A 53,338-nucleotide genomic window follows, 5' to 3' on the forward strand; every position below is an offset into this window, starting at 1 on the left:
GCGGCCGCGGAAGCGAGCGAGCGCATCCTCGTCGAGCGACGCGAGATCCTGGCCGGCGACCACCACCTTGCCGCTGTCCGGCCGCTCCAGGCCGGCGAGCATCATGAGCAGCGTTGACTTGCCCGAGCCTGATGGCCCCACGAGACCGACTGCCTCGCCGGGAGGCACCGCCAGCGAGATCCCCTTGAGGATGTGGACGCGTGCCGCATCGCGCCCCAGACTCAAGTGGACGTCGGCAAGGTCGATAGCCATTTCCGAGACTGCGCGGCTGGCGTCGCGCAGTCGTGAAGAATCCGGGGGGTTTGTTGGCGAGGGATTGGAAAGGTGAGTGTGAGACGTATCCCGGCTTGCGGCCTCTGCCGTCCTATCCATACGATCTGCTCCGCCGCTATCGGCCCAACAAGTCTCGACTGCACCATTCGACAGGAGCACGCTCCACATCAATCGTCCGGAGCACGCTTCCGCCGCAAAGGCTCATCACTTTTTCCGGAACGCACCCGGACTCGGCACTCGCACATGCGCTCTGCCGCCGTCATATGGGAAAGATCCTCTCGTGATCCAATGCCGTCACTTCGTCACCCTCTTCCGTGAAGGCGCCCGTACCGTGTTCGTCATGCCGATCCTCGCCGCGGCCTTGCTGCCTTTCGTCCTTTCCGTCTCGCTCGCCGCGAGTTTTGCGGCGAAAGCGGCCGAACCGGTCAAGATCGTCGTCTTCGGCGACAGCCTCGTCGCGGGCTATGGGCTCGCGGCATCGGAGGCTTTCCCCGCCGTGCTCCAGAAGATGCTGACGGAGAAGGGCCATGCGGTCACGATCACGAATGCGGGCGTCTCGGGCGATACCGCCTCGGGCGGCCTTGCGCGGCTCGACTGGTCGGTGCCGGACGGAACCCAGGGCGTAATCCTCGAGCTCGGCGCCAACGACATGCTGCGCGGCACAGACCCTGCCGTCACGAAGGACGCGCTGGAGAAGATCATCAATCGTCTGAAGGAACGCGGCATTGCGGTGCTGCTGGCCGGAATGCTGGCCGCGCCCAATCTCGGACCCGACTATACGGCCCGGTTCAACGCGATCTATCCCGACCTCGCCCGCGAGCACGGCCTGATGCTCTATCCCTTCTTCCTCGATGGCGTTGCCGGCAATACGACGCTCAATCTCTCCGACGGCCTGCATCCGACGGCCGAAGGCGTGCGGCGCATCGCCACGGCCATCCTGCCGACCGTGGAAAAATTCGTCGCCTCCCTCGCACCTGCCCGCTAGTTTGGCGCGGGGCTTGGCCCCTCCCGCCTCATCCAACCGCCTCCCATCAGGACGATCAAGAATGCGCTATGCCAAGCTGGGCCGCACCGGCCTCGATGTCAGCCGTGTGTGTCTGGGGACCATGACTTTCGGTGATCAAAACACCAAGGCCGAGGGCTTCGCGCAAATGGATCATGCCTTCGAGCAAGGCATCAATTTCTTCGATACGGCCGAGCTTTATCCGGTGCCGCCGAAGGCGGAAACGCAGGGCGGGACCGAGCGCATCATCGGTGACTGGATGATGGAGCGGGGCTGTCGCGACAAGATCATTCTCGCCACAAAGGTGGTCGGACGTTCGCAGATGAACTGGTTCCGCGACGGTGGCCAGCCGTGCGAGCTCACTCGCGGGCAGATCCGCGAGGCGGTCGACAAAAGCCTGCAGCGGCTGAAGACCGATTACATCGATCTCTATCAGATCCATTGGCCGGACCGGCCGGTTGCGCAGTTCGGCTCGCATTCGACGATCTTCCGTGCCGTCGAAGGCCCGGAGAATCCGATCCCGGAGATCCTCGAAGCGCTCGACGAGATCGTGAAGGAAGGCAAGGTGCGCTTCATCGGCCTCTCGAACGAGAGCCCCTGGGGCGCCATGACCTTCCTGCATGCGGCGCAGGCCCGGGATCTTCCGCGCATCCACTCGATCCAGAACGCCTATTCGCTCGTCAACCGCACCTTCGAGCTTGGCCTGGCCGAGATCGCGCTGCGTGAGGACACTGGCCTTCTCGCCTATTCGCCGCTCGCCCAGGGCTATCTCACCGGCAAATATCAGAACGGAGCCCTGCCGAAGGGCAGCCGCAAGCAGCTCTACAACCGGCTGCAACGCTACGAGAAGTCCGGCGCCGCAGAGGCCACGGACGCCTATGTGGCGCTCGCCCGCAGCGCCGGGCTGGATCCGGCCCAGATGGCACTCTCCTTCGTGCTGTCGCGGCCGTTCGTGACCTCGGTCATAATCGGCGCGAGCACAATGGAGCAGTTGAAGACCAACATCGACGCGATCGATGTGCCGATGACGGACGAACTCGCCCAGCGCATCGACAATATCCATCTCATTCACAGCAACCCCTGCCCCTGACCCAAGCGAGGCCGGTCCCCAAGGATGGCACCGGCGGACCGAGCACATCGACGGCAATTCGGCTCGAGGAGGAACCCATGCCTCGCCTGTTTTCCGCTCTCGCAATCCCGGAAGACATCGCTCAGGCGTTGTCTCTCCACCGGGGCGGATTGCCCGGCGCCCGCTGGATCGACCCCAGCGATTACCACGTCACCCTGCGCTTCATGGGCGACATCGACGAGGCCACGGCGCGCGATATCGACGACAGCCTGGCCGAGATTCGCCGGCAGCCTTTCGCCGTCAAGGTGGAGGGCCTCGGCAGCTTCGGCGGCGGCCGACCACGCGCGGTGATCGCCCGAATCGCGCCGACGGCGCCTTTGCTCGAGCTGCAGGCGGACCAGGAGCGGCGGGTGCGCCGCGCCGGTCTCGAACCGGAGAGGCGCAAATACACGCCGCATGTGACGCTCGCCCGGCTGCGCGACGCCTCCCCCATCGACGTCGCCGATTATCTAGCCTCGCGCAGCATCCCCCAATCGCTCACCTTCGAGGTGGACCGTTTCGTGCTGTTCTCGGCGCGCGCCTCCGTAGGCGGCGGCCCCTATATCGCCGAGGCGGTCTATCCGCTCGGCTGACCGAGGCGACGCGCCTCCGCAAGCCCCGAACTTGCGCAAGGCCGTGATCCACCCCATTTTTTAGCGTACGCGCGGAACGGATGGCGCATCCTGAGGGGAGCGACACGATGAAGAACAGCGGCTTTGCCGATGCAGGCTTCAGCCACCGCCTGACGCCCGAGGAAATCGCGGCGATCCGCCAGCGCGCGGAAGCCGAGGACGGCAGTGCCGAGACCCGGGTGAAGCGCAGCTTCTGGCAGGCGTTGAAGCGGGTTGCGCGCAATGTGCCTTTCGCTGAAGACCTTGTCGCCGCCTATTACTGCGCGCTCGATCCCGGCACGCCGCGACGGGTGAAGCTCATCCTATTTGGTGCGCTCGCCTATTTTATCCTGCCGATGGACAGCATTCCGGACATCATTCCGCTTTTCGGCTTCGGCGACGATATGGCGCTGCTTGCCGCGGCGATCACGGGCGTTGCCTCCTCGATCACCGACGAGCACCGGCGGCGAGCACGGGAAACGCTGACGGGCGTTTCGTCTTCGTAACTCGGCGCAGGCTGCCGGTCGTCACAATTGGACCCCGATTTCAAAATTGTGCTAGAGGAACCCCGTCTGGGAACGCGCCCGCTTTTCCTACGGGCAGCGGGGAGTAACATGCATTTATGATTCGGCATCTCTCCTTCCGGCCTTTACAGGGCTCACTCATCACCGCCGCGTTGTTCTGCGGTTGCGTTGCGACAGCGGCAGGAGCTGCGGCGCAAGGCACCGGCGTAGGGCAAGCGGCTCTTCTCGCGACATCGGGCGACTGGGGCGCTTATGCCTCCGGCCAAGGCCGCAACAAGGTCTGCTACGCGTTATCGCAACCAAAGGAACGCCTGCCGCAAGGCCTCAACCGCGATCCCGCCTATCTCTTCATTTCGACGCGGCCGGCGGAGAACGTCCGCAACGAGATCAGCCTCGTGATGGGCTTCCCGACCAAGGAAGGGGTGGACGCGCAGGCGATCGTCGGCGACGCAACCTTCGCTCTTGTTACAAAGGGCGAAAACGTTTGGGTGAAGAATCCGGCGGAGGAGCCGCGCGTGCTGGCGGCTTTCAAGGCTGGCGCCAAGCTCGTGGTCAAATCGGAGTCGAGCCGCGGCAGCAAGCTTTCGGACGAATATTCGCTCATCGGCTTCACCCAGGCGCTCGATCGTGCCGCGAGCGAATGCGCTAAATAAGGAATGCGCTGAATAGCGCCACGGCCGCGCTAGATAACCTTACAAGGATCGGCAAGAACGCTACCGTTGCTCTTCCTTCCGGCGGAAAAATGCTGGATTTAAATGGAGTGCAATTGTGGTGAAGAAAAAGCCGTTAACGCGTATCAAAGCTCTCGTGGGGGCTCTTGCACTGTCGGGAGCTGCCTTCAGCTATGCTCATGCCGACTGGGTCGGGCCCGACTGGATGCCGGCCGAAAAGGTCATGGAGAAGCTCAGGGCGAGCGGCTACACCGCCATCCATGAGCTCAAGGCCGACGATGGCCGCTGGGAGGGCGAGGGCATGAAGAACGCGCAGCGCATGGAGTTCTCCGCCGATCCGCGCACCGGCAACATCATCTGGGAAGGCCCGGATCACTGACGGGGACTGGAGGAGGCGCTGGCGAAGCCTTGTGCCTGCCACAGTCCAGCACCAAGTGAGCGGCATGGTCCTGATGGCGCGGCCGTGCTATAGGGGCGCCTCCTGAACCCGAACTATGAGAAGAGCCACAGATGGCGGCGGTTTCGCTCGACATCGCCCGAATTGAGGACGCGGCCGCTCCGGTGGTCGCCGATCTCGCGCGGACCGCCGTTGCGAAGCCTTCGCTCGTCGGCGCGACGCGCGAGGAGATGAGGGCCGCTCTTCTCTCGATCGGTGTGCCGGAACGCGACCTCAAGATGCGTGTCAGCCAGCTGTGGAGCTGGGTCTATCAGCGCGGCGCGAGCGACTTCGCCGCAATGACGACGATCGGCAAGGATTTGCGGTCGACGCTCGCCGGCGCCTTCACGCTCACCCGTCCTGAGGTGGTGAACGAACAGGTCTCCCGCGACGGCACGCGCAAATGGCTCCTGCGCATGGCGCCTGTCACTCCGCACGAGCGGATGAAGGGCGCCGGCGCGGAAATCGAATGCGTCTATATCCCGGAGACCGACCGGGCCACCCTGTGCATTTCGAGCCAGGTAGGCTGCACGCTGAACTGCTCGTTCTGCCACACCGGCACCCAGAAGCTCGTACGCAATTTGAGCGCGGCGGAGATCGTGGCGCAGCTCGTCGTCGCGCGCGACCGGCTCGGCGACTGGCCGGGACAGTCCCCGCCGCCCGGCGCCCGCGAGCAGGGCCTGCTGCCGAGCGACGGCAGCCGCTTCGTCACCAATGTCGTGCTCATGGGCATGGGCGAGCCGCTCTATAATTTCGAGAACGTGCGTGACGCCATGGCTGTCGTCGCCGATGGCGATGGGCTCTCGCTTGGCAAGCGGCGCATCACGCTCTCGACCTCCGGCGTCGTGCCGATGATCGAGCGCGCCGGCGCCGAGATCGGCTCAATGCTCGCCATCTCGCTGCATGCCGTGCGCGACGACCTGCGCGACACCCTCGTGCCGCTCAACAAGAAATACCCGATCGCCGTTCTGCTCGAGGCCTGCCGGACCTATCCCGGCGTTTCGAACGCCCGGCGGATCACCTTCGAATATGTGATGCTGAAGGGCGTCAACGACAGCCCGGCCGATGCGCGCGAGCTTGTGCGGCTCCTGAAGGGCATTCCGGCCAAGATCAATCTGATCCCGTTCAATCCCTGGCCCGGAACGTCCTATGAATGCTCCGACTGGGACACCATCGAACGGTTCTCCGAGATCGTCTTCCGCGCCGGCTATGCGAGCCCGGTGCGCACTCCGCGTGGCCGGGACATCCTGGCCGCCTGCGGCCAGTTGAAGAGCGAGACTGAAAAGCTCCGCGCCCGCGCCCGCCTCATGATCGAGAGTGGCATCGGGGCGGAGGGCCTGTTCGCCGCCGGCGATTGACCCCATGCGCCTTCTTGCGCGTCTCCTCATGGTGCCCTTCGGGATCGGCGCGGCCATCACGACCGGCATCGTCTTCCTCATGATAGCCGTTTTCACCAACAGCGCCGTCGGCGAGCTCTTTGCAGGGCTGAGCCTGGCGAGCCTTTTCGCCTTCTTCGACAGCTTCACGGCCATCGGCGAGCCGGACATCGCCGGCCATGAGCTGCTGCTTGCGCTCTGGATGCTCGCCGTGGCGGTCGTCGCAATCCCTCCAACGGCCGTCGCGCTGATCGGAGAACTCGCCGGCTGGCGGTCGATCGTATGGTATTCTGGCGCGACGGGCGCCGTCAGCGCAGTGATTCCCTGGGTGGCGCGCGGCTCGGCAGAGCGCGCGACAAGTGGCGAGTTCAACGTGACGCTCGCGCTCTTTCTCGCCGGAGCCCTGGCGGGACTCGTCTATTGGATGATCGCGGGGCGAACTGCCGGCTCCGCAAGGGAGGAAGCGTGAGAATGGCGGCCCGGTCTCCCGTCCGCATTGCAACCACCTTGCTCGTGGTGCTGGTCATCGCCGGCTTGGTGGGCCTCGTCAACCGCGGCGCCCGGCAGGTTTCCTCGGCCGCCAACCGGGCGGTTGCGGCGTGGAGCACCGTGGAGCAGGAGTTCATGGCGCGAGCCGGCGTCGCGCCGGCGATGGCCGACCTGGCGCGGCGCCTCGATGCCACCGGCGAGGAGCTTGCCGCCCGGATCATCGCAGCCGCTGAGGCGATCGAAAGGCTTGCGCCGGATCCAGGCACGCCCTACGCGCCCGATCGCTTTCGTGCCTTCATGAGCGTGCAGGACGCGCTATCGGTGCCGCTCGGTCAGGTGCTCGACCTCGTCAATGCGCATCCGGCTGAAGCGGCCGACCCGACCGTCAAGGAGCTGCTCGCGCGTCTCGCGGCGCATGAGCAGCGCATCGTAGTTGCCCGCAGCGATTACGTCGCCAATGCCCGCACTTATAATGCGGAGATCGAGGCGATCCCCAACCGCTGGACGGTGTCCTTCTTCCACCCGGACGCCTCGCCCATGGTGGCGAGCTTCGATTTCCGCTGAGGGGCTCAGGCCTCAGGCCGTGAGCCGCTCAAGCTCGCGCAGCACGGCGTCGCCCATCTCGGTCGTGCCGACGGCATTCGTGCCCGGCCCGGCGATATCGCGGGTTTTCAGCCCACTCGCCAGCACATTGGCGATAGCTTTCTCGAGAAGATCCGCCTCTTTCACCAAGCCGCAGGAATAGCGTAGCGCCATCCCGAAGGAGCCGATCATGGCGATCGGATTGGCGAGGCCCTGGCCGGCGATATCGGGCGCCGAGCCATGCACCGGCTCGTACATGGCGCGACGCTTGCCGGTCGTTGGATCCTCGGCGCCGAGCGCCGCAGAGGGCAGCATGCCGAGCGAGCCGGTGAGCATGGCAGCGACGTCGGAGAGAATGTCGCCGAAGAGATTGTCCGTGACGATGACATCGTACTGCTTCGGATTGCGCACGAGCTGCATGGCGCAATTGTCCGCGAGCACATGCTCGAGCTGAACGTCGGAAAAGCTCTCGGCATGGACGCGTGTGACGACCTCGTTCCACAAGACGCCGGTCTTCATGACGTTGCGCTTTTCCGCCGAGGCCACTTTGTTGCGGCGCTTGCGCGCAAGATCGAAGGCGACGCGGGCGATGCGGTCGATCTCATGCGTGGTGTAGAGCTGGGTGTCGACGGCGCGCTTCTCGCCGTTTTCCAGCGTCACCATTTCTTTCGGCTCGCCGAAATAGACGCCGCCGGTCAACTCGCGCACGATGACGATATCGAGCCCTTCGACCAGCTCGCGCTTGAGGGACGAGGCATCGGCCAGCGCCGGATAGCAGATGGCGGGGCGCAGATTGGCGAAAAGGCCGAGATCCTTGCGCAGCCGCAGGAGCCCCGCTTCCGGCCGATGCTCGTAGGGCACCTTGTCCCATTTCGGTCCGCCGACAGCGCCGAACAGCACCGCATCAGACGCGAGCGCCAGCTTCATGGCGTCCTCGGTGATGGCAACGCCATGGGCGTCATAGGCCGAGCCGCCCACGAGCGCCCGCTCCGTCTCGAAGCGCGCGCCGCTCGCCTTGCCGAACCAGCGAACGAGCTTCTCCACCTCCGTCATGACTTCGGGGCCGATTCCGTCGCCGGGAAGGAGGAGAAGATTGAAGGACGCCATGATGCCTCACCTGAGCTGGTTTGCGCGGCTTTTAGGCCGCCGGGTTAAACTTGACAAGAATGGCGGCGCCGGGCCTCGGTCCGCCGCCCGAGAAGGACATCGCGCTCAAGCGGCCGGCCGCCGAGTCAGCGCCAGCATGAGGCCGAAGCCGATCATCAAGCTGCCGCTCACGCGGTTGAACAGGGTGAGCACCCGCCGTCCACGGGCGAGCGAGCCGAGACGCCCGCCGAAAGCCGCATAGACGGCGATGGCGACGATCTCGAGCGCAATAAAGGTGGCGCCCATGATGAAGAAGCTCAGGGCATAGCTGCCGCCGCCGAGGAACTGCGGAAAGAAGGCGGTGAAGACGAGGATGGCCTTGGGATTGCCGGCCGCCACCCAGAACTCCTGCAGCATGAGCCGCCGCAAGGGGCTGCGCGCGCCCGGGCTGAAGGTTTCGAGGGTCGGCGCACCGGCCCGCAGCAGCCTGACACCGAGATAGACGAGATAGGCCGCCCCCGCCCATTTCACGATGCTGAACATAAGCTCGGAGGCGGCCAGCACGGCGCCGAGACCGAGCGCGGCGATAGCGATCATCAGGCTGAAGGCGACCAGCCGGCCGCTGGCTGCCGCCGTCGCACGCCACACGCCCTCGCGCGCCCCATTGGTGAGCGAGAGCAGATTGTTCGGCCCGAAGGCCATATTGATGGCGAAGCAGGCAGGAAGGAAAACGAGATAGGTTTCGAGGTCCATGCAAATCGCTCCTGCCTTGCTCCTGTCCGCGAGCGGCTCAGAGCCAGGGATGCGCCGCGCCGGCCTTCGCCTCATAGGCGGCGATGGCTGCGCCCTTCTCCATGGTGAGACCGACGCCGTCGAGCCCGTTCAACATGCAATGCTTGCGGAAGGCATCAAGGTCGAAGGTGATGGTGCCGCCGTCCGGCCCGGTGATCGTCTGGCTCTCCAGATCGATGGTGAGCGTCGCATTGGCGCCGCGGCGCGCGTCGTCCATCAGCTTCTCGAGATCCTCGGGCGAGACCTTGATCGGCAGAACGCCGTTCTGGAAGCAGTTGTTGTAGAAAATGTCGGCGAAGGACGTGGAGATCACGCAGCGAATGCCGTAGTCGAGCAGAGCCCAGGGCGCATGCTCGCGCGAGGAGCCGCAGCCGAAATTATCGCCTGCCACGAGAATCTTGGCATTGCGATAGGCGGGCTTGTTGAGGATGAAATCCGGATTCTCGGATCCGTCCTCGTTGAACCGCATCTCGGCGAAGAGCCCGGCGCCGAGGCCCGTGCGCTTGATCGTCTTCAGATACTGCTTGGGGATGATCATGTCGGTATCGACATTGACGATCTCCAAGGGCGCGGCAACGCCCGTCAAAGTCGTAAACTTGTCCATCTCGTCCTCCTACCAAATCCGTTTCACGCCGAAATATCCACCGTTCCACTGCTCACTCGACGGCCCGCTCGATCGCCTCCATATCCTCGTCCGAGAGGCCGAAGTGGTGGCCGATCTCGTGAACCAGGACGTGCGTAACGATGGCCCCCAGCGTCTCCTCGTGCTCGGCCCAGTAATCGAGGATGGGCCGGCGGTAGAGATAGACCATGTTCGGCATCTGCCCGCTTTGCGGGCCGGCGCCGAGCTGGGCCAATCCATGCCCCCGGAACAGGCCGAGCAGGTCGAACGGGCTCTCCAGCTCCATTTCTTCGAGCGTCTCGTCATCCGGGAAATCGTCGATCTTGAGCACGACGCCACGGCAAAGGGCGCGGAAGGTATCGGGCAAGCGGACCAAGGCATCCTCCGCGAGCGCCTCGATGTCGGCGAGGCTCGGCGCCATCCGTGTCGCCCATTGCCGCCAAGCCCCGTCCATCCTCCCCTCCTACCGCCCGTACTGGCTGATCAGCGACAGCGCAAGATAGACCACGATCAGGAGCCCGATCGCCCGGCCGATGCGCCGCCCCCAGATCTCGATCTGATCCGGGCGCCCGTCGGCCCCCTTCGGCGCATCGGTGCCGACAAAATGCCGGACGACGCGCTTGACCGCCGAACCGCCGACTGTCTCGCTATCCCGCGCAACACGGGCGAGCGCCTCGGAAGCCTCCCGCGCCCGCGCCTCGTCCTCCGTGACCCGCCGTGGCTCCTTCATGATGCCGACCTGCCGCTGTGCTCCGCCTCGGCCACCTCCAGAAACGAATACCTGCGTAGCTCGTTTTCCAGAATGACAGACAAACAGGAGCGCACGGCATGACCGCTCGCATGCGATGGGCAGCTTTCGCAGTCGCCGCCCTCACTTCGCTCGCGGGCCTCGGCCTGACCACCGGGGCGGCTGAAGCGCGGCCGAAGCACTGGCGCGGTCATCATGTCTGGCATCATCAGGGGCACCGTTAGGGATGGGGCCCGCGGCCATCATCATGGCGGGTACAGGCACCACCGCCCCTGGCGTTACGGCTACGGCCACCGCCGTTTCCGTCATAGCCCTTGGGAGTGATGAGCCGCCCGCCGCTCGGGGACTACCCCGGCGGCGGGAACCCGCCTTCCGCTGGCCCGGCGCCTCCCGTCAGCGCCACTCGCGAATGTCGACGAAATGCCCGGCGATCGCCGCCGCCGCCGCCATGGCCGGCGAGACGAGATGCGTGCGTCCCTTGAAGCCCTGCCGGCCCTCGAAATTGCGGTTCGAGGTGGAGGCGCAGCGCTCGCCCGGGCTCAGCTTGTCGGCATTCATGGCAAGGCACATGGAGCAGCCGGGCTCGCGCCACTCGAAGCCCGCCTCGCGGAAGATGACGTCGAGGCCTTCGGCCTCCGCCTGCAGCTTCACGAGGCCCGACCCCGGGACGACCAGAGCATTGACGCTGGGATGGACCTTCTTGCCGCGGACCATCGCGGCGGCAGCGCGCATGTCCTCGATGCGGCCGTTGGTGCAGGAGCCGATGAAGACCCGGTCGACGGCAATGTCGGTGATCTTCGTCCCTGGCGTCAGGCCGATGTAGTCGAGCGCGCGCCGCTTCGAATTGCGCTTGTTCTCGTCCGCGATCAGCTCGGGATCGGGCACGGCGCCGGTGATGGAGACGACGTCTTCCGGGCTCGTGCCCCAGGTGACGAGCGGCGGCAGATCGGCGGCATCGAGCCGGATCTCCTTGTCGAAGACCGCGCCCTCGTCGCTCCTGAGGCTGTCCCAGAAGCGCACGGCCTCGTCCCAGGCCGCGCCCTGCGGCACCTTGGGCCGGCCCTTGAGATAGGCATAGGTCGTCTCGTCCGGGGCGATCATGCCGGCGCGGGCACCGCCCTCGATCGACATGTTGCAGACGGTCATCCGGCCTTCCATCGAGAGCGAGCGAATAGCCTCGCCCGCATATTCGATGACATGGCCCGTGCCCCCGGCCGTGCCGATCTCACCGATGATCGCGAGAATGATGTCCTTGGCGGTGACACCGGCCGGCAGCTGGCCGTCCACGGTCACGCGCATGTTCTTGGCTTTATTCTGGATCAGCGTCTGCGTGGCGAGCACATGCTCGACCTCCGACGTGCCGATGCCATGCGCCAGCGCTCCGAAGGCGCCGTGCGTCGAGGTGTGGCTGTCGCCGCAGACGATCGTCGTGCCCGGCAAGGTGAAGCCCTGCTCCGGCCCGATGACATGCACGATGCCCTGGCGCTCGTCGCGCTCGTCGTAATATTCGACACCGAAGTCGCGGGCGTTCTCGGCGAGTGCCGCCACCTGCGTCGCGGCCTCGGGATCGTCGATGCCCTTCGAGCGGTCGGTGGTCGGCACATTGTGGTCGACGACGGCGAGCGTCTTCTGCGGCGCACGCAGCTTGCGGCCGGCGACGCGCAGTCCCTCGAAGGCCTGCGGGCTCGTTACTTCATGCACGAGGTGCCGATCGATATAGAGCAGTGAGGTGCCGTCGGGCTGCTGATCGACGACGTGGTCGTCCCAGATCTTGTCGTAGAGAGTGCGGGGCTTCATGGCTTCATGTCTCGGCTTGGCGAATGGCGACAGTGGCCATCGCGTGAACGGCATCCGCCTGCGGCGCTGGCGGCGGCAGACGATGGAAGGCGCCGGGGCTCGCCGGCGTCAGGCCGTAAGCTCAGCGCTCGCCGATGTGGTGAAGCGCCCGAAGAAGCGCCCTGGCAGGCGCGCATGATCATGCAGCGCCGCAAATTCATGCGTCGTCACCACCGGCCGGGCGCTGAGCGCGCGCGACGATGCCGGCAACAGGCGATCATGTGGACAATCGACGACCATGATGACGCAGTTTTTAGCAGATCCAGACAGATCCGACAATCGCGGGCGTCCTCGCGCCGCACATGGCATCCATGCCGACGCATCCGAGCAAAAGGCACAAAAAAATCCGGCAAGGCGGCTTGCCTTGCCGGACTGTTTCGTTCAGCGCAAGGGGCTTGCGTCTTACTCGGCAGCGGCCGCCGGCGTGCTCTTGGCGGCGGCGCTCTTGGCGGGACGCTCGGCGCGTTCGGCGATACGGGCCGACTTGCCGCGCCGGTCGCGCAGGTAATAGAGCTTGGCGCGGCGCACCTTGCCGCGGCGCACGACCTTGATGGAATCGATGTTCGGCGAATAGAGCGGGAAGACACGCTCGACACCTTCGCCGTAGGAGATCTTGCGCACCGTGAAGCTCTGGTTGAGGCCGCCGCCGTCGCGGGCGATGCAGACGCCTTCATAAGCCTGCACGCGCGAGCGCTCGCCTTCCTTCACCCGGACGTTAACCTGAACCGTGTCGCCCGGCTCGAAATCCGGCAGGGTGCGGCCTTCAGTGAGCTTTGCGATCTGCTCTTTGTCGAGCGTTTCGATGATGTTCATGGATCGAACTCCTGCCGAGACGCCCCCAAGGGGCGCCAGCGTTTCGGCGACGCTGTTGTCAATTGGATTACCCTGCCGGCTCAGCCGGAGCAGCACGGATGGCGCGCTAATACACCAGGCGCGACGGCCTGTCGAGGCATAAACCGTTGCCGCATCGCCCCTTTGGCCATCGTCATTCACCGGCTGTGAACAAGTCCGGCCGCCTCTCGCGCGTGATCCGCTCCGCCTCCGCCCGCCGCCAGCGCGCGATGGCACCGTGGTCGCCGGAGAGGAGCACGTCGGGGATGGCCTGCCCTTCCCATTCGCGCGGACGCGTGTAATGCGGATATTCGAGCAGCCCCTTCTCGAAGCTCTCGTCTTCACCGGAAGCCTCGGCCCCCATGACGCCCGGCAGAAGCCGCACGCAGGCGTCTGCCACCACCATGGCGGGAATCTCGCCGCCGGAGAGAATATAGTCGCCGATCGAGACTTCGGTCAGCCCCCGCGCGGCAATCACACGCTCGTCGACCCCCTCGAAACGTCCACAGACGATGAGGACGCCGGGCCCGGTGGCGAGGAGCCTCGCATCGGCCTGGGTGAAGGGCCGCCCGCGCGGGCTCATCAGGAGACGCGGCCGCGGATCGTTCGTCACTGTCGCGGCATCGATGGCGGCGGCCAGCACGTCGGCGCGCAGCACCATGCCCGGCCCGCCGCCCGCCGGCGTATCGTCCACCTTGGCATGGCGGCCGATCCCGTGCTCGCGGATCTGCCGGACATCGAGGCTCCAGAGCCCGCGCGCCAGCGCATCGCCCGAGAGGCTCGTCCCGAGCGGCCCTGGAAACATGTCCGGATAGAGCGTGAGGATGGTGGCGCGCCAGCTCACCGACTTTACTCGCCCGACCTGTCGTCGGCGTCCGGTCCATCGCCATCCGCTGCGAAGATGTCCTGGGCAGCGACGACGACATGCCCCTGGTCTACCGCGACGACCGGCACGAATTTCTTGGTGAAGGGCAGCAAGGCCGTCGCACCACCCTCGGCCGCCGCGATCTCGACGATATCGCCGGCGCCGAAATCATGGAAGGCGATCACGGTGCCGAGCCGGGTGCCGTCTTCCGCAAGCGCCGCAAGGCCGATGAGATCGGCCTGCAGGAACTCTTCTTCGTCGAGATCGGCGGCAAGCCGCCCGCGAGGCACATAGAGCCCGACGCGGTTCAGCGCCTCGGCCGCCTCGCGGCTCTCGACGCCCGCGACCTTGACGACGAACATGTCCTTGGCCGCGCCCCCGGCAGGCCGGACGTGGCGCAGCACGAAGCTCCGGCTGCCATCGGCGGTCGTGAGCGGCTCGTAACGGGCGATCCCCTCGGGCTCGGCCGTGAAGGACTTGAGGCGGATTTCGCCGCGCACACCATGCGGCCGCCCAAATTCGCCCACAAGGACAAGGCGGCTTGCACCCTCCCCTCGAGGGGGAGGGTCGGCGGCCCTGGCCGCCGGGGTGGGGTGAGTTTTCCGCCCCGCCACGTCACCCCCTCCCGGCTTGCTGCGCAAGCCGACCTCCCCCCTCGAGGGGGAGGTAGAGAGCCGGCGACAACGTCATCTCACGCCTCAGAGGCAGCAGCACCCTCGGCTGCAGCCCCAGCGGCGGCTGCGCGCTCGGCGGCACGCTCCTGCGCCTTCTTGCCGGGCTCGGCCTTCTGCGGGTTGTTGCGCTGCGGGCGCTTGGCGAGGCCGGCGACATCGAGGAAGCGCAGCACGCGGTCCGTCGGCTGAGCGCCCTTGGCGAGCCATTCCTTGGCCTTCTCCACGTCGAGCACGACCCGGTTCGCATCGTCCTTGGGCTTCATCGGATCGTAGGAGCCGATCCGCTCGATGAAGCGGCCATCGCGCGGGGCGCGCGAGTCGGCGACAACGATACGGTAATAGGGACGCTTCTTGGCACCGCCGCGGGTCAAACGGATCTTCAGGGGCATTTTTTAGTCCTTTCAGTCAGTCGAGAGTTGTTTGCAACTTGGTCATGGCCGGGCTTGTCCCGGCCATCCCGATGGATTGAGGTATTCCCCTTTATATCGGGATCCCCGGCACAAGGCCGGGCATGACCCGGGGGAGGGAAACAGCCTCATTTCTTCTTGCCGAAGCCTGGAAAGCCGCCGCCGAGACCGGGGAGCTTCGGCCCGAGGCCCGGCAACCCGCCTCCGAGGCCGGAACCTTTCGGAGCGCCGAAGCCGCCGGGCGGGAGCGGCGGCAGGCCGCCCGAACCGCCGGGCAGCCCGCCGGGCAGCTGGCCCTTCAGCTGTTCCAGCATCTCGGGCGTCACCTTCGACGGATCGATATTCGGCATGCCGCCGCCGAGGCCGAACATATTGCCCAGCGCCCCTGCGATGCCGCCGCGGCCGCCCTTGCCCATGGCCTTCATCATATCGGCCATCTGGCGGTGCATCTTGAGGAGGCGGTTGACGTCCTCGACCCTGGTGCCCGAGCCGGCGGCGATACGCTTCTTGCGGCTCGCCTTCAGGACGTCCGGGTTGCGGCGCTCCTTGGTCGTCATCGAATCGATGATCGCCTTCTGGCGCTTGACGACACGATCGTCGAGATTGGCGTTCTCGAGCTGAGCCTTCATTTTGGCCGCACCCGGCAGCATGCCGAGCATGCCCTTCATGCCGCCGATCTTCTCCATCTGGGAGAGCTGGTCGCGCAGGTCCTCCAGATCGAAGGAGCCCTTGCGCATCTTCTCGGCCATGCGCTGGGCGCGGTCGGCGTCCATGGTCTCGGCCGCCCGCTCGACGAGCGAGACGATGTCGCCCATGCCGAGGATGCGATTGGCCACGCGACCGGGGTGGAAATCCTCCAGCGCGTCGACCTTCTCGCCTGTGCCGACGAGCTTGATGGGCTTGCCGGTGACGGCCCGCATGGAGAGCGCCGCGCCGCCGCGGCCGTCGCCGTCCATGCGCGTCAGCACGATGCCGGTGAGGCCGAGCCGGCCGTCGAAGGCTTTCGCCGTGTTCACCGCGTCCTGGCCGGTGAGGCTGTCGGCGACCAGCAGCACCTCATGTGGGTTGGCGGTCGCCTTCACCTCGGCGGCTTCCATCATCAGCCCTTCGTCGAGGGTGACGCGGCCGGCGGTGTCGAGCATCACGACGTCATAGCCGCCGAGAAGGGCCGCCTCCATGGCACGGCGGGCGATCTGCACGGCCGACTGGCCGGCCATGATCGGCAGGGTATCGACGCCGACCTGTTTGCCGAGAACGGCGAGCTGCTCCATGGCCGCCGGACGGCGGGTGTCGAGCGAAGCCATCAGCACGCGACGCTTCGCCTTGTCGTTGAGACGCTTGGCGATCTTCGCCGTGGTCGTCGTCTTGCCCGAGCCTTGCAGGCCGACCATGAGGATGCCGACCGGCGCAGGCGCTTCGAGGTCGATCGTCTCGCCTTCGCCGCCCAGCATGGTGACGAGTTCATCATGGACGATCTTGACGACCATCTGGCCGGGCGTCACCGACTTGATGACCTCGGCCCCGACCGCGCGGCTGCGCACCCGGTCGATGAAGCTGCGCGCTACCTCGAGTGCCACGTCGGCCTCGAGCAGGGCGCGCCGCACCTCGCGCAGGGCAGCGTTGACGTCCTCCTCGCTGAGCGCGCCGCGCCGGGTCAGCGCGTCGAGAATTCCGGAGAGTCTCGAGGAAAGATTATCGAACATGGTTCACTCGCTGTTCCCGGCCCGCTCCGAGCGACGCGCCATGAGCGCATCCTCGAAATGGCGGACGGCCGTCTCGAACTTGTCGCGGCAGCCGGGATTGCAGAAGCCGACGACCGCCCCACGATAGAGGGTGAGCGCATCCGCCGCGATCGGTTTCCCCGACCAAGGGCAGGTGTCGTTCACCGCGTCTTCGATCTTCAGCGGTTCATCCGCCGGCATGGCTCGTCACTCCTCAACACCCGAACATGCGTTCCAAGCCGCATTCCAAACACAGTCGCGCCCGAGGGCGCACAGCGCTGTCGGACGTTGACCTCCGGCCCCTCGGACCGGTCGGCGGCTCGCGAACTGACGAGTTCGGGCAAATGTCCGGTGGTTATGGGGACGCGGCGGCCGCGAGTCAAGCGCGGGCGCGGATCTGCGGCTCGGTTACCTGACCAGCAAATAGTCCCGCAGCGCTACCGCGTTGTTCCGCTCCGTGTCCCTCGCGGCATAAAGCAGCGTCAGCGGCGCCTTCGCGGCGAGGTCGCGCAGATAGCCGACGAGCTCGGGCCGCTGATCCAGCTCGCGGGCATAGCGTGCTGCGAATTCCGGCCATTTCTCGGGGTCGTGATGGGACCAGCGCCGCAGTTCCGAAGACGGCGCGATCTCCTTCAGCCACTCGTCCCAGGAGGCATGTTCCTTGGCGATGCCGCGCGGCCAGAGCCGGTCGACGAGGATGCGCCGGCCATCTGCAGCGTCGGCCGGCTCATAGACGCGCTTGACGAGGATCTTCATCGCAGGCGCGCTCTACAGCCGAGCCAGTCTATTTCGGCTGAACATAGACATTGATCTGGAGGTTCGGATCGGACGGGTCCTTCAGGTCCGACACATATTCCTCGATGAAGGCGTCCTTGGCGATGATATTCTTGGAATCGAGATAGGCCGTGATCGCCTCGTAGGTGGTGTCGATCTCGTCATAGGGCGCCCTGTGCACGAAGCGGAAGGCGGGCCCCGAGGGTGTGACGCCGGCCTTGACGTCTGGCGCTATCTCGGGATTGGCAGGTGCCGCTTCGAGCGGCACCATGGCCTCGTAGTGGAAGCGCGTGTCGTCGGCCGAGAGGAAGACGGCGAGCGGCCGGCCGGCGGGCTTGAGGCCCGCCTTGGCCAAGGCGTCCACGATACGCGCGAAGCTCGCCGACAGATTTTTGAAACCCTCGTCCCAGGTGCTGTCACCGGCGAGGATGGCGACCGGCTTTTCCGGCAGGGTCACCTCGTCGATGTCGCCGGCATTGGCCGACGGCGGCACGAGCGTCGGCAGGCCGGGCGGCAGCACCAGTGGCGGTGCAGGCGCTGCAGTAGCCGCAGGCGCTTCGCTCGGAGCAGCTGCAGGCGCGGCCGAGGGCGCGGGCTCTTGGGCTGATGGCTCCGCCGGCTGAGCTGCGTCAGGCTCAGTGCTTTCGGCGGGGGCCTGCGCCCAGGCTCCGCCGGAACTCGCCTGAACGAGGATGACGAGGGCGAAGGCGACCGCCCACAGGCCCGCTCGCATCCTCCCCTTCGTGCGAGGCTCGAACCGCATCATTACAGGCTCCCGACCACCGCCGAATCGCATCCCTCAATCCGTATCGAAGGATACGCCCCTTCCCCGGTCCGAGCGAGAGCATCATCCGCATTTGCTGCTTATTGAGGGCAATGCGATGATGACTGGCGCAGGAATATGGCAATGCCGCCCGGTTGGCACCATCTGTCATCCGGTCTACAAGGCTCGACCACAAGGCTTTGCTGATCATGAGCGCGCTCGCCAACCGTCCTTTTCTCAAGATGAACGGTCTCGGGAACGAGATCGTCGTCCTCGACCTGCGCGGCGCGGCCCATGTGGTCACGCCGGCGGAGGCGCGCGCCATCGCCGCCGATCCGCGCTCGCGCTTCGATCAGCTCATGGTGCTGCACGATGCGGTAAGCCCCGGCACCGACGCCTTCATGCGCATCTACAACACGGACGGCTCGGAATCATCCGCCTGCGGCAACGGCACGCGCTGCGTCGCCTGGGCGCTCCTGAAGGACGATGCGCGGGTGGAGCTCACGCTGGAGACCGCGGCCGGGCGTTTGCCCTGCCTGCGGCTCGACGCAACCACCTTCACCGTCGACATGGGCGCGCCGCGCTTCCGCTGGGACGAGATCCCGCTCGCGGAGGAGTTTCGCGACACGCGCGCCATCGAATTGCAGGTCGGGCCGATCGACGACCCCGTGCTGCATTCGCCCTCCGCCGTCAACATGGGCAATCCGCACGCGATCTTCTGGGTCGAGGACGTGACGGCCCATGATCTTGCCAGGATCGGGCCGGTGCTCGAACATCATCCGATCTTCCCCGAACGCGCCAATATCTCGCTCGCCGAGGTGCACGATGCCGCCCATATCCGCCTCGCCGTGTGGGAGCGTGGCGCTGGCCTCACAAAGGCCTGCGGCTCGGCTGCCTGTGCGGCAGCGGTGGCGGCGGCACGCAAGCGCCTCACCGGCCGGCGCGTAACCGTGACGCTGCCCGGCGGCGATCTCCTGATCGACTGGCGCGAGAGCGACGACCATGTCCTGATGACCGGGCCGGTCGAGCTCGAATGGGAGGGCCGCTTCGCCCCCGCCCTCTTCACCGGGGCTGCCTGATGGCCGTCGACGTCGTCACCTTCGGCTGCCGCCTCAATGCTTACGAGTCCGAGGCCATGAAACGCCAGGCCGAGGCGGCCAGCCAGGCCGAGGCGGCCAACCGAGCCGAGCCGGTCGACGCGCGTCCTGAGGACCTCGTCATCATCAACACCTGCGCGGTGACCGCCGAGGCGAGCCGGCAGGCGCGCCAGGCGATCCGCCGGCTCAGGCGCGAGCGGCCGCAGGCCAAGATCATCGTCACCGGCTGCGCCGCGCAGGTGGAGGCGGCGAGCTTCTCGGCCATGGCCGAGGTCGACCATGTCATCGGCAATGCCGAGAAGATGAAGCCCGAGACTTGGGCGACGCTCGCGGGCCATGCGCCCGAGAAGACGCTCGTCGGCGACATCATGGCGGTCAAGGAAACCGCGAGCCATCTCGTCGACGGCTTCGAGGGCCGGGCGCGCGCCTTCGTGCAGGTACAGAACGGCTGCGACCACCGCTGCACCTTCTGCATCATCCCTTACGGGCGCGGCAATTCCCGCTCGGTCGCCATGGGCGCGGTGGTCGACCAGGTGCGTCGGCTCGTCGACAACGGCTATGGCGAGGTGGTCGTCACCGGCGTCGACATCACGAGCTACGGCCGCGATCTGCCCGGCGAGCCAAGCCTCGGCCGGCTCGTCAAGCAGGTCCTGAAGCATGTGCCGGACCTGCCGCGGCTGCGCATTTCCTCCATCGATTCCGTCGAGGCCGACGACGACCTACTCGACGCGCTCGCCAACGAACGGCGGCTGATGCCGCATTTGCATCTCTCGCTGCAGGCCGGTGACGACCTCGTGCTCAAGCGCATGAAGCGCCGGCACCTGCGCGACGATGCCATCCGCTTCTGCGAGACGGTGCGCAAGCTCCGCCCGGACGTCGTCTTCGGCGCCGATATCATCGCCGGCTTCCCGACCGAGACGGAAGACATGTTCGCCCGCTCGCTCGCCATCGTCGACGAATGCGGGCTGACCCATCTCCACGTCTTTCCCTTCTCGCCGCGGCCCGGAACGCCCGCGGCGCGCATGCCGCAGGTCGACCGCGCGCTGGTCAAGGAGCGGGCGCGACGCCTCCGCGAGAAGGGCGAGGAGGCCTATCGCCAGCACCTCGCTGCTGAAGTCGGCGCACGCCGCAAGGTGCTGGCGGAAAGCGCAGATCTCGGCCGCACGGAGGGCTTTACGCCCGTGCGCCTCGCCGAGGCCGTCGCCCCCGGCCGCATCCTCGATGTCACGATCGCCGGCCACGACGGGCGGGAGCTCAAGGCGGCTTAGTTTGATCGCGCATCCCGGAACCGAGCGAAGCGAGGTGACCGGGATGACCAGAGCGACCAGTTTCCCTCACGTCTTCGGCGGGCGGAAGACCACGAAATTATAGAGCAGAAAATTCGAGACGAGGCCGGCGCCGACGCCGAGCACGAGCGCGGCGAAGGGACGCCATCCCGCGTCGCCGACGAGATGCAGCACGAGCGCATAGACTCCGAGATTGAGTGCGCCCGACGCGAGCGTCGCGAGGATGTACAAAAAAATCTCGTCGCGCCCACGCCGTCCGCGCTGTTGGGCGAAAGTGATGCTGCGATTGATCAGCCAGGTAGTGATGACCGCGGCGGTGAAGGAGATGCCGCGTGCGGCCAGCGCTCCGAGGCCGAATGTATTGATGCCGAGGAAGAGCACGCCCGCGTCGACGATGAAGCCGGTTCCGCCGGCGACCACGAAACCGATGAGTTTGGCCAATTGGCGCCGCTTCGCCGCGCTGCGATCGGCGGAGGATAGATCGACCGGCACGCGTGCGGACCTCTTTCAGCGAATGCCGCTCGCCTACACCGGCGCACCCGCGCGGCGCAAACGAAATCGCCCCCGTGAGGTCCGCCGCAGCTCATCGCCACCGTGCGGATCAGGCCTCCTTCGGCTCGCCGACGCGGCTGATCCAGGCCTCGAAGCGCGACAAATAGGACTCGAGGAACTGCCGCGTCGTCTCGTCGGTCACCTCGAAATTCTCGTCGACAAGGCCCGGCTTGAAGGAGAAATAGACCTCCGGCTGGCCCATCAAGATCAACCCGATGATGGTCGCGAGATAGCGCAGGTGCTCCTGCGCCACGGCCGTGCCGATGACGCCGGGGCTCGCGCCGACGATCGAGGCGGGCTTGCCGGCCCAGGAATTCTTGCCATAGGGCCGGGTCGCCCAATCGATGGCATTCTTCAGGACGGGGGGAATCGAGCGGTTGTACTCGGGCGTGACGAAGAGAACGGCATCGGCGGACGCGATGTCGGCCTTCAGCCTGAGGACGCTCGCCGGCGGATCGGCCCACAGATCGTCGTTGTACATGGGCAGGTCGCCGAGTTCGACATAATGGAAGGCGAAGGACGGTTGTCCCAGCTTTTCCAGCGTCTTGGCGAACTTGCGATTGATCGATTCGCGCCGAAGGCTGCCGACGAAGACCGCGACTTTGAACATCTGCAATCCCTTTGGTATCAAAAGGTGACCGGCGCTATATGCGTGACCGGCAGGCGAGCGCACAAGACGGCACTTTTTGGAAACCGAGGCACGTCCATGAAACCGATCCAGCATCTGTCGAGCGACTGCCGGGCCGTGACCGCGGTTCTGTCGCGCATCGGCGACAAGTGGAGCGTGCTCGTGATTACGCTGCTCGGCGAAGGGCCGATGCGTTTCTCGGCCCTGAAAGCTGCGATCGACGGCATCTCGCAGAAGATGCTGACGGCAACGCTGCGCGGCCTGGAGCGCGATGGCTATGTAACGCGCACGGTCTATCCGACGGTTCCACCGCGCGTCGACTATGCGCTGACCGATATCGGCCGCGATCTGCTCGTGCCGGTGAGAGCCTTGAGCGACTGGGCCCGTCGCAACCGCTTCCGCGTCGAAGAGGCGCGGGCGCGCTTCGACGGCGACCGGCGCGAAGCCTCCTGATAATCTGCCATATCGGCAGGACGGGCGAAGCCCGAGCGCGCGCAAGCGATGGAGGAACAAATGTCCCGGCACGACCACGGCCCGATCGACTGGCGCGAGCACGGCGTCAAGGTCATTCCGGGCGATCAGCTCGACCCGAACACCGCTCAGACACCGGGCATGAATCGGGCGACCGCCATCAACAACGCGCGTGCCGGTGCGGAAAAGATCTGGGCGGGCACGGTGACGATCCATGCCAATGCCAAGACCGGCGCCCATCACCACGGCGATCTCGAAAGCATCATCTATGTGGTGAAGGGCCGCGCCCGCATGCGCTGGGGCGAAAAGCTCGAATATGTGGCGGAAGCCGGGCCCGGCGATTTCATTTTCGTGCCGCCCTATGTGCCGCATCAGGAAATCAATGCGAGCCCGGACGAGACGCTCGAATGCGTGCTCGTGCGCTCCGGCCAGGATCCGGTGGTCGTCAATCTCGATATCGAGCCGGTGGAGAAGCCCGACTCTGTTCTGTGGAAGGACCCCATCCACCGCTGAACCCGCACCGGCGGCCGCTGGTCGATGGCATCGCGGCGGATGACGCGCTAAAGGTGGGCCGCGATAGACGAGGGAGTTCCCGGGCGTGGGCGCAAGCGTGACGACTGGCCGTATCGAGCAATCCTGCCGGGAGCAGGGCTTGCGCATGACGGGCCAGCGGCGCGTCATCCTGCGCGTGCTCGACGAGACGAGCGATCACCCCGACGTCGTCGAGCTTCACCGGCGCGCGACCGGCATCGATCCCCGCATTTCGCTCGCGACCGTCTACCGCACCGTGAAGCTTCTGCAGGACAAGGGCATCCTGGAGCGCCACTCCTTCGGCGACGGGCGTGCGCGCTACGAGCCGGCGGCCGAGGTCCACCACGATCACCTCATCGACGTCGAGAGCGGCAAAGTCATCGAGTTTCGCTCCGACGAGATCGAGAAGCTGCAGGAGGAGATCGCCCGCCGGCACGGCTTTTCCATCGTCAGCCACCGGCTGGAGATCTATGTGGTGCCGCTGAAAGGCGGCAAGCGGCGCGCGCAACAACAGGGCAAGTGAGCTTCAGGCGAGCGCCTTGCTGCCGAAGCGCCGTGGACCGAAGCGGCAGGCGAGCGCGAGGATGAGCCCGGCAACCGTCGCCATCATGCCCGCCGCGCTGACGCTGGAGGCGGCGCCGAACCACAGCGGCCCGTGAGCCGCGAAGACATAGCCGAAGATGGCCGCGAGCGCCGCGAAGCCGAGGCTCCAAGCGATTTGCGGCAGGAGCCGATCGGTCATCAGCCGGGCAGCCGCCGGCGGGCAGATGAACATGGCGATGACGATGATCGAGCCGACCGCGTCGAAGGCGGTGACGGCGACCGCCGCCACCATCACGACGAGCGCAAAGCCCACCAAGCCGGGCCGCGCCCCGATGCTGTCGGCGAAGTTCGGGTCGAAGGTCGCGATGACGAGCTCCTTCCAGAATAGGACGACGAAGACGGCGGCGGCAGCCAGCATGACGGCGAGGCGCGGCAGTTGCGGCGGCAGCTCGGCGAGCGCCGCAGGATCGAGAAACGCCCCCCAACGATCCCCCGCGAACCAGACGAGGCTTTCGAGATTGCCGTAAAGGGCATGTTCGACGTCGAGATGGACCGAGCTCGTATCGGTCTGCTCGATCAGGAGAACGCCGGCGGCAAAGAGCGTGGTGAAGACGACGCCCATCGCGGCACCCGGTTCGATGCGCCCCGCCCGGCGGACGAGCTCGATGAGGAAGACGGCGATAAGGGCAGCGATGGCGGCGCCCGCCAGCATCGGCCCGGCGGCCACGCTGCCGGTGACGATGAAGGCGCCGACGATGCCGGGCAGCACCACATGGCTCACCGCGTCGCCGATCAAAGCTTGCCGGCGCAGCACGAGGAAATTGCCGAGGAGCGCGCAAGCGAGCGAGACGAGAAGGCCGACGGCCATGGGCACCAGGCCGAGCATGATGAAATCGCTGCCCATCAGACGGCCTCCCGTGGCGCAAGGCGCTGGTTGAGGTCGGCGACGACATCCGGTGGCAGCGCCTCGGCGAGCGGCGCGAGCCCCTGGTGCGGCAGCGCCGCCGCCTCATCCGGGAAGAGCCTGCGGTAGAGATCCCACAGCGCCTCCTCGCGCAGAGCAGCCGCCGCCGCCGCACGCCCGCCGGGCGTGACCGCACCGTCCGCGCGAATATGGCCGGCGCGGCGCAGCACCTTGAGGGTCAAGCGGTCGTAGATCGGCTCGCTGCGCGCGAGCGCAAGCAGACCTTGGCGCTCGTGCACACGTCTGCTGAGCTGCAGCCATTGGAAGCCGCCGGCGAGAAGCCCGCGCACCGGCGAGACGACGAGCGAGACGGCAAAGAGGCCGAAGGCGACCAGCACGATGAGCGAGCCGGTCGGCAGGCCTTGGTCGAGAGACGAGATCACCGTGCCCATATGGGCGGCCGCTGCCCCGAAGGCGGCGGCGATCATGACCATGGTCCCGGGTCGGTTTGTCCAGAAGCGGGCCGTCACCGGCGGGATGATGGTGAGCGCCACGATGAGCACGAGGCCCGCGACCTTGAGGCCGATGACCGTGACGGCGAGGATGAGGCCCATCATGGCGAGATCCGTCGCCCGGACATTCACGCCGTGGGCGGCCGCATAGTCCTGGTCGAAGGCAACGAGCGTAAACGGCCGGCGCAGCGCAAAGACGGCAAGCCCGGCAAGGAGCGCGGCGATCGCGATGAGTTCGGCTTCGCTCCGCAACATGCTGGCGGTGGAGCCGACGAGAAAGCCGGTAAGGCCTGCCTGCCCGCCTGTGTCGAGGGATTGGATGACGGTGAGCAGAACGACGCCCAATCCGAAAAAGACCGAGAGAACGGCGCCGATGGCCGCATCCTCGCCAAGGCGCGTGCGTCGCGTAATCCATTCGACGGCGAGAAGGCCGATGCCCGCCGAGGCCGCCGCGCCGATGAGGAGGCCGGGCAGAAAACGCCCGTCGCCGGTCGCCACCGCCATGACGATGAAGGCGAGCGCCAAGCCCGGCAAGGTGGCGTGGCTCACAGCATCGCTGACGAGCGAGCGCTTGCGCAACAGCACGAAGCTGCCGATGGCACCGGCGCTTGCGCCCAGAAGCGCGGCGCCGATGCTGACGAGCGCCGTATTGTAGCCGGCCGACAGGAAGAAGGCGGCGAGAAAGGCACTCATCCCGAATCACTCATGCCAGTTCACTCACGGCAGGGCGACGGCGCCCGCGAGCCCATCCATCTGCGCGGTCGTCAGCCGGCCGCCATAGGTCGCCTGCAGGTTCTCAGGTGTGAAGGTCGTCGCCACCGGTCCGGCGGCGATCTTGCGGACATTCACCAGCAGCAGGTGGTCGAAATAGTCCGGCACGGTCGCGAGGTCGTGGTGGACGGCGATGATCGTCCTGCCCGCCGCATTCAGGTCTTTCAGCACGGCGATGATGGCGCGCTCGGTGGCGGCATCCACACCCGCGAAGGGCTCGTCCATGATGTAGAGCCGCACCTCCTGGGCGAGAGCCCGCGCGAGAAAGACGCGCTGCTGCTGGCCGCCCGACAATTGCCCGATCTGCCTTTTGGCGAAGGCCGCCATGCCGACGCGTTCGAGACAATCGAGCGCCCGCCGACGGTGGCCGGCACCGGCAAAGCGCAGGAAGCCGATCTCGCGGTAGAGGCCCATGAGCACCACGTCGAGCACGGTGGCGGGGAAATCCCAGTCGACGCTCGCCCGCTGCGGCACATAGGCAACGGCGCCGCGCGCCTTCTCCTGCGGTTGACCGAAGACGGTGACCTCGCCGGCGAGCTTCGGCAGGATACCGAGCGCGGCCTTGATCAGGGTCGACTTGCCCGCGCCGTTCGGGCCGACGATGGCGACCATCGCGCCGGGCGGGGTGACATAATCGATCGACATGACGGCGGGCTTGCCGCCGTAGCTCACGGTGAGGCCGGAGATCGCCAAAGGACTGTCCGGGTGATCCGACGAGAGCCTGCGGCCGTCGATCGTCATGAGTTCGGGCCTCGCCATCATCGCCATCTCAGTTGCGCGCCGCGAGGCGGTCGTTGAGGCCTTTGGCCGGCGCCTCGCCGCCGAGCGCGCGGGTGATCACCGTCACATTGTGATCGATCATGCCGATATAGGTGCCCTCATAGGTGCCGGGCGCCCCCATCGCGTCCGAATAGAGCTCGCCGCCGATGACGACCTTGTGGCCCCTGGCGGCGGCGCCTTCGATCAGCGCCCTGACATTGCGGTCGGACACGGAGGATTCCACGAAGATCGCGCCGATCTTGCGCTGAACGAGCGTATCGACCAGGTGCTCGATCTGTTTGAGGCCCGCCTCGCTGTCCGTCGAGATGCCCTGGATGCCGAGCACGTCATAGCCATAGGCGCGGCCGAAATAGTTGAAGGCGTCATGGGCGGTGACGAGCACGCGCGCCTCCTCCGGTACGGAGGCAAAAGCCGTCTCGGCATAAACGGCGAGCTTCTCGATCTGGGCGAGATGGGCGGCGGCATTGGCCTCGTAGATCGCGCGGCCGGCCGGATCGAGCTTGACGAGCGCATCTTGGGCGGTCGTCACGACGCCGGCCCAGAGCCGCGGATCCATCCAGACATGCGGATCGAAGCGGCCCTTATAGGTGTCGTGCTCGATGAGCCTGTCGCGCGGCAGCGTGTCGGCGAGCGCGATCACCGGCTTGCGCTTGCCGAGAGCGGCGAAGAAATCCTCGAGCTGGGCCTCCAGATAAAGGCCGTGCCAGAACACCGCATCGGCTCGCGCCATGGCGGCAATGTCGGAACTCGTCTGGCGATAAAGATGCGGGTCGACCCCCGGCCCCATGAGCGCACGGACCTCAACCCGTTCGCCGCCCACCTGGCGCACGGCGTCCGCGATCATGCCGGTGGTGGCGACAACGGCGAGCGGCTTCGACGGCTCCGCCTCGGCGCTGGCGGGCACCGCTCCGAGAGCGCTCACGAGAAGGGCGAGCACCACCGCCCCGACACCAACCACCTTCTGCCACCCACCATGCACGTGAGAACCTCCAAATTGCGACTAAATTGCAATTGCAACAGTAGCCGAGAGTTCGACGATCTGCAAGTGCAACTTATTCGCAACTAGAGCGTTTAAGCATCTTGATTTGCTGCGCTCGTGACAGGAGATGGGGGCGAGGACGCGCTGATCAGCCCGCCTTCTCAATCCTGACGAGCAGTGCGCCTTCGCTGACCTGCGCGCCGACGCTCGCCTTGAGCTCCGCGACGACTCCGTCGAAGGGGGCGACGAGGCCCTGCTCCATCTTCATGGCTTCGAGGACAACGAGCCGGTCGCCCTGGCGAACGCGTGCGCCGGCTTGGGTATCGACAGCGATGACGCGCCCCGGCATTGGCGCGAGCAGCGACCCGTCTGCGGCGGCGCCGCCAGCGGCACGGTCGGGCCTAGGCAAACCGAAGGTCCAGGCCTCACCGTCGCGGAAGAGGACGCGCTCCCCACTCGGCAGAGTCACGGCACGGCTGGCGCCAGACTGGGCGGCCTCGTCGAGTGTAACGAGATGGCTGCGCCCGGCGACCTCGACCGCGATCTCCCGCCAGGCCGGTGCGGCCATGCGGAAGCCGGCGAGCGCCGTCCAGGGATCGTTGGGAGCATCCGGCAGCACGGCGCGGGCGGCAGCCTGCAGGACGGCCGAATCCGGCTCCGCGCCCGGCACGAGGCGCGCCGCATGACGCTCGATGAAGCCGGTGTCCACGCGCCCCGCGATGAAAGCCGGATCTGCGGCCGCACGGGCGAGGAAGGCGGCATTGGTCTTCACCGGCCAGACCTCGACTGCCCGGCAGGCGGCGGCGAGCTTCGCCGCGGCTTGCGCGCGGTCCGTCGCATGGACGATGAGCTTGGCGATCATCGGGTCATAGTGCGGCGTGACCTCCCCGCCTTGCTGGACGCCGCTGTCGACGCGGATATCCTCGCGCAGCTTGAGATGCGTCAGCGGCCCGGTGGAGGGCAGAAAGCCGCTCGCCGGGTTTTCGGCATAAAGCCGCGCCTCCATCGCCCAGCCACCGATCGCGAGCTCGTCTTGGTGTTTGGGCAGCGGATCGCCTGAAGCCACTCGAAGCTGCCATTCCACGAGATCCTGGCCGGTGATCGCCTCTGTCACCGGATGCTCCACCTGCAGCCGCGTGTTCATTTCCATGAACCAGATGCGGTCGGCGCGGAGCCCCTCCGAGGCATCGGCGATGAATTCGATGGTGCCGGCGCCGACATAGTCAACCGCCCTCGCCGCCTTCACGGCCGCTTCGCAGATGGCGGCGCGGGTCGCTGCGTCCATGCCGGGGGCCGGCGCCTCCTCGATCACCTTCTGGTGCCGGCGCTGCAGCGAGCAGTCACGCTCGAAGAGATGGACGACATTGCCCTGGCTGTCGCCGAAGACCTGCACCTCGATATGGCGCGGGTTCAGGATGTATTTCTCGAGCAGCACGCGGTCGTCGCCGAAGGCACTTGCGGCCTCGCGACGGCAGGAGGCGAGCGCCGCGGCGAAATCTGCGAGTTTATCGACGCGTCGCATGCCTTTGCCGCCGCCGCCGGCGACTGCCTTGATGAGCACGGGATAGCCGATGGCGTCGGCTTCGCTCTGCAGGCGCTCGGGGGACTGGTCCTCGCCGAGATAGCCGGGGGTCACCGGCACGCCGGCCTGCTGCATCAGCGCCTTGGCAGCATCCTTCAAGCCCATGGCGCGGATAGCGGCCGGCGGCGCGCCGACCCAGACCAGCCCTGCGGCCATGACGGCTTCCGCGAATTCGGCGTTCTCCGAGAGAAAGCCGTAGCCGGGGTGGATGGCCGCCGCACCTGTCGCCTTGGCGGCCGCCAGGATCTTCTCGCCGTCGAGATAGCTGTCGCGCGCCGGCGCCGGGCCGATGGCTACGCCCACGTCCGCCTCGCGCACGAAGGGAAGCCCGGCATCGGCCTCAGAATAGACGGCGATGGTGCGGATGCCAAGCCGCCGCGCCGTTCTGATGATGCGGCGGGCGATCTCGCCGCGATTGGCGATGAGGAGGCTTTCGATCATCGTCACATCCGGAACACGCCGAAGCGGGGCTGGGCGGGGATGGGTGCGTTGAGCGCAGCCGCGAAGGCGAGCCCCAGCACGTCGCGTGTCTCGACGGGATCGATGATGCCGTCGTCCCAGAGCCGGGCGGTGGCGTAATAGGGATTGCCCTCCGCCTCGTAGCGCTCGCGGATCGGCGCCTTGAAAGCCTCTTCCTCCTCGGCCGGCCAGCTCCCGCCCTTCGCCTCCAGCGCGTCGCGGCGGATGGTGGCGAGCACGGAGGCCGCCTGCTCGCCGCCCATGACGCTGATGCGGCTGTTCGGCCAGGTGAAGAGGAAGCGCGGCCCATAGGCGCGGCCGCACATGCCGTAATTGCCGGCCCCGAAGGAGCCGCCGATGATCACCGTGATCTTCGGCACGCTCGCGGTCGCAACCGCGGTGACGAGCTTGGCGCCATCCTTGGCGATGCCGCCCGCCTCATATTTGCCGCCGACCATGAAGCCCGAAATATTCTGCAGGAAGAGCAGCGGAATGCGCCGCTGGCAGGCGAGCTCGATGAAATGCGCGCCCTTCAGCGCGCTTTCCGAGAAGAGCACGCCGTTATTGGCGAGAATGGCGACCGGCATGCCCCAGATGCGGGCGAAGCCGCAGACGAGCGTCGTGCCGTAGAGTGCCTTGAATTCATGGAATTCCGACCCATCGACAATGCGGCCGATAACCTCGCGCACCTCGTAGGGCGCGCGCACGTCGCGCGGGATGAGGCCGTAAAGGTCGTCGGGGTCGAGCGCCGGCGGGCGCGGCGGCGCGAGGTCGATATCAACCGCCTTCACGCTGTTGAGGCTCGCGACGATCTCGCGGACGATGAGGAGCGCATGCGCGTCGTTCTCCGCCACATGGTCGACGACGCCGGAGCGCCGGCCGTGCGTCTCTGCGCCGCCGAGCTCCTCCGCCGAGATCACCTCGCCGGTCGCGGCCTTCACGAGCGGCGGGCCGGCGAGAAAGATCGTACCCTGGTTGCGGACGATCACCGTCTCGTCGGACATGGCCGGCACATAGGCACCGCCGGCCGTGCAGCTCCCCATCACGCAGGCGATCTGTGGGATGCCCTCCGAGGACATCACCGCCTGGTTGAAAAAGATGCGGCCGAAATGCTCGCGATCCGGGAAGACCTCCGCCTGATGCGGCAGGTTGGCGCCGCCGGAATCCACGAGATAGATGGCCGGCAAACGGTTTTCGCGCGCGATCTCCTGCGCCCGCAAATGCTTCTTCACCGTCATCGGGAAATAGGCACCGCCTTTGACGGTCGCGTCATTGGCGACGATCATGACCTCGCGGCCGGCCACGCGGCCGATGCCCGCGATGAGCCCGGCACCCGGCGCCTCGTTGCCATAAAGGCCATTGGCCGCCAGCGCACCGATTTCGAGGAAGGGCGAGCCGGGATCGATGAGCCGCATCACGCGGTCGCGCGGCAGGAGCTTGCCGCGGGCTACGTGGCGCTCGCGCGCCGCCTCCGGACCGCCGCGCGCCGCGGCCGCGATCTTGGCGCGGAGCTCCTCTGCGAGGGCGCGGTTATGAGCGTCACTTTCTTGGAAGGCCGCGCTCGTGCGGTCGACGAGCGTCGCAAGTGCCGTCATGCCCCGATCCCCTCCCGGCGGGCGGCGTGATCGCCGATGCCTTCGGACGAAATCTATAGGGGGGTAGGGAGGGGAGCAACGGGGCACCGCTGCATTAGAGAAAGGTCCTCGACCTGCGCTCTCCCGTGAGGGAGGACGATCGCACATCGCGTGTCGCTCCCTCTCCCCGGCGGGGAGAGGGACAGGGGGGCATCGTGTTCGAAAGCTAGAAATCCCCCTCACCCGGCCGCTTCGCGTCCGACCTCTCCCCGCCGGGGAGAGGGAACCAACGGACCGGCGGGCATTCTAACGCGCCCGCTCCAGGATCGAGACGTAATTGGCAACCGCCGCACCGCCCATGTTGAAGACGCCGGCGGCGGTGGCGCCAGGTATCTGCATGTCGCCCGCCTCGCCCATGAGCTGCATGGCCGCCATCACATGCATGGAGACACCGGTCGCGCCGATGGGGTGACCCTTGCTCTTGAGGCCGCCCGAGGGATTGACCGGAAGGCGCCCCTCCTTCTCCGTGACGCCCTCGCGCACCACCCGCCAAGCCTCGCCGGGTGCTGCGAGCCCCATCGCTTCGTAATGGATGAGCTCGGCGATGGTGAAGCAGTCATGCGTCTCGACCAGCGATAAATCCACGGCCGCCATGCCGGCCGCCTCCAGCGCTCCCCGCCAGGCGCGGCGCGCACCTTCGAATGCCGTGGGGTCACGCCGGCTCAAAGGCAGAATGTCGTTCGCCTGGCAACGCGCGCGAAAGCCGATGGCGCGCGCGAGATCGGCCGCGACCTCCTCGTCGGCGACGACGAGCGCGGCGGCACCGTCCGAGATCAGTGAACAGTCCGTGCGCCGGAGCGGCGCGGCGACATAAGGGTTCTTGTCCGAAACCGTATTGCAGAAGGCGAAGCCGAGGTCCTTGCGCATCTGGGCGTAAGGATTGGCGACCCCGTTTTTATGGTTCTTCGCGGCAATGCGCGCGAGCTCCTCCGAGCGGTCCCCGTAGCGCTGGAAATAGGCCGACGCAATGCGCCCGAAGAGGCCGGCGAACCCGGCCTCCACCTCGGCCTCCTCCTTGCGGTAGCTGGCGCCGAGCAGGATATCGCCGGTCTCGGTCGTCGACTTGGCCGTCATCTTCTCGGCCCCGACCACGAGCGCTACCCGGCCGCGCCCGGATTCGACGAAATCGAGCGCCGCGTTGAGTGCCGCCGAGCCGGTGGCGCAGGCATTCTCCAGCCGGGTGGCGGGGGCATGGGCGAGCCGTTCGTCGGCGAGCGCCACGAGCGAGGCCTGAAAATCCTGCTTGGAGAAGCCATTGTTCATGACGCCGACATAGATGCCGTCGACGGCCTCCGCTGGAACGCCGGCATGATCGAGCGCGGCACCGGAGACGCGCGCCATCAGGCTTTCCGTATCCGGATCTTCGGCCTTGCCGAAGGGCGTGTGCGCCCAGCCGACGATGAAGCCCCGCGCCATGCCTTATCCTCCCTGTGCCACGACTGTTCCCAGAGCATACATCATGCGGCGGCATTTCATGAGTCGGCGCTGTCGCTCCAATCCATCCAGCGGTCGGCCCTAGATGCGCATGCCATCAATGATTAATCTGCAATCATTGATGGAGGCTGCCCGTGGCCAGCATGACGATTCGCAACATCGACGACCGTCTAAAGGCACGCCTGCGTTTGCGCGCTGCCGCCCATGGCCGTTCCATGGAGGACGAGGCGCGCTACATCCTGCGCGCGGCGCTGTCAGCCGAGGCACCGGGTCCGCGCAACCTCGCCGAAGTCATACGCGCACGCCTGGCGCCGACAGGGGGCGTGGTGCTCGACATTCCGCCGCGCGAGCCTATTCGCGATCCGGTCGACTTCGGCCGCTGATCGCGTGATCGCCCTCGATACCAACGTCATTTCGGAAATGCTGGCGCCGGTCCCGACACCAACCGTGGAGGCTTGGCTCGGCGCCCAGACCCCCTCCGCGATTTTCACGACGACGATCACCCAAGCCGAAATTCTTTACGGCATTGGGCTCCTCCCGGCGGGTCGCGGACGCCACACGTTGGAGGCGGCGATCACACCCATATTCACGGAAGACTTCAGGGGACGAATTCTACCCTTCGACAGTGATGCGGCGGAAGTCTATGCTCTGATCGCAACAGCGCGACGGCAGTCAGGCAAGCCGATCAGCCAATTCGACGCGCAGATCGCCGCCATCGCGCTCTCGCGGGGCGCTTCCCTGGCAACCCGCAACATCGCAGACTTCGCTGATACGGGGTTGATGATCATCAATCCCTGGACCGCCGTCGTATGACGGCCTTATCAATCGCCCATGGCTTGCAAAGCCATGACCCTTTGATTGTTCTGCACTGAAGGAACCCGCATGACACCGGAAGAAAAGCTCGCGTCGATGGGCCTCACCTTGCCCACCCCGCCCAGCCCCATCGCGACCTATGTGCCCTTCAGGCTCGTCGGCGACATGCTTTACCTCTCCGGCCAGGGTCCGCGGCTCCCGAGTGGCGGCTACAGTGTCGGACGTCTCGGCAAGGACGTCTCCATCGAGCAGGGCTATGCCGATGCGCGCACGGTCGGGTTGCAGCTGCTCGCCGTCGCCAAGATGGCCGTCGGCGAGCTGTCCAGGATCCAGGCTGTCGTGAAGCTTCTCGGCATGGTCAATGCCGAGCCCGATTTCGCCGATCATCCCAAGGTCATCAACGGCTGCTCGGATCTCCTCGTCGAGGTGCTGGGGGAGGCCGGCCGTCACGCCCGCTCGGCGGTCGGGATGGGCTCGCTGCCGAACCGCATGACGGTCGAGATCGAGGCGATTTTGCAGGTCGCTCCCGGCCACTAGCGCCGGCCAGAGATCAGGCCGTGTTGGCGAGAAGCAACCCGACCCCGGCGACGATCAGCACGATGCCCGTGAGATCGCGCCGGCTCGTCGCCTGCGCCAGCAGCCTGTGGGAGACGGCCTGGGCGAAGAGCACCTCGACGAGCGCCAGCGTGCGCACATTCGCGGCGCTCGTCAGCGAAAAGCCGATGAACCAGAACTGCGAGGCGAGCGCCCCGGTGAGGCCGGCCAGAAGCGACGGGCGCCAGGCACGCAGGCAAGCCGCAAGCGCCCGCCGGTTGAAGAGCACCATCCAGCCGACCAGGATCAGCGTCTGCAGGAAGAGACTGATCACCAGAATGGTCGTGGCGCGGATGACGAAGGAGCCGGTCGGCAGGTGAATGATGGCGCCGCGGAAGCAAATCGCCGAGATGGCGAACAGACCCGCGGCCAGGATGCCGAGCGCGATCGGCCGCCCGCCGATCCAGCCCGCCGCCGCGCCCGGCTTGAGCGATAGCAGGACCACGCCGCAAGTCGCGACGATGATGCCGAGCCCGGCGAGCGGCGTCGGAACGTCCCGCAGAACCAGGATCCCGCCCACAGCGACGAGCACGGGCTCGAGCTTGATGAGCGCGATCGTCACGGAGAACGAGCGCTCCTTCATGGTGAGCAGCATCAGGGCGGTCGCGAGGATCTGCGTGACGGCCCCGCCAAGCGTGAAGGCGAGGCTCCGGGCGTCGATCGCAGGCAGGCTCTCGCCGCCGACGAGGAGAACGCCCGCAAGGAAGACGAGCGCGAAGGGCAGGCCATAAAGGAAGCGGACCTGCGTTGCTCCGACGGTCCCGAGCGCCCCGGTGAGATTGCGCTGCATGGCGTTGCGCGCGGTCTGGGTCAGTGCCGCGATGAGCGTGGCGGGGATCCAGAGAAGTGATGGATTCAACGAACCGAACCTCGCTCGGTCATGGCGGGTCCGGACGATCCGATGCCATGGAGGATGTCTGATAGCCCAGGCTGGGCGGCGCGGACTGTAGTGCAAGGGTGCCGGCGCGCCAACGCCGCCGGAGGTCCGCCGATGTGCAGCCGCGACATGGCTGCGGGGTTTCGCGTCAAGCCGTTGACACCTCATCTTGTCTTATGTCTTATACAAGAGATGGCCGCGGCCTTGATCGCCCGCCCGGGACTGCCCGGCGGCGGGCCTGACCATTCCCTGGCAACGTTGCTTGATCGGCCCTGCCGTGGCACGGCAGGTCTCAGGGAGCCCCGAGGAGATCCAATGAGCATTCCGCAATGCCTGGTCCACGCGCCGCAAGACAGCTGCGGCGTCGTGGTCGTCGAAGATCTGAAGGCCGGCACCGAGATGCTGTGCCTGATCACGGAAAACGACACCACCTTCACGCTGGCGGCCACCCAGGACATTCCGATCGGCCATAAGGTGGCGCTGAAGGATATCCGGACCGGCGATACGATCATCAAATACGGCGAGGACATCGGCAAGGCGATCGCCGACATCCGCAAGGGCGAGCATCTTCACATCCACAATGTGAAGACGAAGCGCTGGTGAGGAGCGGGACCATGCAAACGAATTCCGAAGCAGCCATCGCGGCCTCGACCGCCCAGACCAAGGGCATCTTCGCCAACGGCGATTACAGCAAGCTCACCTTCCACGGCTGGAAGCGTGAGAACGGCCGTGTCGGCGTGCGCAACCATGTCGTTCTCCTGCCGCTCGACGACCTGTCGAATGCGGCCTGCGAGGCCGTCGCCAACAACATCAAGGGCACGCTCGCCCTGCCCCATCATTACGGCCGCCTGCAGTTCGGCGAGGATCTCGATCTCCACTTCCGCACGCTGATCGGCATCGGCTCGAACCCCAATGTCGCGGCCGTCGTGGTGATCGGCATCGAGGACGGCTGGACGAAGCGCGTCGTCGACGGCATCGCCAAGACCGGCAAGCCCGTCTCGGGCTTCGGCATCGAGGGCTATGGCGATATCGCGACCATCGCCCGCGCCTCCTATGTCGCCAAGCAGTATCTGCAATGGGCGACCGAGCTTCAGCGCGAGGAATTTCCCTTGAGCGAGCTCTGGGTCTCGACCAAATGCGGCGAGTCCGACACGACGACGGGGCTCTCCTCCTGCCCGACCGTCGGCAATATGTACGACAAGCTCTTGCCGATCGGCATCTATGGCGTCTTCGGCGAGACCTCGGAGATCACCGGCGCCGAGCATCTCTGCAAGGCACGCGCGGCGACGCCCGAGCTTGGCGAGCGCTGGTACCAGATGTGGAAGGCCTACCAGGACGAAGTCATCGAGGCGCACAAGACCGACGACCTCTCCGACAGCCAGCCGACCAAGGGCAATATCGCCGGTGGTCTCACGACCATCGAAGAAAAAGCGATGGGCAATCTCGAGAAGATCGGCCGCAAGTCGAAGTATATCGACATCCTGAAACCGGCCGAAGCGCCGGCGAAGGGCCCTGGGCTCTACTACATGGACACGTCCTCGGCCGCGGCCGAATGCGTGACCCTGATGGCAGCGGGCGGCTATGTCGTGCACACCTTCCCGACTGGGCAGGGCAACGTCATCGGCAATCCGATCCTGCCGGTCATCAAGATCACCGGCAATCCGAAGACTATGCGCACCATGAGCGAGCATATCGACGTCGACGTCACCGGCATCCTGCGCCGCGACCAGACGCTCGAGACGGCGGGCGATGCGCTGATCAGCATGATTCAGCGTACAGCGAATGGCCGCCTCACTGCGGCCGAGTCGCTCGGTCACCGCGAATTCGTGATGACCAAGCTCTATCGGAGCGCTTAACGCTGGACGCGTTTCGTCGTCGGCAACGGTAGCGCTGGCCGGGGGCAACTCGCTGCAGTTATTGGCGTCACAGACGGGCTCGGCGCTGAGTCGGAAATTTCCGATTTCGGCGCCTCCGGCGTGCGGAACGCGGCAGCAGCCGAGTTCCGTGCCATCCCGATCAGAAGGGCTACAGTCGTTGCGTTCTTCGCATCGGGATCCCCGGGCACAAGGCCGGGGACGACGTAGCGGCCGCTATGACGCTGAGCCAGACAAGGGCATCGCCGATGATCGTCATTTCCGAATTCATGGACGAAGACGCGATCCGCCGCGGGCTCGACGGCTTCGACGTGCTCTACGACCCGACCCTCGTGGATAGGCCGGACGATCTCGCGGCGGCACTCGCCACGGCCGAGGCGCTCATCGTCCGTAACCGCACGCAGGTGCGCGGCGCGCTGCTTGACGCGGCGCCACAACTCAAAGTCGTCGGCCGGCTCGGCGTCGGCCTCGACAATATCGACATGGAAGCCTGCAAGGCGCGCGGCATCGCCGTTTATCCCGCCTCCGGCGCCAATGACGTCTCGGTCGCCGAATATGTCATCGCCACCGCCCTGCTCCTGTTGCGCGGGGCCTATGGCGCGACGGCCGCGGTGGCCGCCGGCGAATGGCCGCGCAACGCCCTTGTCGGCCGCGAGATCGCCGGCAAGCGGATGGGTCTCGTCGGTTATGGCTCGATCGCGCGTGAGACGGCGCGCCGGGCGATCGCGCTCGGCATGGAGGTCGCGGCCTTCGACCCCTATCTGCCCGCGGACCATGCGGCCTGGAGCGGCCCTTGGGGCAAGGTGACGGCGCTTGCGCTCGACGATCTCCTGGCCACGTCCGACGTGCTGTCGCTGCATGTGCCGCTCACGGCCGAAACCCGCCATATGATCGGCACCGAGGCGCTCGCGCGCATGAAGCCGGACGCCATCGTCATCAATGCGGCGCGCGGCGGCATCGTGGACGAGGCGGCCATTGCCGCCGCGCTCACCGCCGGCCGCCTCGGTGGCGCGGCCCTCGACGTGTTCGAGGACGAGCCGCTTAAGGCCGAGCGCGGGGGCGTCTTTGCCGGTGTACCGAATCTCGTCCTCACGCCGCATATCGCCGGCGTGACGATGGAATCGAACATCCGCGTCTCCTGGGTCACCGTCGACAACGTCCGCAAGCATTTGCGCGGGGAGTAGCCATGCCCGTTCTATCGCTCGAGGCAGCGCAGAGCCTCGTCGCCGAGGCGCTCGTCCGTTGCCGGACCAGCGAAGCCAATGCCGCGAGCGTGGCCCGCGCCCTCGTCGCCGCCGAGGCCGACGGCCTCAAGGGCCACGGCCTGTCGCGCGTGCCGAGCTATGCCGCGCAGGCCAAGGTGGGCAAGGTCGACGGCTTTGCGGCACCCGCCGTAACGCGGCCCGCGCCAAGCGTCGTCGCCGTCGATGCCGCGCATGGCTTTGCCTATCCGGCGCTCGATGCGGCGCTCGCCGCCTTGCCCGAGGTGGCGCGCGCCCAGGGCATCGCGGTTGCGCCGATCCGCCGGTCACACCATTGCGGCGCGGCTGGGCATGCGGTGGAGCGTCTGGCGGAGGCCGGGCTCATCGGCATGCTCTTCGCCAATACACCGGCAGCCATTGCGCCCTGGGGCGGATCGCGCGCCGTCTTCGGCACCAATCCCATCGCCTTCGCCTGCCCGGTCGAGGGGGCCGCCCCGATCGTCGTCGATCTTTCGATCTCCAAGGTGGCGCGCGGCAATATCTTGGCCGCCAAGCAGAAGGGCGAGCCGATCCCGGAAGGCTGGGCCCTCGACGAAGAGGGCCGCCCGACGACCGACCCGGCAGCGGCGCTGAAAGGCACCATGCTGCCGCTGGGCGATGCCAAGGGCACGGCGCTCGCCTTGATGGTGGAACTGCTCGCCGCCGGCCTCACCGGTGCGACCTATGCGGCAGAGGCTTCCTCTTTCCTCGATGCGGAAGGGCCGCCTCCCGGCACGGGCCAGCTCATCCTCGCGCTTGATCCGGTGGAGCTCGGCGGCCCTGGCACAGTCGGGCGTTTCGCGGCCCTGGCCGAGGCGATCACCGCCCAGGACGGCGCGCGCCTGCCGGGCGCCCGCCGGCTGGCACTCCGCCGCAAGGCTGCAACGGAAGGGCTCACCCTTGCCGAGGGCCTCTTGGCCGAGATCAAAGGGCTCTAGCGGCCGGCGCAGCCATTACGCGGACCACCTGCACGTGTCCCGAACCGCACAGCGGCTGCCGGGCAGAGTTCTGGCTCCCCGGACAGCGCGCTCGCGCCACCCGGGATGCCGAACAGCGGAGCTCCGCCCTAATTCTTCAGTCCTTCCTCGCCGATCACCCGCTTCCAGGTGGCGATTTCCTTGTCGAACTGCGTCTTGTGAGCCGCCGGCGAGCGCTCACTCTCCGGAAATGGCTGGGTGCCGACTTCGGCGAAGCGGGCGAGTACGTTCTTGTCGGTGAGCGCAACCTGCAGCGCCTTGTTCAGCGCCGCAACAATGTCCTGCGGTGTGCCCGCCGGTGCATAAAGGCCGTGCCAGATAGTGAAGTCGAAATCCTTGAGCCCCGCTTCCTGCAAGGTCGGCAGATCCTTCAGCACCGGCAGCCGATCCTTGGACGTCACGGCGAAGCCCTTGACCGTCTTGCCCTCGACCTGCGGCACCGCGGTCGTCGACTGGTCGCAGAGCAGATCGACCTGGCCGCCCATCAGGTCGTTCATGGCCGGCCCCGTGCCGCGATAGGCGACCTGCGTGAATTTCACGCCGAGCGCCTGTTGCAGCAGCAGCGTGCACAGATGCGAGTTGGACCCCACGCCGGCATGCGCCACCGTGACCTTGCTGCCGTCCGCCTTCAGCTTGGCGATCAGGGCGGCGGCATCGTCCGCCGGATAGTCGTTCTTCGTCATCAGCACCATCGGACCGCCGTTGACCAGACCGATCGGCGCGAAGGCGGTGGACGTGTCATAGGCGAGCTTCGGATAGAGCGAAGCCCCGGCGGCCAACGCGACATGGTGGATGAGGAGCGTATAGCCGTCCGGATCCGCCTTGGCGGCACGCGCCGCACCCGTGGTGCCGCCTGCCCCGGCCACATTCTCGATGACGATCTGCTGGCCGAGCGTCTTGCCCATGGCTTCGCCGATGAGGCGCGCGATGGCATCGCTCGGCCCGCCCGCCGCAAAGGGCACGATCATCGTGACCGAGCGTGTGGGATAGGATTGGGCCTGAGCCGGCGCGGCCGCCAGCGCCAGGGCGGCGATCCCGAAAAGGGCTTTCATGAATGTCTGCATGGGCTTTATCCTCCCGCCTAAAGGGCATTGATCGGCGCGACGCCGCCGCCTGCTGCCGGACTTTGCCGGCTTGCGCGCACAGGCTTGTTCCACCCGGCGATGAGGGGACCGGGCCTGATTAAGATAACAGATATCTTATAGAGTACCAGAAGCTGCGGCCGCGCTTGGTGCTGCGGCTGACGCCGCTATTTGGTTCGCTATCTCCGGTCTGATATAAGATAGAGGAATCGCAGCAGGGGGCCGAGCGCCGACCCTCGTCAGGATGTCGGAATGGCTCGCGAGGCAACGGGCGCAACGAGAATGCCACGCATGCGCGAGGAGGCAGCGACCTCCGCCGCACCCACCGAGAGCTTCGGCTTCCGACCGCTCTACCGCCAGGTTCGCGACACGCTGATCAGGCGGCTGGTCGACGGCGTGTGGCAGCCCGGCCAGCCTTTGCCCAGCGAGATGCAGCTTGCCGCCGAGCTTGGCGTGAGCCAGGGCACGGTGCGCAAGGCGCTCGATGCCATGGCCGCCGAAAATCTGGTGGTGCGCCGCCAGGGTCGCGGGACTTTCGTCGCGCGCCACGACGAGGAGCGCATCCTCTTCCAGTTCTTCAAGCTCGTCGCCGACGACGGCCGCCGCAGCTTTCCCGAAAGCCGCGTCTTGGCGCTCTCCCATGGCCGCGCCAATGCGCAGGAGCGTAGCGTGCTTTCGCTGGCGAAAGATGCCCGCGTCGTGCGAATCCGCCGGCAGCGATCACTCGACGGCAGGCCGGTCATCGTCGAGGCCATCACGCTGCCCGAGGCGATGTTTCCCGGCCTCGCCGACATGGAACTGCCCAATAATCTCTACGGGCTCTACGCCGTGCATTACGGCGTCACCGTCGCCAATACGCAGGAGAAGCTGAAGGCGATCGGTATCGGCGCCGCCGATGCCGAAGTGCTCGGCGTCGCGCCGGGAACCCCCGTGCTGCAGATCAACCGGCTAGCGCTCTCGCTCGACCGCTTCGCCGTGGAATGGCGGCTTGGCGTCTGCCTCACCGAACACATCCATTATTTGTCGGATCTGCGCTGATCCTTCGCCGTGGTGGCCGACGTCCGGTCGCATCAACCGGGTCGCGGCGGCCGAGCCGATCACGCTCAAGGGAAAGGCCGCCGCAAGGCAGGATTTGTTCCCTCTCCCCGGCGGGGGAGAGGTGCAGAGCGCCTGTCCATCTTGTGCGATCGCTCTGCCCGAGGGGGTCTCGGGGCATCCCGCTCTAACCCAGATACGCCCCGCCGTTGACGTGCAGCGTCTGGCCGGTGATGTAGCGGGCGTTCGGTCCGGCGAGGAAGCGGACAGCAGCGGCGATCTCGTCCGGCCGGCCACGCCGCCCGGCGAGATTTTTGCGGCTGGCGTGATGGTGCGGCTCCTTGCCGACGCGCGCCGTATCGACGAGCCCCGGCGAGACGAGATTGACGGTAATACCCTGCTCGGCGAGATCATGCGCCAGCGCCTTGGTCAGCCCGTCGAGCCCGGCTTTGGCGGCGACGACATGGGCGCGATGGGCAGCCCCAGTATAGGCGGTGAGCCCTCCGATATTGATGATCGTGCCCTCGCCCGCCTCGCTCAGCGCCGGCAAGGCCGCCTTGGCGCAGAGGAAGGCCGCATCGAGGCCGATCGCCATGGTCGCGCGCCAGGCCTCGTAGGTCATCTCCGCGAAGGGCGACTCGTGGCGCACGGCGGCGTTGTTGACGAGAATGTCGAGCCGCCCGAAGGCCTTCAGGCCTTCCGCGACCATGGCCGCGACGTCCTCCGGCTGAGTGACGTCGGCGAGCACGGCCACGGCCCGCCCGCCGGCGGCCTCGATCTCGGCGACGACGCCCTCGGCCGCCGCCCGATCCTGTCGCCCGACGACGATCACGCCGGCACCGCCCTCGGCGAGCGCAAGCGCAATGGCCCGCCCGATATTGCGCGAGGCGCCGGTGACGAGCGCCACGCGCCCCTCGAGTTCCCGCATGCTGGTCGGCTCGCTCATAGCCGCGCGGCCGCTAGATCGACCGGACCGCCTTCGGCAAGCCCGGCGAGCGCCGCGCTCAATGCGGCTATGTCGGTATCGCCAAAGCCGCCGAAGCGCAGGTTCGACTTGAACTTGGCGGCGAGTTCCTCCGCCGACAGCGGCTCATGCGCGCCGCCGCGCATATGCGGCTGCTGGAATTCGTGCACCGTGCCGTCCTTCAACACAGCCCTGAGATGGCCGACGAAGCTGCGGGGATAGGGATCGTCCGGATTGATCTCGTAGGAGATTTTTGCGGCGAGCGCGCGCACCGCCGGATCCTTCACCCGTTCGTCCGTGAATTGGCCGAGCCCCGCCTCGCCGTCGATGAAGCCGACGGCCATGCAGAAGGGCGTCGAGAACTTACCGGCGTAGCCGTTCGGCGGCCGGTGTTTTTCGGCAAGCGGCTCCCAGAGCCGGTGCACCGTGCCTTCGCCGACCTTGCAGGTGATGGAGACGACGTCGTCGGCCTTCACCCCTTCGGCGGCGAGCTTCAAGGCGCAATCGATGAAGGGCTGCGTCATGGTTCCACAAGCATAGGGCTTGAAGGCGAGCGTCTCGAGAATCCAGGTCTCGCCGAGGCCCTCGACGAGCGGCGCGAAATTGGGGGGCTTGGAAGGCGCGAAGGCCTTGTAGAAGCCGTGCGTGCCGTCGAAGACCGTCACCGGGCCGGTGAAGCCGCCTTCCGCCAGCAGCGCCGCGCGCAGGCCCGCCACGGCGGCGGCGCCGGCATGCAGGCGCTTCGTCGAGCTGCCATCGGCGAGATATTCGATGATGCCGGAGGCGAGGCTGCCGGAAATGCCGAGCGCCCGGGCGATCGTCGGCCCATCGAGCCCGAGCGCCGCGCCGACCGCGGCGGCGGCGGCCGGCGCTCCGAAGATCGCCGTGGGATGAAAGCCCGCCTTATGGGTCGCCTGCGGCGCCACCAGGCTCATGCGGCACATGAGCTCGGTGCCGACTGCAATGCCGCGCATCACCGCCCGGCCATCGAGGCCGCGCCGCTCGGCGATGGCGAGCACGGCGGAGACGACGACGGCGCCGGCATGGATCGGCCCGCCCTCGAAGGTGTCGTCGTAATCTTCGCCATGGGCGGCCGTGCCGTTGACGAGCGCCGCATCATAGACACCGAGCCGGCGCCCATGGCCGAAGGCGGTGCACGGCCCCTCGTCGACGGCGCTGCCGAGCGCCGCCGCGACATAATCCGTCTCACGGGCGGCAATGGCGAGGCCGACGATATCGAAGACGAGATTGCGGCAGACGGCGCGCGCGGCCGGCGGCGGCGCGGCCTCTGCTGCAAAGGCCGCGAGCCGCACGGCGACCGGAGCTGATGTCGGAACGGACTGGTTCACGGATGAGCTTCCTCGAGCTTGATCTTGCGCGCATCGCGGAATTCGCGCGTGAGGGAGAAGACGACGAAGGCGAAAGCGACGAGCAGCAGCCCGACCGCGATCGGATCCTGCAGGAAAATGTCGAGATCACCGCCCGAGAGCACGAGCGACCGCCGGTAGCTCGATTCCACGAGATGGCCGAGCACGACGCCAAGGATCATCGGCAGGATCGGGAAGCGGGCAACGCGCATGAGATAGCCGACGACGCCGAGCGCCAGCGCGATGCCGAGATCGAACAGGCTTCCGTTCAAGGTATAAATGCCGGACAGGATGAGCGCGAAGATGAAGCCGGCGCGGTAGGGCCGAGGCCGATTCACCAGCCAGATGCAGGCCGGCAGGATGACGATGCCGACGCCGATCTGGGCGATGATCGCAATGAAGGAGCCGACATAGATGCTGTCTATCACCTGGCCGCTCTGCTCGAACAGGCGGGGCCCGGGCAAGAGCCCGTGCATGAGCAGGCCGCCGAGCAGCACGGCGGTGGAGTTCGAGCTTGGGATGCCGAAGCTCAAGAGCGGAATGAGCGCGGTGCTCGCAACCGTGTTGTTGGCCGCTTCCGGGGCGGCGACGCCCTCCTCCGAGCCCTTGCCGAAGAGCTGCGGCGTCTTCGACCAGCGACGCGCCTCGTTATAGGACATGAAGGCGGCAATCGAGCCGCCGCCGCCGGGCGTCAGGCCTTCGAACAGGCCGAGAAAGCAGCCGATGAACTGGGAGCGCTTCAGCTTGTTCATCAGGGCGAGGCTGGGCAGCTTGATCTTGATGCCGCCCTTGAGCTGCGTGACGTTGGAACTGCCCGACTGGACCATGAGCTCCGTCAGCGCGAAGAGGCCGATCATGACGAGCACCGGCTCGACGCCGTTGAGCAGGTCCGGAATGCCGAAGGTGAAGCGCGTGACGCCGGAAATGGGATCCGTGCCGATGGTCGCGATCATCAGGCCGATGACCGCTGCGGCAAGTCCCTTGATCAAGGAGCCGCCGCTCATCGACGCGATGACGCTGAGGCCGAGAATGCCGAGCCCGAAATAGGAGGTCGGCTTGAAGGCGAGCGCCAGCCAGGAGAGCGGCTCCGTCAGCGTCATCAGCATGACCAGGCCGAACAGGCTGCCGATGACGCCGGATATGAGCGAGATGCCGAGCGCCTCCCCGGCACGGCCCTGGCGGTTCATCTCATAGCCGTCGATGACGGTGGCCGCGGAGGAATTCGTGCCGGGCGTGCGGATGAGGATGGCCGGTATCGAGCCGCCATATTCGGCGCCGATATAGACGCAGGCGAGCAGCGCGATCGCCTGCGCCGGGTCCATCGTATAGGTGAAGGGCAGCACCAGCGCCATCGTGATCGAGGCGGATATCCCCGGCAGCGCACCGCCGAGAATGCCCCAGACGAGGCCGATGATCGCCACGAAAACGAGCGGCGTCTCCGTCAAGAGGTGGACGATGTCCCAGAAGGTGGTCATGGCATCAGCCCCTGCAGGAGAATTCCGAGAGGCTGATTGACGCCGAGCAGCTTGACGAAGACGGCCCAGTAAAGCACCGCGCCGCCGACCGCCGCGGCGGGAACCACCCAGTTGCGCGCCGCGCCTTCATAAAGGGCGATGCCGGCAATCAGCAGGGCGATCGACGCCCCATAGCCGATCAGAGGCAGAAGCACGATATAGGCAGCGCCGAAAAGGAGAAATCCGAGCGCGCGCGGCGGTCGTGCGGCCTCGTCCCCATCGCCCGCGGCGACGGCCGCACGCGGCCGGGCAACCACCAGCGACCGACCGATCAGGAGCACGGCGAGGATCGCAAGAAGAGCGGCCAGTATGACCGGCAGGCCGGTGGCGCCGACCTCGTCCGACAAGGTGCTGTCGGCGATGTCGCCGGTAAAATGATAATAGAGCCCGGCCACGGCAAATAAGACAATGCCGCTGATCAGATCTTTGTTCATGATAGAGCCTCGTGAGGCTTGCCGATGCGAGGCCGGCCCGAGCCGGCCTCGGCTCGTTATTTGATCGCGCCTGTTTCCTTCAGGAAGGCTTCGGTCTTGTCGGCAAAATCATTGACGAAGGCCGGATAGTCCTTGTGCGCGGTGAACTGCGGCACGAGTACCTCGGCGCTGTAGGCCTTCTTGTAATCGGGATCGGCGAGCAGCTTCGGCACCGCCTCGTCCCAAACCTTGGTGACCGCTTCCGGAAGGCCTTTGGGGCCGGCGAGACCGCGGAACTTGACGAGCGCGACGTCGTAGCCGAGCTCTTTCACCGTCGGCACGTCCGGCTTGTCGGCGATGCGCTCCGGATTGAAGGTGGCGAGAAGGCGGAGCCTGCCGGCTTCGAGCTGCGAGCGCACCTCCTGGATCTCGCCGATGCCGATGTCGAGCGTGCCATTCATGACGTTGAGCATCATGTCGCCGCCGCCCTCATGGGTGACGATGGCGGGCGTCACGCCGGCGGCGCGCTTCAGCTGCTCCGCCGCCTGCCGCTCGAGTGAAGCCGGATTGGCGACGCCCCATCGGCCACGCTCCTTCTTGGCGTGATCGATGACGTCCTTCAGCGTCTTGTAGGGACCGTCGGCGCGCGTGTAGATGACCTCGCTGTCAGCGAAGATATTCACGAGCGCGTCGAGATCCTTGTAGGTATTCTGCGGCTTGCTCATCAGCGACGTATAGATATAGGTCGGTGTCGTCGCGTAGAAGACGCTGCCGTCCGCTGGCGCGGAGGCGACGCGCGCGATGGCTTTGGCCCCGCTGCCGCCCTGCACATTCTCGATGACGAAGGTCGCGCCGATATACTTGCCGAGATATTTCGACATCTCGCGCAGGAAGACGTCACTGCCGCCGCCCGGGCTCGAATGGGTCACCAGCGTCACGACCTTCTGCGGATAGGCCAGCGGCTCGGCGCCGGCAGGCGCCATCAGGCTCACAGCCGCGACGAGACCGAGCGCGGCCGTGCCGATCGATTTCATGAAAGCCATCGTCTCTCTCCCCTTGTCCGGGCGCCGTCGTAACGGCAGCCCTCTTTGTTATGCCTGCCCCAGGCGATGCCGCCTCTCACGCGCGGCCGGTCGCCTCGCCGCTGATGAGCGCAACCAGCCGCCCCACATCGGCGCCCCGGTCGATGCCCCGCACGAGCCCCAGAAGCTCGTGCTGCGGCGCGCCATCGAGGACACCCTCGGCGCACATGCGGAACTTGCCGTCGAGATCGGCGTCGCTGATGGGGTTGGAGGGGCCGCCGCGGTAACGCTCATCGGCCCATTGCACGAGCTTGCGCCCGTCCTTCGTCGTGACTTCAATGCGCGAGCGGATCTTGTCATAGCCGCGCGCATCGATATCGGGATCGTTGATGACCTCGGTGCGGGCCTGCAGGTCCTGCATCGCCTCTCCGGCCACGAAGGCGTCCTCGAACTCGTGATGGCTCGCCCGGCGGCAGAGCACGATCATGGCGAGCAGCGCCGGCATGGAGAATTTCGCCTGCAGATGGTTGCGCGCGATCGGGTAGCGGATCGGCTCGATGATATTTTTGCCGGCAAAGAAGCTGATCTTTTCCACCTCTTCGGCCTTCAGGTCGTGATCGGTCACGAGCCTCAGCATGGCATCCATCGATTGATGGGTGAGAATGCCCGAGGGATAGGGCTTGATGCTGACGCCGGGCGACGCGATCGTCAACGGCTTGCCGAAGCCTTGACGCGCCTTCTCGCCATCGAATCCCTCGCCCATCACGGCGAAGAAGCCCCACTGCCCGTCGAGCGCAGAAGGATCGGCCTCGAAGCCGCGGGCGGCGAGAAGGGCTGCGGTCACGCCGTTCTCGCAGGCACGCCCGACATGCAGCGGCTTCGTCATCGTGCCGAAATTGACGCGGATACCGGCCGCAAGGCTCGCCGCGATGCCGAGCGCGTGCGCGAGGCGGTCGCCGCTAAGCCCAAGAAGCTTGGCGGCGGCGACCGTCGCGCCGAAGGTGCCGACGGTGCCGCTCGAATGGTGGCCGCGGCGATAGTGGCGCGGCAGCATCCATTCGGAAATCTTGCACTCCACCTCGAAGCCGAGCTGGAAGGCGAGCATCAGGTCACGCCCGCTCACGCCGCCTTTCTGGCTCGCGACGACGAGTGCTGCCGTGAGCGGCGGCACGGAGGGATGGGTGAGGAGACCATAGACATGTGCCGGGTCGTGCGAGACCTGGGTGTCGTCCCAATCATGGGCATGGCCGGCCGTGCCCCAGACGCGCGCAGCGAGCGGCGCCGGCACCTTGCCCGCACCATTGCCGGGCAGCGGCGCATCCTCGCGCCCACCCTGGGCGAGCGCGTCCTCGATGAGGATGCGGACCGAGGCTTCGCGGCTGCCGGCGAGATAGAGCCCGACGGTGTCGACCATGCAGCGCCGGCCGATGGCGAGCGCCTCCTCGGACAGGTCCGCATAGGTGGTGCCTTCGATGAAGCGGATGGCCTCGGCCGTAATCTCGGAGGCGGGACTCGTCACCGTCAGATCTCCTGCTGTTCAGGCGAAATCGGGGCTCGCGACATGAGCCGGTTCTTAGCCTCTTCCACGTGCCGCACATGGGCGGCGAAGGCGGCGGCCGGATCGCGCGCGGCGATCGCATCGACCATGGTGTGGTGCTCGGCATTGGAGGCATGCATGGCATCGCCCAGCATCAGGTTGCGGGCGCGGTAAAGTCTCAGCTGCTTGATCAACCCGAGATATTGCGCCGCGAGCACCTTGTTGCCGGCATTCGCCACAATGAATTCATGAAAGGCGAAGTTGAGGCGCACATAGCCGTCGAAGTCATCTTGTGCGATCGCCGCGTCCATATCGCTGACGAAAGTCTTGAGCTGGGCGATCTGCGCGTCGCTTACACGCGTCGCCAGGAGCTTGCCGGCGAGGCCGAAGAGCGCGGCGCGCACGTCATAGACGTCGGACGCCTGAGAAGCGGTTAGCCGGCGCACGAAAACCCCGCGATTGGGGATCTGCTCCACCAGCCCGGCGCTCTCCAGGGAGCGTAGCGCCTCGCGCACGGGGCCGCGGCTGGTGCCGAAGCGAATCGCCAGCTCCTTCTCATTGATGCGATCGCCGGGCTTGAACTCGCCGCCCAGAATGACGCGCTCGATCTCCTGCTCGAGCAGCATCGGCAGCGAATTCGAACGGAGGATTTCGAGGGCGGAGACGGACATCGGGGTGCTGACCTCTTGTTGCGGCGGTGGTAGAATGTCGAAAGAAGAATGTCAACAATTCCACGCGCTGGATGCTTATTGTTGACAATCTAAGATCGCGAACTAGGCTCGAACCACAGTCGCCGAAGATGCGCAGGTCGAGGACGCGGCTCAGGGAGGATCGATGGCGTTTCTGGAATTGAAAGGCCTCACCAAGCGTTACGGGGCCCTGACGGTCGTCGATCATGTCGACCTCGCCGTCGAAAAGGGCAATCTGGTCTGCTTGCTCGGCCCGTCCGGCTGCGGCAAGACGACGACGCTTCGTCTCATCGCCGGCTTCATCGATCCGGATGCGGGCGAGATCCGGGTCGGCGGTCGCGTCATCTCCTCGGGTGGCTTCAGCGAGCCGCCGGAACGGCGCAAGATGTCGATGATCTTCCAGAGCTATGCGCTATGGCCGCATATGACGGTGCGCGAGAACATCGGCTATGGCCTGGCGCTGCGGAAGCTGCCGCGGACGGACATCGCCCGGCTCGTCGACAAGATTCTCGCCGTCACCCGCCTGCAGGCCTTGAGCGATCGTTATCCCGGCGAATTGTCGGGCGGCCAGCAGCAGCGCGTCTCACTGGCGCGGGCGCTCGTCGTCGAGCCGGAGACCCTGCTGCTCGACGAGCCGCTCTCCAATCTCGACGCTAATCTGCGCGAGGAGATGCGCTTCGAAATCCGCCGCCTGCACGACGAATATCGCTACACGACGGTCTATGTCACCCACGACCAGGCCGAGGCGATGACCACCGCCGACCTGATCGTCGTGATGAATCTGGGGCGCATCGAGCAGGTGGGCAGTCCCGAGGAGATCTATGAGCGGCCGCAATCGGAATTCGTGGCGCGCTTTCTCGGCGGCACCAATATCCTGAAGGGCCGCAGGCTCGATGCCGATACGGTGGAATGCGGCTCGGTCAGGCTGCGCTGCGGCGATGGCGATTTCGCCGGCCGTGAGGATGCCGTCGTCTCCGTGCGCCACCACGACATCGTGCTGACGCCCGAGAGCCGGGAGGAAGGCCTCAACTGGGCCAAGGGCACGGTCGTGCGCCAAGTCTATCTCGGTTCGCACCGCGACTATCTCATCGAGCTGCCCGGCGGGGAACAGGTGCGCACGATTGCCCAGGCGGATCTCGCCATCGAAAGAGGAAAACCGGTGTGGCTGCATTTTCCGATGCAGCACTGCCGCGCGCTCGCACGCTAAAGGGAGGAAAACAAATGAACGGAATCGATCGCAGAACGGTTCTCGCCGGCTTGGCTCTGACGACGACCCTCGGAGCCGCCGGACGGGCCTTGGCACAGAGTGTCGCCCCCTATGATGTCACCCCCGACCTGATCGAAGCCGCCAAGAAGGAAGGCTCGGTGACCTTCTACACCGCGACCGACGTCTCGGTGGCGGAAAGGGTCGGCAAGGCCTTCGAAGCGAAATATCCGGGCATCACGGTCAAGGTCGAGCGTTCGGGCTCCGAGCGGGTCTTCCAGCGGCTCAGCCAGGAATATGGCAGCTCGATCCACAACGCCGACGTGGTGGAAACCTCGGATGCCGTGCATTTCCTTCTGTTCAAGAGGAAGGGTTGGCTCGCCCAGGCCGTGCCGGCGGAGGTCGCCAAGGACTGGCCGGCCGATGCCAAGGATCCCGACGGCCATTATGCCGCCTATCGCGCGCATCTCTCGGTGATCGGCTACAACACCACGCAGGTGAAGCCGGAGGAAGCGCCGAAGGCGCATGCCGACCTGCTCGATCCCAAATGGAAGGGACGCATCGTCAAGGCCCATCCCGGCTACAGCGGCACCATCATGACCGGAACCGACGTCTTGAGCCAGGCGCTCGGCTGGGAATTCTTCGAGAAGCTCGGCCAGCAGCGCGTCATGCAGGTGCAGTCGTCCACCGAACCACCGAAGAAACTCGCGCAGGGCGAACGCTCCGTCCAGGCCGACGGCAATGAATACAACATGTTCATGCTGAAGGAATCGGGCGTGCCGGTGGAAGTGGTCTATGCGACCGAGGGCACGCCGATCGCCATCGGCCATGCCGGCCTGTTGAAGGACGCGCCACATCCCAACGCTGCCAAGCTGTTTTATTCATTCCTCTTCGACCAGGAGACGCAGCAGCTCAACAGCGATGTCGGCGGTCTGCGTTCCTTCCACCCGCGGGTGAAGGAGAAGGAGACGCGCGTACCGCTCTCCAAGATCAAGCTTCTCTACTCCGACCCCGAAAAGCTCGAGCCGCGGATCGAAGAGATCAAGAAGAAATACGAGGAATATTTCGGCACCTAGGCATAGCGCAAGCCTTCGCGTGCAATCGCGGCAACGGCGCAGGCTCTCCCGTATCCGGGGAGAGATGGCGAGTGGTCGAACCCGGGAGGCGGAGCGTCTTCATCACGCCCCGCCCCCTTCGTTCCCTTCGAGGCCGGCCACAGACTTCAATGGAAGGATAAGTGATGACCGCGGTGGGAGAACTCGCCGTCCCGCTTCCGCAGCGACGCCCGTCGATCGACTGGTCGCGGCCGATCTTCGTGCTGCTGGCGATCATTCTCGCGGTGCTGGTGATCCTGCCCCTCGGCTGGCTGGGCTACTACAGCATCACCGACCAGGCAGGCCATTTCACGCTCGCCAATTTCGTGGCCCTCGCCAGCGACCCGACGCTGCGGCGGCCCTTCGTCGTCGCCATCGGCATGGCGCTCAGCGTCGGCGCCCTCTCCTGCGTCATCGCCACACCGCTCGCCTGGCTCGTGGCGCGCACCGACATGCCTGGCCGGGGCGTGGTCCGTGGCCTCGTCACCGCCTCCTTCGTCACGCCGCCCTTTCTCGGGGCGATCGCCTGGGAAATCCTGGCCGCGCCGAACAGCGGCATCATCAACTCGATCTATCGCTCGATCTTCGGCCTGCAGCCTTACGAATATCTCCTCGACATCTACACCCTCGAGGGCCTCGTCTTCGCCATCTCCTGCTACACCTTCCCTTACGTCTTCACCCTGGTGACGAACGCGCTGGAACGGGTGCCGAACGAACTCGAGGAAGCGTCCTCGATCCTCGGCGGCGGCTTGTGGAGGACCTTGCGCAAGATCACCATTCCGCTCGTGCTGCCGGCGATGCTCGCGGGGGCCCTGATCGCCATTCTCCAGGCGCTCACCATGTTCGGCTCGCCGGCGATCCTCGCGCTGCCGGCGAATTTCCACGTCATCACCACCAAGATCTGGAGCCTCTTTCAATATCCGCCGAAGCCGGGGCTTGCCGCGGCGGCGGCCATGCCGCTGCTCATCGTCACCATCCTGCTGCTGTGGACGCAGCGGCGAATCCTCGGCCGGCGCGGCTATACGACTCTCGGCGGCAAGAGCGGCGCGCCCCGCATCACGGCGCTCGGCCGCTGGCGCTGGGCGGCGGTCGCCTTCACCGTCTTCGTGCTGTCGCTCACGGTCATTCTGCCGTATCTCGCGCTTCTCAAGACGGCGCTGACCCGAACCGTCGCCGAACCCCTCACCTGGGAGAGCTTCACGCTCCACCATGTCTGGTTCGTCTTCTTCGAGTTCTCGGCGACGCAGCTCGCCTTGCGCAACACCTTCCTGCTCGGCTTCATGACGGCGACCTTCGGCACGCTGATCGCCCTCGTCGTCGCCTATCTGGTCTCACGCCAGACGGTCAGGGGTGTATCGCTCCTCGGCTATCTCGCCACGGCGCCTGTCGCCATTCCCGGCATCGTGCTCGGGGTCGGCCTGTTCCTGAGCTATTCGAGTCCGATACTGCCGCTCTACGGAACGCTCTGGATCTTGTTCATCGCCTTTCTGACGATCGAGATGCCCGCGGGCTATCAGCAACTGTCCTCCGCCTTCAAGAGCGTGCATGTGGAGCTCGAAGAGGCCGGACGCATTCTCGGCGCGACGCGCATGGAGACGCTGCGCACCATCACGGCGCCGCTCCTGCGCTCGAATGTCGTCGCCACCTGGTGCTTCATCTTCATCGGCACCATCCGCGAATTGTCGGCGACGATCCTCCTGACCACCGCCGATACCAAGCTCGTCTCGGTGATCATCTACGACCTTAACGAGAGCGGTGATCTCGGCGCGATCTCCGTGCTCGGGATCATGCTTCTCGTGATTTCCTTCGCGGTCGTCTATCTCGCCAACCGTCTGCCGCTGCTCGGTGGTGCGCGCGTCGGCCCGGCGCGGGGCTGAGGAGTCTCAGCCCTCGTCCGGATAGTGGCCCATCGGGCCGAAGAGGATTTCGCGGCTCGTCAGCACATGCATGCGCAACTCCTGCTCGGCGCCATCGGCGTCGTGGGCGGCGAGCCGCTCCAGGATGCGTCGGTGCTCCGCATTGGAGACATGCATGCGGCCGGGCTTGTGCAGCGTGCGACGGCGGAAGAGATGCATCTCGCGATGGATGGCCGCGCATTCGGCGCGCAAGCGGCCGTTGCCGCCGAACTCGACGATCGCCTCATGGAACCGCAGGTTGTTCGGATAGAACAGGTTGAGATCCTCGGCCGCCGCGGCGCGGTCCATCTCGTCGAGGTAATTGGTCAGGGTCTTGATCTGCGCACCGGTGACGATGGGTGCGAGCAGCCGCCCGGCCAGCGCATAGAGCATGGCGCGGATTTCATAGAGCTCGGCCGCGTCGCGGCTCGACACTTCGCGCACGAAGACGCCGCGATTGACGATGACGTCGACGAGCCCGCTCTGCTCCAGGCCCCGGCACGCCTCGCGGATCGGCCCGCGGCTCACGCCCAGCTTCGCCGCAAGCGCGTTTTCGTTGAGCCGCTCTCCGGCCGTGAGTTCCCCCTGCTCGATCATGCGTTCGAGCTCACGGCGGATGATCGATGTCAGCGACTGCGTCCGGCGGATCGCGAGAGCTTGCTCGGAATCGAAATTTGTCATGGGTCGGTCGTCGGCAGCCTCGGTGTTCAGGGTCGACTTCGCTTCTAACAGGCAAAAAGTGCAAGCGCCACAGATCTAAAAATGTTGACAATTCACAAATGACAATTAAG

Annotated in this window: 61 protein-coding genes (1 of these 61 only partly in view); 26 read left to right on the plus strand and 35 right to left on the minus strand. The window is 66.3% G+C overall.

The window, feature by feature from the left end:
• Nucleotides 1-252, minus strand: partial view of an ABC transporter ATP-binding protein gene (locus tag ACFQU1_RS00490; protein WP_378128245.1) — the 5' end (the start) only. Its footprint begins 426 nt before the window's first position; only the first 252 of its 678 coding nucleotides appear in the window; the start codon lies at nucleotides 250-252; the stop codon falls past the left edge of the window.
• 361 nt (nucleotides 253-613) lie between these two features.
• Here ACFQU1_RS00490 and ACFQU1_RS00495 point away from each other — a divergent pair, with 361 nt between their 5' ends.
• The 9 genes from ACFQU1_RS00495 to ACFQU1_RS00535 all read left to right on the plus strand — a co-directional run bounded on the left by ACFQU1_RS00495 (nucleotide 614) and on the right by ACFQU1_RS00535 (nucleotide 7,055).
• A complete protein-coding gene (locus ACFQU1_RS00495; RefSeq protein ID WP_378129690.1) occupies nucleotides 614-1,258 on the plus strand; it encodes an arylesterase in 645 nt (214 codons plus the stop codon).
• A gap of 61 nt (nucleotides 1,259-1,319) precedes the next feature.
• Complete coding sequence (locus ACFQU1_RS00500; protein WP_378128246.1) at nucleotides 1,320-2,366, plus strand: aldo/keto reductase; 1,047 nt, start codon at nucleotides 1,320-1,322, stop codon at nucleotides 2,364-2,366.
• A gap of 77 nt (nucleotides 2,367-2,443) precedes the next feature.
• Entirely contained in the window at nucleotides 2,444-2,977 is a 534-nt protein-coding gene (thpR, locus tag ACFQU1_RS00505; protein ID WP_378128247.1) for an RNA 2',3'-cyclic phosphodiesterase, read from the plus strand.
• A gap of 107 nt (nucleotides 2,978-3,084) precedes the next feature.
• Nucleotides 3,085-3,501 (plus strand): YkvA family protein, encoded by a 417-nt coding sequence (locus ACFQU1_RS00510; protein ID WP_378128248.1) that lies wholly within the window; start codon nucleotides 3,085-3,087, stop codon nucleotides 3,499-3,501.
• Between the two features lie 116 nt (nucleotides 3,502-3,617).
• Nucleotides 3,618-4,172 (plus strand): invasion associated locus B family protein, encoded by a 555-nt coding sequence (locus ACFQU1_RS00515; protein ID WP_378128249.1) that lies wholly within the window; start codon nucleotides 3,618-3,620, stop codon nucleotides 4,170-4,172.
• A gap of 115 nt (nucleotides 4,173-4,287) precedes the next feature.
• Nucleotides 4,288-4,569 (plus strand): PepSY domain-containing protein, encoded by a 282-nt coding sequence (locus tag ACFQU1_RS00520; RefSeq protein WP_378128250.1) that lies wholly within the window; start codon nucleotides 4,288-4,290, stop codon nucleotides 4,567-4,569.
• 131 nt (nucleotides 4,570-4,700) lie between these two features.
• The gene (gene rlmN, locus ACFQU1_RS00525; protein ID WP_378128251.1) at nucleotides 4,701-5,984 is read left to right on the plus strand and encodes a 23S rRNA (adenine(2503)-C(2))-methyltransferase RlmN; all 1,284 of its coding nucleotides are present in this window, start codon (nucleotides 4,701-4,703) and stop codon (nucleotides 5,982-5,984) included.
• Between the two features lie 4 nt (nucleotides 5,985-5,988).
• Nucleotides 5,989-6,471, plus strand: coding sequence for a hypothetical protein (locus ACFQU1_RS00530; protein ID WP_378128252.1), 483 nt, complete (start codon nucleotides 5,989-5,991; stop codon nucleotides 6,469-6,471).
• A gap of 2 nt (nucleotides 6,472-6,473) precedes the next feature.
• Nucleotides 6,474-7,055 carry a LemA family protein gene (locus ACFQU1_RS00535; protein WP_378128253.1) on the plus strand — a complete coding sequence of 194 codons (582 nt, stop codon included), beginning with the start codon at nucleotides 6,474-6,476 and terminating at the stop codon, nucleotides 7,053-7,055.
• Nucleotides 7,056-7,067: 12 nt separating this feature from the next.
• Here the strand turns inward: ACFQU1_RS00535 and leuB are convergent, their stop codons facing one another.
• From leuB to ACFQU1_RS00560, 5 genes are all read right to left on the minus strand, one after another.
• The gene (leuB, locus tag ACFQU1_RS00540) at nucleotides 7,068-8,180 is read right to left on the minus strand and encodes a 3-isopropylmalate dehydrogenase (RefSeq protein WP_378128254.1); all 1,113 of its coding nucleotides are present in this window, start codon (nucleotides 8,178-8,180) and stop codon (nucleotides 7,068-7,070) included.
• A gap of 105 nt (nucleotides 8,181-8,285) precedes the next feature.
• Entirely contained in the window at nucleotides 8,286-8,912 is a 627-nt protein-coding gene (locus ACFQU1_RS00545; protein WP_378128255.1) for a LysE family translocator, read from the minus strand.
• A gap of 37 nt (nucleotides 8,913-8,949) precedes the next feature.
• Entirely contained in the window at nucleotides 8,950-9,555 is a 606-nt protein-coding gene (gene leuD / locus ACFQU1_RS00550) for a 3-isopropylmalate dehydratase small subunit (RefSeq protein ID WP_378128256.1), read from the minus strand.
• Nucleotides 9,556-9,607: 52 nt separating this feature from the next.
• A complete protein-coding gene (locus ACFQU1_RS00555; RefSeq protein WP_378128257.1) occupies nucleotides 9,608-10,027 on the minus strand; it encodes a metallopeptidase family protein in 420 nt (139 codons plus the stop codon).
• 9 nt (nucleotides 10,028-10,036) lie between these two features.
• Nucleotides 10,037-10,303 carry a hypothetical protein gene (locus tag ACFQU1_RS00560; RefSeq protein WP_378128258.1) on the minus strand — a complete coding sequence of 89 codons (267 nt, stop codon included), beginning with the start codon at nucleotides 10,301-10,303 and terminating at the stop codon, nucleotides 10,037-10,039.
• 98 nt (nucleotides 10,304-10,401) lie between these two features.
• Here ACFQU1_RS00560 and ACFQU1_RS00565 point away from each other — a divergent pair, with 98 nt between their 5' ends.
• The gene (locus ACFQU1_RS00565) at nucleotides 10,402-10,545 is read left to right on the plus strand and encodes a hypothetical protein (protein WP_378128259.1); all 144 of its coding nucleotides are present in this window, start codon (nucleotides 10,402-10,404) and stop codon (nucleotides 10,543-10,545) included.
• A 169-nt stretch (nucleotides 10,546-10,714) separates the two neighbouring features.
• On the opposite strand, the gene leuC is transcribed toward ACFQU1_RS00565, so the two are convergent.
• The 10 genes from leuC to ACFQU1_RS00615 form a co-directional block, all read right to left on the minus strand.
• Nucleotides 10,715-12,118 carry a 3-isopropylmalate dehydratase large subunit gene (gene leuC, locus ACFQU1_RS00570; RefSeq protein ID WP_378128260.1) on the minus strand — a complete coding sequence of 468 codons (1,404 nt, stop codon included), beginning with the start codon at nucleotides 12,116-12,118 and terminating at the stop codon, nucleotides 10,715-10,717.
• A gap of 108 nt (nucleotides 12,119-12,226) precedes the next feature.
• A complete protein-coding gene (locus ACFQU1_RS00575; protein ID WP_378128261.1) occupies nucleotides 12,227-12,367 on the minus strand; it encodes a hypothetical protein in 141 nt (46 codons plus the stop codon).
• Between the two features lie 192 nt (nucleotides 12,368-12,559).
• Nucleotides 12,560-12,970: a 50S ribosomal protein L19 gene (gene rplS, locus ACFQU1_RS00580; protein WP_378128262.1), complete on the minus strand. Its 411-nt coding sequence runs from the start codon at nucleotides 12,968-12,970 to the stop codon at nucleotides 12,560-12,562.
• Between the two features lie 172 nt (nucleotides 12,971-13,142).
• On the minus strand, nucleotides 13,143-13,832 hold the full coding sequence (gene trmD, locus ACFQU1_RS00585) for a tRNA (guanosine(37)-N1)-methyltransferase TrmD (protein WP_378128263.1): 690 nt from the start codon (nucleotides 13,830-13,832) through the stop codon (nucleotides 13,143-13,145).
• A 5-nt stretch (nucleotides 13,833-13,837) separates the two neighbouring features.
• Entirely contained in the window at nucleotides 13,838-14,494 is a 657-nt protein-coding gene (gene rimM / locus ACFQU1_RS00590) for a ribosome maturation factor RimM (RefSeq protein ID WP_378128264.1), read from the minus strand.
• Nucleotides 14,495-14,544: 50 nt separating this feature from the next.
• Complete coding sequence (rpsP, locus tag ACFQU1_RS00595) at nucleotides 14,545-14,916, minus strand: 30S ribosomal protein S16 (RefSeq protein WP_378128265.1); 372 nt, start codon at nucleotides 14,914-14,916, stop codon at nucleotides 14,545-14,547.
• 146 nt (nucleotides 14,917-15,062) lie between these two features.
• On the minus strand, nucleotides 15,063-16,637 hold the full coding sequence (ffh, locus tag ACFQU1_RS00600; RefSeq protein ID WP_378128266.1) for a signal recognition particle protein: 1,575 nt from the start codon (nucleotides 16,635-16,637) through the stop codon (nucleotides 15,063-15,065).
• Between the two features lie 3 nt (nucleotides 16,638-16,640).
• Nucleotides 16,641-16,856 (minus strand): glutathione S-transferase, encoded by a 216-nt coding sequence (locus ACFQU1_RS00605; RefSeq protein ID WP_378128267.1) that lies wholly within the window; start codon nucleotides 16,854-16,856, stop codon nucleotides 16,641-16,643.
• A 207-nt stretch (nucleotides 16,857-17,063) separates the two neighbouring features.
• Entirely contained in the window at nucleotides 17,064-17,411 is a 348-nt protein-coding gene (locus ACFQU1_RS00610) for a DUF488 domain-containing protein (protein WP_378128268.1), read from the minus strand.
• Between the two features lie 28 nt (nucleotides 17,412-17,439).
• Complete coding sequence (locus ACFQU1_RS00615) at nucleotides 17,440-18,162, minus strand: GyrI-like domain-containing protein (RefSeq protein WP_378128269.1); 723 nt, start codon at nucleotides 18,160-18,162, stop codon at nucleotides 17,440-17,442.
• A 239-nt stretch (nucleotides 18,163-18,401) separates the two neighbouring features.
• Here ACFQU1_RS00615 and dapF point away from each other — a divergent pair, with 239 nt between their 5' ends.
• Together dapF and mtaB are read left to right on the plus strand one after the other, a co-directional pair.
• On the plus strand, nucleotides 18,402-19,271 hold the full coding sequence (dapF, locus tag ACFQU1_RS00620; protein WP_378128270.1) for a diaminopimelate epimerase: 870 nt from the start codon (nucleotides 18,402-18,404) through the stop codon (nucleotides 19,269-19,271).
• On the plus strand, nucleotides 19,271-20,557 hold the full coding sequence (gene mtaB, locus ACFQU1_RS00625) for a tRNA (N(6)-L-threonylcarbamoyladenosine(37)-C(2))-methylthiotransferase MtaB (protein ID WP_378128271.1): 1,287 nt from the start codon (nucleotides 19,271-19,273) through the stop codon (nucleotides 20,555-20,557). Before dapF ends, mtaB begins: the two co-directional genes overlap by 1 nt.
• A 66-nt stretch (nucleotides 20,558-20,623) precedes the next feature.
• Here mtaB and ACFQU1_RS00630 read toward each other — a convergent pair whose 3' ends face one another.
• Nucleotides 20,624-21,067 (minus strand): GtrA family protein, encoded by a 444-nt coding sequence (locus tag ACFQU1_RS00630; RefSeq protein WP_378128272.1) that lies wholly within the window; start codon nucleotides 21,065-21,067, stop codon nucleotides 20,624-20,626.
• 109 nt (nucleotides 21,068-21,176) lie between these two features.
• The gene (locus ACFQU1_RS00635) at nucleotides 21,177-21,737 is read right to left on the minus strand and encodes an NADPH-dependent FMN reductase (RefSeq protein ID WP_378128273.1); all 561 of its coding nucleotides are present in this window, start codon (nucleotides 21,735-21,737) and stop codon (nucleotides 21,177-21,179) included.
• A gap of 96 nt (nucleotides 21,738-21,833) precedes the next feature.
• On the opposite strand from ACFQU1_RS00635, the gene ACFQU1_RS00640 reads away from it, so the two are divergent.
• The 3 genes from ACFQU1_RS00640 to ACFQU1_RS00650 all read left to right on the plus strand — a co-directional run bounded on the left by ACFQU1_RS00640 (nucleotide 21,834) and on the right by ACFQU1_RS00650 (nucleotide 23,280).
• Nucleotides 21,834-22,208 carry a winged helix-turn-helix transcriptional regulator gene (locus tag ACFQU1_RS00640; protein WP_378128274.1) on the plus strand — a complete coding sequence of 125 codons (375 nt, stop codon included), beginning with the start codon at nucleotides 21,834-21,836 and terminating at the stop codon, nucleotides 22,206-22,208.
• Between the two features lie 60 nt (nucleotides 22,209-22,268).
• Complete coding sequence (locus tag ACFQU1_RS00645) at nucleotides 22,269-22,739, plus strand: cupin domain-containing protein (RefSeq protein WP_378128275.1); 471 nt, start codon at nucleotides 22,269-22,271, stop codon at nucleotides 22,737-22,739.
• An 85-nt stretch (nucleotides 22,740-22,824) separates the two neighbouring features.
• Nucleotides 22,825-23,280 (plus strand): Fur family transcriptional regulator, encoded by a 456-nt coding sequence (locus ACFQU1_RS00650; protein ID WP_378128276.1) that lies wholly within the window; start codon nucleotides 22,825-22,827, stop codon nucleotides 23,278-23,280.
• Between the two features lie 3 nt (nucleotides 23,281-23,283).
• Here ACFQU1_RS00650 and ACFQU1_RS00655 read toward each other — a convergent pair whose 3' ends face one another.
• From ACFQU1_RS00655 to ACFQU1_RS00685, 7 genes are all read right to left on the minus strand, one after another.
• Nucleotides 23,284-24,204: a metal ABC transporter permease gene (locus ACFQU1_RS00655; RefSeq protein ID WP_378128277.1), complete on the minus strand. Its 921-nt coding sequence runs from the start codon at nucleotides 24,202-24,204 to the stop codon at nucleotides 23,284-23,286.
• Nucleotides 24,204-25,409, minus strand: a complete 1,206-nt coding sequence (locus tag ACFQU1_RS00660) for a metal ABC transporter permease (RefSeq protein ID WP_378128278.1) — start codon at nucleotides 25,407-25,409, stop codon at nucleotides 24,204-24,206. Before ACFQU1_RS00660 ends, ACFQU1_RS00655 begins: the two co-directional genes overlap by 1 nt.
• Nucleotides 25,410-25,433: 24 nt before the next feature.
• On the minus strand, nucleotides 25,434-26,246 hold the full coding sequence (locus ACFQU1_RS00665) for a metal ABC transporter ATP-binding protein (protein ID WP_378128279.1): 813 nt from the start codon (nucleotides 26,244-26,246) through the stop codon (nucleotides 25,434-25,436).
• A 10-nt stretch (nucleotides 26,247-26,256) separates the two neighbouring features.
• Nucleotides 26,257-27,246, minus strand: a complete 990-nt coding sequence (locus ACFQU1_RS00670; RefSeq protein WP_378128280.1) for a metal ABC transporter solute-binding protein, Zn/Mn family — start codon at nucleotides 27,244-27,246, stop codon at nucleotides 26,257-26,259.
• A gap of 148 nt (nucleotides 27,247-27,394) precedes the next feature.
• Nucleotides 27,395-29,269: a biotin carboxylase N-terminal domain-containing protein gene (locus tag ACFQU1_RS00675; protein ID WP_378128281.1), complete on the minus strand. Its 1,875-nt coding sequence runs from the start codon at nucleotides 29,267-29,269 to the stop codon at nucleotides 27,395-27,397.
• Between the two features lie 2 nt (nucleotides 29,270-29,271).
• The gene (locus tag ACFQU1_RS00680; protein ID WP_378128282.1) at nucleotides 29,272-30,882 is read right to left on the minus strand and encodes a carboxyl transferase domain-containing protein; all 1,611 of its coding nucleotides are present in this window, start codon (nucleotides 30,880-30,882) and stop codon (nucleotides 29,272-29,274) included.
• A 285-nt stretch (nucleotides 30,883-31,167) separates the two neighbouring features.
• A complete protein-coding gene (locus ACFQU1_RS00685) occupies nucleotides 31,168-32,337 on the minus strand; it encodes an acetyl-CoA acetyltransferase (protein ID WP_378128283.1) in 1,170 nt (389 codons plus the stop codon).
• 152 nt (nucleotides 32,338-32,489) lie between these two features.
• Between ACFQU1_RS00685 and ACFQU1_RS00690 the strand changes: the two genes are divergently transcribed.
• The 3 genes from ACFQU1_RS00690 (at nucleotide 32,490) to ACFQU1_RS00700 (ending at nucleotide 33,705) form a co-directional block, all read left to right on the plus strand.
• Nucleotides 32,490-32,738 carry a plasmid stabilization protein gene (locus ACFQU1_RS00690; RefSeq protein ID WP_378128284.1) on the plus strand — a complete coding sequence of 83 codons (249 nt, stop codon included), beginning with the start codon at nucleotides 32,490-32,492 and terminating at the stop codon, nucleotides 32,736-32,738.
• A gap of 4 nt (nucleotides 32,739-32,742) precedes the next feature.
• Nucleotides 32,743-33,168 (plus strand): type II toxin-antitoxin system VapC family toxin, encoded by a 426-nt coding sequence (locus ACFQU1_RS00695; RefSeq protein ID WP_378128285.1) that lies wholly within the window; start codon nucleotides 32,743-32,745, stop codon nucleotides 33,166-33,168.
• A 69-nt stretch (nucleotides 33,169-33,237) separates the two neighbouring features.
• Nucleotides 33,238-33,705, plus strand: a complete 468-nt coding sequence (locus ACFQU1_RS00700) for a RidA family protein (protein WP_378128286.1) — start codon at nucleotides 33,238-33,240, stop codon at nucleotides 33,703-33,705.
• A gap of 13 nt (nucleotides 33,706-33,718) precedes the next feature.
• Here the strand turns inward: ACFQU1_RS00700 and ACFQU1_RS00705 are convergent, their stop codons facing one another.
• Nucleotides 33,719-34,621: an EamA family transporter gene (locus ACFQU1_RS00705; RefSeq protein WP_378128287.1), complete on the minus strand. Its 903-nt coding sequence runs from the start codon at nucleotides 34,619-34,621 to the stop codon at nucleotides 33,719-33,721.
• Nucleotides 34,622-34,954: 333 nt separating this feature from the next.
• On the opposite strand from ACFQU1_RS00705, the gene ACFQU1_RS00710 reads away from it, so the two are divergent.
• From ACFQU1_RS00710 to ACFQU1_RS00725, 4 genes are all read left to right on the plus strand, one after another.
• Nucleotides 34,955-35,242 carry a UxaA family hydrolase gene (locus tag ACFQU1_RS00710; RefSeq protein WP_378128288.1) on the plus strand — a complete coding sequence of 96 codons (288 nt, stop codon included), beginning with the start codon at nucleotides 34,955-34,957 and terminating at the stop codon, nucleotides 35,240-35,242.
• 11 nt (nucleotides 35,243-35,253) lie between these two features.
• Entirely contained in the window at nucleotides 35,254-36,495 is a 1,242-nt protein-coding gene (locus tag ACFQU1_RS00715) for a UxaA family hydrolase (RefSeq protein WP_378128289.1), read from the plus strand.
• Nucleotides 36,496-36,761: 266 nt separating this feature from the next.
• Nucleotides 36,762-37,697 (plus strand): hydroxyacid dehydrogenase, encoded by a 936-nt coding sequence (locus ACFQU1_RS00720; protein WP_378128290.1) that lies wholly within the window; start codon nucleotides 36,762-36,764, stop codon nucleotides 37,695-37,697.
• A 2-nt stretch (nucleotides 37,698-37,699) separates the two neighbouring features.
• Nucleotides 37,700-38,692 carry an Ldh family oxidoreductase gene (locus ACFQU1_RS00725; protein WP_378128291.1) on the plus strand — a complete coding sequence of 331 codons (993 nt, stop codon included), beginning with the start codon at nucleotides 37,700-37,702 and terminating at the stop codon, nucleotides 38,690-38,692.
• Nucleotides 38,693-38,820: 128 nt separating this feature from the next.
• On the opposite strand, the gene ACFQU1_RS00730 is transcribed toward ACFQU1_RS00725, so the two are convergent.
• The gene (locus tag ACFQU1_RS00730) at nucleotides 38,821-39,795 is read right to left on the minus strand and encodes a tripartite tricarboxylate transporter substrate-binding protein (protein WP_378128292.1); all 975 of its coding nucleotides are present in this window, start codon (nucleotides 39,793-39,795) and stop codon (nucleotides 38,821-38,823) included.
• A gap of 270 nt (nucleotides 39,796-40,065) precedes the next feature.
• On the opposite strand from ACFQU1_RS00730, the gene ACFQU1_RS00735 reads away from it, so the two are divergent.
• Nucleotides 40,066-40,851, plus strand: a complete 786-nt coding sequence (locus ACFQU1_RS00735) for a GntR family transcriptional regulator (RefSeq protein ID WP_378128293.1) — start codon at nucleotides 40,066-40,068, stop codon at nucleotides 40,849-40,851.
• Between the two features lie 184 nt (nucleotides 40,852-41,035).
• Here the strand turns inward: ACFQU1_RS00735 and ACFQU1_RS00740 are convergent, their stop codons facing one another.
• The 7 genes from ACFQU1_RS00740 to ACFQU1_RS00770 all read right to left on the minus strand — a co-directional run bounded on the left by ACFQU1_RS00740 (nucleotide 41,036) and on the right by ACFQU1_RS00770 (nucleotide 48,336).
• A complete protein-coding gene (locus ACFQU1_RS00740; protein ID WP_378128294.1) occupies nucleotides 41,036-41,776 on the minus strand; it encodes an SDR family NAD(P)-dependent oxidoreductase in 741 nt (246 codons plus the stop codon).
• 14 nt (nucleotides 41,777-41,790) lie between these two features.
• On the minus strand, nucleotides 41,791-43,161 hold the full coding sequence (locus ACFQU1_RS00745; RefSeq protein ID WP_378128295.1) for an MmgE/PrpD family protein: 1,371 nt from the start codon (nucleotides 43,159-43,161) through the stop codon (nucleotides 41,791-41,793).
• A complete protein-coding gene (locus tag ACFQU1_RS00750) occupies nucleotides 43,158-44,654 on the minus strand; it encodes a tripartite tricarboxylate transporter permease (RefSeq protein ID WP_378128296.1) in 1,497 nt (498 codons plus the stop codon). Before ACFQU1_RS00750 ends, ACFQU1_RS00745 begins: the two co-directional genes overlap by 4 nt.
• Entirely contained in the window at nucleotides 44,651-45,127 is a 477-nt protein-coding gene (locus ACFQU1_RS00755; RefSeq protein WP_378128297.1) for a tripartite tricarboxylate transporter TctB family protein, read from the minus strand. The genes ACFQU1_RS00750 and ACFQU1_RS00755 overlap by 4 nt, the downstream gene beginning before the upstream one ends.
• A 56-nt stretch (nucleotides 45,128-45,183) precedes the next feature.
• Entirely contained in the window at nucleotides 45,184-46,149 is a 966-nt protein-coding gene (locus ACFQU1_RS00760) for a tripartite tricarboxylate transporter substrate binding protein (protein WP_378128298.1), read from the minus strand.
• Between the two features lie 76 nt (nucleotides 46,150-46,225).
• Nucleotides 46,226-47,647, minus strand: a complete 1,422-nt coding sequence (locus tag ACFQU1_RS00765; protein WP_378128299.1) for an MmgE/PrpD family protein — start codon at nucleotides 47,645-47,647, stop codon at nucleotides 46,226-46,228.
• Between the two features lie 2 nt (nucleotides 47,648-47,649).
• Entirely contained in the window at nucleotides 47,650-48,336 is a 687-nt protein-coding gene (locus ACFQU1_RS00770; protein ID WP_378128300.1) for an FCD domain-containing protein, read from the minus strand.
• A gap of 163 nt (nucleotides 48,337-48,499) precedes the next feature.
• Here ACFQU1_RS00770 and ACFQU1_RS00775 point away from each other — a divergent pair, with 163 nt between their 5' ends.
• The 3 genes from ACFQU1_RS00775 to ACFQU1_RS00785 all read left to right on the plus strand — a co-directional run bounded on the left by ACFQU1_RS00775 (nucleotide 48,500) and on the right by ACFQU1_RS00785 (nucleotide 52,529).
• Nucleotides 48,500-49,561 carry an ABC transporter ATP-binding protein gene (locus ACFQU1_RS00775; RefSeq protein WP_378128301.1) on the plus strand — a complete coding sequence of 354 codons (1,062 nt, stop codon included), beginning with the start codon at nucleotides 48,500-48,502 and terminating at the stop codon, nucleotides 49,559-49,561.
• A 14-nt stretch (nucleotides 49,562-49,575) separates the two neighbouring features.
• Nucleotides 49,576-50,634: an extracellular solute-binding protein gene (locus tag ACFQU1_RS00780; protein WP_378128302.1), complete on the plus strand. Its 1,059-nt coding sequence runs from the start codon at nucleotides 49,576-49,578 to the stop codon at nucleotides 50,632-50,634.
• A gap of 164 nt (nucleotides 50,635-50,798) precedes the next feature.
• On the plus strand, nucleotides 50,799-52,529 hold the full coding sequence (locus tag ACFQU1_RS00785; protein ID WP_378128303.1) for an ABC transporter permease: 1,731 nt from the start codon (nucleotides 50,799-50,801) through the stop codon (nucleotides 52,527-52,529).
• Between the two features lie 6 nt (nucleotides 52,530-52,535).
• Here ACFQU1_RS00785 and ACFQU1_RS00790 read toward each other — a convergent pair whose 3' ends face one another.
• Entirely contained in the window at nucleotides 52,536-53,228 is a 693-nt protein-coding gene (locus tag ACFQU1_RS00790; RefSeq protein WP_378128304.1) for an FCD domain-containing protein, read from the minus strand.
• Nucleotides 53,229-53,338: the final 110 nt, after the last annotated feature.

The organism is Chelatococcus sp. GCM10030263 (genome assembly GCF_042666455.1).
Lineage (GTDB): Bacteria > Pseudomonadota > Alphaproteobacteria > Rhizobiales > Beijerinckiaceae > Chelatococcus.

What these genes read in the sequence shown, in the direction of transcription:
- mtaB (WP_378128271.1), top strand. Translation starts at nt 19,271, where the DNA reads ATGGCCGTCGACGTCGTCACCTTCGGCTGCCGCCTCAATGCTTACGAG.
- ACFQU1_RS00610 (WP_378128268.1), bottom strand. Translation starts at nt 17,411, where the DNA reads ATGAAGATCCTCGTCAAGCGCGTCTATGAGCCGGCCGACGCTGCAGAT.
- ACFQU1_RS00730 (WP_378128292.1), bottom strand. Translation starts at nt 39,795, where the DNA reads ATGCAGACATTCATGAAAGCCCTTTTCGGGATCGCCGCCCTGGCGCTG.
- ACFQU1_RS00780 (WP_378128302.1), top strand. Translation starts at nt 49,576, where the DNA reads ATGAACGGAATCGATCGCAGAACGGTTCTCGCCGGCTTGGCTCTGACG.
- ACFQU1_RS00790 (WP_378128304.1), bottom strand. Translation starts at nt 53,228, where the DNA reads ATGACAAATTTCGATTCCGAGCAAGCTCTCGCGATCCGCCGGACGCAG.
- ACFQU1_RS00785 (WP_378128303.1), top strand. Translation starts at nt 50,799, where the DNA reads ATGACCGCGGTGGGAGAACTCGCCGTCCCGCTTCCGCAGCGACGCCCG.
- ACFQU1_RS00555 (WP_378128257.1), bottom strand. Translation starts at nt 10,027, where the DNA reads ATGGACGGGGCTTGGCGGCAATGGGCGACACGGATGGCGCCGAGCCTC.
- ACFQU1_RS00495 (WP_378129690.1), top strand. Translation starts at nt 614, where the DNA reads ATGCCGATCCTCGCCGCGGCCTTGCTGCCTTTCGTCCTTTCCGTCTCG.
- ACFQU1_RS00535 (WP_378128253.1), top strand. Translation starts at nt 6,474, where the DNA reads ATGGCGGCCCGGTCTCCCGTCCGCATTGCAACCACCTTGCTCGTGGTG.
- ACFQU1_RS00715 (WP_378128289.1), top strand. Translation starts at nt 35,254, where the DNA reads ATGCAAACGAATTCCGAAGCAGCCATCGCGGCCTCGACCGCCCAGACC.
- ffh (WP_378128266.1), bottom strand. Translation starts at nt 16,637, where the DNA reads ATGTTCGATAATCTTTCCTCGAGACTCTCCGGAATTCTCGACGCGCTG.
- ACFQU1_RS00655 (WP_378128277.1), bottom strand. Translation starts at nt 24,204, where the DNA reads ATGGGCAGCGATTTCATCATGCTCGGCCTGGTGCCCATGGCCGTCGGC.
- ACFQU1_RS00735 (WP_378128293.1), top strand. Translation starts at nt 40,066, where the DNA reads ATGGCTCGCGAGGCAACGGGCGCAACGAGAATGCCACGCATGCGCGAG.
- leuD (WP_378128256.1), bottom strand. Translation starts at nt 9,555, where the DNA reads ATGGACAAGTTTACGACTTTGACGGGCGTTGCCGCGCCCTTGGAGATC.
- ACFQU1_RS00680 (WP_378128282.1), bottom strand. Translation starts at nt 30,882, where the DNA reads ATGACGGCACTTGCGACGCTCGTCGACCGCACGAGCGCGGCCTTCCAA.
- rplS (WP_378128262.1), bottom strand. Translation starts at nt 12,970, where the DNA reads ATGAACATCATCGAAACGCTCGACAAAGAGCAGATCGCAAAGCTCACT.
- thpR (WP_378128247.1), top strand. Translation starts at nt 2,444, where the DNA reads ATGCCTCGCCTGTTTTCCGCTCTCGCAATCCCGGAAGACATCGCTCAG.
- ACFQU1_RS00510 (WP_378128248.1), top strand. Translation starts at nt 3,085, where the DNA reads ATGAAGAACAGCGGCTTTGCCGATGCAGGCTTCAGCCACCGCCTGACG.
- ACFQU1_RS00545 (WP_378128255.1), bottom strand. Translation starts at nt 8,912, where the DNA reads ATGGACCTCGAAACCTATCTCGTTTTCCTTCCTGCCTGCTTCGCCATC.
- ACFQU1_RS00750 (WP_378128296.1), bottom strand. Translation starts at nt 44,654, where the DNA reads ATGACCACCTTCTGGGACATCGTCCACCTCTTGACGGAGACGCCGCTC.
- ACFQU1_RS00755 (WP_378128297.1), bottom strand. Translation starts at nt 45,127, where the DNA reads ATGAACAAAGATCTGATCAGCGGCATTGTCTTATTTGCCGTGGCCGGG.
- rpsP (WP_378128265.1), bottom strand. Translation starts at nt 14,916, where the DNA reads ATGCCCCTGAAGATCCGTTTGACCCGCGGCGGTGCCAAGAAGCGTCCC.
- ACFQU1_RS00515 (WP_378128249.1), top strand. Translation starts at nt 3,618, where the DNA reads ATGATTCGGCATCTCTCCTTCCGGCCTTTACAGGGCTCACTCATCACC.
- rlmN (WP_378128251.1), top strand. Translation starts at nt 4,701, where the DNA reads ATGGCGGCGGTTTCGCTCGACATCGCCCGAATTGAGGACGCGGCCGCT.
- leuB (WP_378128254.1), bottom strand. Translation starts at nt 8,180, where the DNA reads ATGGCGTCCTTCAATCTTCTCCTCCTTCCCGGCGACGGAATCGGCCCC.
- leuC (WP_378128260.1), bottom strand. Translation starts at nt 12,118, where the DNA reads ATGAAGCCCCGCACTCTCTACGACAAGATCTGGGACGACCACGTCGTC.
- ACFQU1_RS00615 (WP_378128269.1), bottom strand. Translation starts at nt 18,162, where the DNA reads ATGCGAGCGGGCCTGTGGGCGGTCGCCTTCGCCCTCGTCATCCTCGTT.
- ACFQU1_RS00720 (WP_378128290.1), top strand. Translation starts at nt 36,762, where the DNA reads ATGATCGTCATTTCCGAATTCATGGACGAAGACGCGATCCGCCGCGGG.
- ACFQU1_RS00685 (WP_378128283.1), bottom strand. Translation starts at nt 32,337, where the DNA reads ATGGCGCGGGGCTTCATCGTCGGCTGGGCGCACACGCCCTTCGGCAAG.
- ACFQU1_RS00645 (WP_378128275.1), top strand. Translation starts at nt 22,269, where the DNA reads ATGTCCCGGCACGACCACGGCCCGATCGACTGGCGCGAGCACGGCGTC.
- ACFQU1_RS00640 (WP_378128274.1), top strand. Translation starts at nt 21,834, where the DNA reads ATGAAACCGATCCAGCATCTGTCGAGCGACTGCCGGGCCGTGACCGCG.
- ACFQU1_RS00770 (WP_378128300.1), bottom strand. Translation starts at nt 48,336, where the DNA reads ATGTCCGTCTCCGCCCTCGAAATCCTCCGTTCGAATTCGCTGCCGATG.
- ACFQU1_RS00605 (WP_378128267.1), bottom strand. Translation starts at nt 16,856, where the DNA reads ATGCCGGCGGATGAACCGCTGAAGATCGAAGACGCGGTGAACGACACC.
- ACFQU1_RS00775 (WP_378128301.1), top strand. Translation starts at nt 48,500, where the DNA reads ATGGCGTTTCTGGAATTGAAAGGCCTCACCAAGCGTTACGGGGCCCTG.
- ACFQU1_RS00635 (WP_378128273.1), bottom strand. Translation starts at nt 21,737, where the DNA reads ATGTTCAAAGTCGCGGTCTTCGTCGGCAGCCTTCGGCGCGAATCGATC.
- ACFQU1_RS00710 (WP_378128288.1), top strand. Translation starts at nt 34,955, where the DNA reads ATGAGCATTCCGCAATGCCTGGTCCACGCGCCGCAAGACAGCTGCGGC.
- ACFQU1_RS00665 (WP_378128279.1), bottom strand. Translation starts at nt 26,246, where the DNA reads ATGGCGAGGCCCGAACTCATGACGATCGACGGCCGCAGGCTCTCGTCG.
- ACFQU1_RS00760 (WP_378128298.1), bottom strand. Translation starts at nt 46,149, where the DNA reads ATGGCTTTCATGAAATCGATCGGCACGGCCGCGCTCGGTCTCGTCGCG.
- ACFQU1_RS00660 (WP_378128278.1), bottom strand. Translation starts at nt 25,409, where the DNA reads ATGAGTGCCTTTCTCGCCGCCTTCTTCCTGTCGGCCGGCTACAATACG.
- ACFQU1_RS00675 (WP_378128281.1), bottom strand. Translation starts at nt 29,269, where the DNA reads ATGATCGAAAGCCTCCTCATCGCCAATCGCGGCGAGATCGCCCGCCGC.
- ACFQU1_RS00725 (WP_378128291.1), top strand. Translation starts at nt 37,700, where the DNA reads ATGCCCGTTCTATCGCTCGAGGCAGCGCAGAGCCTCGTCGCCGAGGCG.
- ACFQU1_RS00530 (WP_378128252.1), top strand. Translation starts at nt 5,989, where the DNA reads ATGCGCCTTCTTGCGCGTCTCCTCATGGTGCCCTTCGGGATCGGCGCG.
- dapF (WP_378128270.1), top strand. Translation starts at nt 18,402, where the DNA reads ATGAGCGCGCTCGCCAACCGTCCTTTTCTCAAGATGAACGGTCTCGGG.
- ACFQU1_RS00500 (WP_378128246.1), top strand. Translation starts at nt 1,320, where the DNA reads ATGCGCTATGCCAAGCTGGGCCGCACCGGCCTCGATGTCAGCCGTGTG.
- ACFQU1_RS00700 (WP_378128286.1), top strand. Translation starts at nt 33,238, where the DNA reads ATGACACCGGAAGAAAAGCTCGCGTCGATGGGCCTCACCTTGCCCACC.
- ACFQU1_RS00565 (WP_378128259.1), top strand. Translation starts at nt 10,402, where the DNA reads ATGACCGCTCGCATGCGATGGGCAGCTTTCGCAGTCGCCGCCCTCACT.
- ACFQU1_RS00740 (WP_378128294.1), bottom strand. Translation starts at nt 41,776, where the DNA reads ATGCGGGAACTCGAGGGGCGCGTGGCGCTCGTCACCGGCGCCTCGCGC.
- ACFQU1_RS00560 (WP_378128258.1), bottom strand. Translation starts at nt 10,303, where the DNA reads ATGAAGGAGCCACGGCGGGTCACGGAGGACGAGGCGCGGGCGCGGGAG.